56 protein-coding genes and 1 other annotated feature (2 of these 57 running past the window's edge) are annotated in these 57,671 nt (G+C 34.1%); of the genes, 21 read left to right on the top strand and 35 right to left on the bottom strand.

Annotated features, from left to right (window positions below; translation table 11 throughout):
* The 5 genes in view from ATN92_RS16420 to ATN92_RS16400 are tightly spaced (at most 13 nt apart) and all read left to right on the top strand, a layout consistent with a single transcriptional unit that may run on beyond the window.
* Window positions 1–376 carry the 3' portion of an MFS transporter gene (locus ATN92_RS16420; protein ID WP_056950814.1) on the top strand. 815 nt of this gene lie to the left of the window's left edge, so 376 of the gene's 1,191 nt are visible here — the last part of the coding sequence; its start codon lies off the left edge, out of view; its stop codon occupies window positions 374–376.
* Between the two features lie 13 nt (window positions 377–389).
* On the top strand, window positions 390–1,286 hold the full coding sequence (locus ATN92_RS16415; protein WP_056950819.1) for an alpha/beta hydrolase: 897 nt from the start codon (window positions 390–392) through the stop codon (window positions 1,284–1,286).
* 9 nt (window positions 1,287–1,295) lie between these two features.
* Window positions 1,296–1,772 (top strand): hypothetical protein, encoded by a 477-nt coding sequence (locus tag ATN92_RS16410; protein ID WP_056950823.1) that lies wholly within the window; start codon window positions 1,296–1,298, stop codon window positions 1,770–1,772.
* Entirely contained in the window at window positions 1,772–2,614 is an 843-nt protein-coding gene (locus ATN92_RS16405) for a sulfite exporter TauE/SafE family protein (protein ID WP_034544395.1), read from the top strand. The genes ATN92_RS16410 and ATN92_RS16405 overlap by 1 nt, the downstream gene beginning before the upstream one ends.
* Window positions 2,614–2,979 (top strand): DUF1634 domain-containing protein, encoded by a 366-nt coding sequence (locus tag ATN92_RS16400; protein WP_056950825.1) that lies wholly within the window; start codon window positions 2,614–2,616, stop codon window positions 2,977–2,979. The genes ATN92_RS16405 and ATN92_RS16400 overlap by 1 nt, the downstream gene beginning before the upstream one ends.
* Window positions 2,980–3,018: 39 nt before the next feature.
* Here the strand turns inward: ATN92_RS16400 and ATN92_RS16395 are convergent, their stop codons facing one another.
* Window positions 3,019–5,334 (bottom strand): L-type lectin family protein, encoded by a 2,316-nt coding sequence (locus ATN92_RS16395; RefSeq protein WP_056950827.1) that lies wholly within the window; start codon window positions 5,332–5,334, stop codon window positions 3,019–3,021.
* Between the two features lie 153 nt (window positions 5,335–5,487).
* Window positions 5,488–7,767, bottom strand: coding sequence for an L-type lectin family protein (locus tag ATN92_RS16390; RefSeq protein ID WP_056950829.1), 2,280 nt, complete (start codon window positions 7,765–7,767; stop codon window positions 5,488–5,490).
* A gap of 244 nt (window positions 7,768–8,011) precedes the next feature.
* Here ATN92_RS16390 and ATN92_RS16385 point away from each other — a divergent pair, with 244 nt between their 5' ends.
* Entirely contained in the window at window positions 8,012–8,464 is a 453-nt protein-coding gene (locus ATN92_RS16385; RefSeq protein ID WP_056950831.1) for a MarR family winged helix-turn-helix transcriptional regulator, read from the top strand.
* A gap of 39 nt (window positions 8,465–8,503) precedes the next feature.
* Here ATN92_RS16385 and nrdF read toward each other — a convergent pair whose 3' ends face one another.
* The 4 genes from nrdF to nrdH are packed head-to-tail and all read right to left on the bottom strand — an operon-like array spanning window position 8,504 to window position 12,310.
* On the bottom strand, window positions 8,504–9,529 hold the full coding sequence (nrdF, locus tag ATN92_RS16380) for a class 1b ribonucleoside-diphosphate reductase subunit beta (RefSeq protein WP_056950832.1): 1,026 nt from the start codon (window positions 9,527–9,529) through the stop codon (window positions 8,504–8,506).
* Window positions 9,530–9,544: 15 nt separating this feature from the next.
* Complete coding sequence (gene nrdE, locus ATN92_RS16375; protein WP_162255714.1) at window positions 9,545–11,722, bottom strand: class 1b ribonucleoside-diphosphate reductase subunit alpha; 2,178 nt, start codon at window positions 11,720–11,722, stop codon at window positions 9,545–9,547.
* A complete protein-coding gene (gene nrdI, locus ATN92_RS16370; RefSeq protein ID WP_056950835.1) occupies window positions 11,703–12,077 on the bottom strand; it encodes a class Ib ribonucleoside-diphosphate reductase assembly flavoprotein NrdI in 375 nt (124 codons plus the stop codon). Before nrdI ends, nrdE begins: the two co-directional genes overlap by 20 nt.
* Before the next feature lie 2 nt (window positions 12,078–12,079).
* On the bottom strand, window positions 12,080–12,310 hold the full coding sequence (gene nrdH, locus ATN92_RS16365; RefSeq protein WP_025085015.1) for a glutaredoxin-like protein NrdH: 231 nt from the start codon (window positions 12,308–12,310) through the stop codon (window positions 12,080–12,082).
* Between the two features lie 270 nt (window positions 12,311–12,580).
* On the opposite strand from nrdH, the gene ATN92_RS16360 reads away from it, so the two are divergent.
* Entirely contained in the window at window positions 12,581–13,207 is a 627-nt protein-coding gene (locus ATN92_RS16360) for an LVIS_2131 family protein (protein WP_056950836.1), read from the top strand.
* 117 nt (window positions 13,208–13,324) lie between these two features.
* On the opposite strand, the gene ATN92_RS16355 is transcribed toward ATN92_RS16360, so the two are convergent.
* Window positions 13,325–13,534, bottom strand: a complete 210-nt coding sequence (locus tag ATN92_RS16355; protein ID WP_025085017.1) for a hypothetical protein — start codon at window positions 13,532–13,534, stop codon at window positions 13,325–13,327.
* Window positions 13,535–13,618: 84 nt separating this feature from the next.
* Here ATN92_RS16355 and ATN92_RS16350 point away from each other — a divergent pair, with 84 nt between their 5' ends.
* From ATN92_RS16350 to ATN92_RS16330, 5 genes are all read left to right on the top strand, one after another.
* Complete coding sequence (locus ATN92_RS16350) at window positions 13,619–14,176, top strand: guanylate kinase (protein ID WP_056950838.1); 558 nt, start codon at window positions 13,619–13,621, stop codon at window positions 14,174–14,176.
* A 216-nt stretch (window positions 14,177–14,392) separates the two neighbouring features.
* A complete protein-coding gene (locus ATN92_RS16345) occupies window positions 14,393–15,112 on the top strand; it encodes a C40 family peptidase (protein WP_056950840.1) in 720 nt (239 codons plus the stop codon).
* 188 nt (window positions 15,113–15,300) lie between these two features.
* On the top strand, window positions 15,301–16,128 hold the full coding sequence (locus ATN92_RS16340; protein ID WP_056950841.1) for a MurR/RpiR family transcriptional regulator: 828 nt from the start codon (window positions 15,301–15,303) through the stop codon (window positions 16,126–16,128).
* A gap of 98 nt (window positions 16,129–16,226) precedes the next feature.
* Window positions 16,227–16,886 (top strand): ribose-5-phosphate isomerase A, encoded by a 660-nt coding sequence (locus ATN92_RS16335; protein WP_056950843.1) that lies wholly within the window; start codon window positions 16,227–16,229, stop codon window positions 16,884–16,886.
* Between the two features lie 2 nt (window positions 16,887–16,888).
* Window positions 16,889–17,869 (top strand): Gfo/Idh/MocA family protein, encoded by a 981-nt coding sequence (locus tag ATN92_RS16330; RefSeq protein WP_056950845.1) that lies wholly within the window; start codon window positions 16,889–16,891, stop codon window positions 17,867–17,869.
* A 113-nt stretch (window positions 17,870–17,982) separates the two neighbouring features.
* Here ATN92_RS16330 and ATN92_RS16325 read toward each other — a convergent pair whose 3' ends face one another.
* From ATN92_RS16325 to ATN92_RS16305, 5 genes are all read right to left on the bottom strand, one after another.
* Entirely contained in the window at window positions 17,983–18,480 is a 498-nt protein-coding gene (locus ATN92_RS16325) for a hypothetical protein (RefSeq protein WP_056950847.1), read from the bottom strand.
* Between the two features lie 65 nt (window positions 18,481–18,545).
* The gene (locus ATN92_RS16320) at window positions 18,546–19,880 is read right to left on the bottom strand and encodes a replication-associated recombination protein A (protein ID WP_056950850.1); all 1,335 of its coding nucleotides are present in this window, start codon (window positions 19,878–19,880) and stop codon (window positions 18,546–18,548) included.
* A gap of 12 nt (window positions 19,881–19,892) precedes the next feature.
* On the bottom strand, window positions 19,893–21,206 hold the full coding sequence (locus ATN92_RS16315) for an MFS transporter (protein WP_056950852.1): 1,314 nt from the start codon (window positions 21,204–21,206) through the stop codon (window positions 19,893–19,895).
* An 8-nt stretch (window positions 21,207–21,214) separates the two neighbouring features.
* Window positions 21,215–21,727, bottom strand: a complete 513-nt coding sequence (locus ATN92_RS16310) for a YagU family protein (RefSeq protein ID WP_025085025.1) — start codon at window positions 21,725–21,727, stop codon at window positions 21,215–21,217.
* 1,229 nt (window positions 21,728–22,956) lie between these two features.
* Window positions 22,957–23,151 (bottom strand): hypothetical protein, encoded by a 195-nt coding sequence (locus ATN92_RS16305; RefSeq protein ID WP_056951783.1) that lies wholly within the window; start codon window positions 23,149–23,151, stop codon window positions 22,957–22,959.
* Window positions 23,152–23,229: 78 nt separating this feature from the next.
* Here ATN92_RS16305 and coaBC point away from each other — a divergent pair, with 78 nt between their 5' ends.
* Window positions 23,230–24,423 carry a bifunctional phosphopantothenoylcysteine decarboxylase/phosphopantothenate--cysteine ligase CoaBC gene (gene coaBC, locus ATN92_RS16300; protein ID WP_056951782.1) on the top strand — a complete coding sequence of 398 codons (1,194 nt, stop codon included), beginning with the start codon at window positions 23,230–23,232 and terminating at the stop codon, window positions 24,421–24,423.
* A 53-nt stretch (window positions 24,424–24,476) separates the two neighbouring features.
* On the opposite strand, the gene lpdD is transcribed toward coaBC, so the two are convergent.
* The 7 genes from lpdD to ATN92_RS16265 all read right to left on the bottom strand — a co-directional run bounded on the left by lpdD (window position 24,477) and on the right by ATN92_RS16265 (window position 30,931).
* Window positions 24,477–24,884 carry a prenylated flavin chaperone LpdD gene (gene lpdD, locus ATN92_RS16295; protein ID WP_056951780.1) on the bottom strand — a complete coding sequence of 136 codons (408 nt, stop codon included), beginning with the start codon at window positions 24,882–24,884 and terminating at the stop codon, window positions 24,477–24,479.
* The gene (locus tag ATN92_RS16290; protein ID WP_056951778.1) at window positions 24,884–25,456 is read right to left on the bottom strand and encodes a UbiX family flavin prenyltransferase; all 573 of its coding nucleotides are present in this window, start codon (window positions 25,454–25,456) and stop codon (window positions 24,884–24,886) included. The genes lpdD and ATN92_RS16290 overlap by 1 nt, the downstream gene beginning before the upstream one ends.
* Window positions 25,457–25,468: 12 nt before the next feature.
* Window positions 25,469–26,944, bottom strand: coding sequence for a UbiD family decarboxylase (locus ATN92_RS16285; protein WP_056951776.1), 1,476 nt, complete (start codon window positions 26,942–26,944; stop codon window positions 25,469–25,471).
* Window positions 26,945–27,080: 136 nt separating this feature from the next.
* A complete protein-coding gene (locus tag ATN92_RS16280) occupies window positions 27,081–27,833 on the bottom strand; it encodes a nitroreductase family protein (protein WP_056951774.1) in 753 nt (250 codons plus the stop codon).
* On the bottom strand, window positions 27,823–29,046 hold the full coding sequence (locus tag ATN92_RS16275; protein WP_056951773.1) for an MFS transporter: 1,224 nt from the start codon (window positions 29,044–29,046) through the stop codon (window positions 27,823–27,825). The genes ATN92_RS16280 and ATN92_RS16275 overlap by 11 nt, the downstream gene beginning before the upstream one ends.
* 11 nt (window positions 29,047–29,057) lie before the next feature.
* On the bottom strand, window positions 29,058–30,116 hold the full coding sequence (locus ATN92_RS16270) for a YcaO-like family protein (protein WP_056951771.1): 1,059 nt from the start codon (window positions 30,114–30,116) through the stop codon (window positions 29,058–29,060).
* 65 nt (window positions 30,117–30,181) lie between these two features.
* Window positions 30,182–30,931 carry a hypothetical protein gene (locus ATN92_RS16265; protein WP_056951769.1) on the bottom strand — a complete coding sequence of 250 codons (750 nt, stop codon included), beginning with the start codon at window positions 30,929–30,931 and terminating at the stop codon, window positions 30,182–30,184.
* Window positions 30,932–31,213: 282 nt separating this feature from the next.
* Here ATN92_RS16265 and ATN92_RS16260 point away from each other — a divergent pair, with 282 nt between their 5' ends.
* Window positions 31,214–32,728, top strand: coding sequence for an ATP-binding cassette domain-containing protein (locus ATN92_RS16260; RefSeq protein WP_056951766.1), 1,515 nt, complete (start codon window positions 31,214–31,216; stop codon window positions 32,726–32,728).
* 142 nt (window positions 32,729–32,870) lie between these two features.
* Here ATN92_RS16260 and ATN92_RS16255 read toward each other — a convergent pair whose 3' ends face one another.
* Both ATN92_RS16255 and ATN92_RS16250 read right to left on the bottom strand, forming a co-directional pair.
* Window positions 32,871–35,123: a UvrD-helicase domain-containing protein gene (locus ATN92_RS16255; protein ID WP_234032523.1), complete on the bottom strand. Its 2,253-nt coding sequence runs from the start codon at window positions 35,121–35,123 to the stop codon at window positions 32,871–32,873.
* Between the two features lie 74 nt (window positions 35,124–35,197).
* Entirely contained in the window at window positions 35,198–36,091 is an 894-nt protein-coding gene (locus ATN92_RS16250) for a LysR family transcriptional regulator (RefSeq protein WP_056951762.1), read from the bottom strand.
* A gap of 115 nt (window positions 36,092–36,206) precedes the next feature.
* Here ATN92_RS16250 and ATN92_RS16245 point away from each other — a divergent pair, with 115 nt between their 5' ends.
* A complete protein-coding gene (locus ATN92_RS16245; protein WP_056951760.1) occupies window positions 36,207–36,935 on the top strand; it encodes a DUF554 domain-containing protein in 729 nt (242 codons plus the stop codon).
* A 203-nt stretch (window positions 36,936–37,138) separates the two neighbouring features.
* Here the strand turns inward: ATN92_RS16245 and ATN92_RS16240 are convergent, their stop codons facing one another.
* Complete coding sequence (locus ATN92_RS16240; protein ID WP_082604501.1) at window positions 37,139–38,071, bottom strand: agmatine deiminase family protein; 933 nt, start codon at window positions 38,069–38,071, stop codon at window positions 37,139–37,141.
* Window positions 38,072–38,321: 250 nt separating this feature from the next.
* Here ATN92_RS16240 and ATN92_RS16235 point away from each other — a divergent pair, with 250 nt between their 5' ends.
* Both ATN92_RS16235 and ATN92_RS16230 read left to right on the top strand, forming a co-directional pair.
* Window positions 38,322–39,101, top strand: a complete 780-nt coding sequence (locus ATN92_RS16235) for a hypothetical protein (RefSeq protein ID WP_056951759.1) — start codon at window positions 38,322–38,324, stop codon at window positions 39,099–39,101.
* A 477-nt stretch (window positions 39,102–39,578) separates the two neighbouring features.
* A complete protein-coding gene (locus tag ATN92_RS16230) occupies window positions 39,579–40,379 on the top strand; it encodes a Cof-type HAD-IIB family hydrolase (RefSeq protein WP_056951757.1) in 801 nt (266 codons plus the stop codon).
* Window positions 40,380–40,447: 68 nt separating this feature from the next.
* On the opposite strand, the gene ATN92_RS16225 is transcribed toward ATN92_RS16230, so the two are convergent.
* Window positions 40,448–40,834, bottom strand: coding sequence for a winged helix-turn-helix transcriptional regulator (locus ATN92_RS16225; RefSeq protein WP_082604500.1), 387 nt, complete (start codon window positions 40,832–40,834; stop codon window positions 40,448–40,450).
* A 150-nt stretch (window positions 40,835–40,984) separates the two neighbouring features.
* Here ATN92_RS16225 and ATN92_RS16220 point away from each other — a divergent pair, with 150 nt between their 5' ends.
* Window positions 40,985–41,734 (top strand): SDR family oxidoreductase, encoded by a 750-nt coding sequence (locus tag ATN92_RS16220; RefSeq protein ID WP_056951754.1) that lies wholly within the window; start codon window positions 40,985–40,987, stop codon window positions 41,732–41,734.
* Between the two features lie 18 nt (window positions 41,735–41,752).
* Complete coding sequence (rpmA, locus tag ATN92_RS16215; protein WP_056951752.1) at window positions 41,753–42,025, top strand: 50S ribosomal protein L27; 273 nt, start codon at window positions 41,753–41,755, stop codon at window positions 42,023–42,025.
* A 62-nt stretch (window positions 42,026–42,087) separates the two neighbouring features.
* Here the strand turns inward: rpmA and ATN92_RS16210 are convergent, their stop codons facing one another.
* A complete protein-coding gene (locus tag ATN92_RS16210) occupies window positions 42,088–42,282 on the bottom strand; it encodes a PspC domain-containing protein (protein ID WP_056951750.1) in 195 nt (64 codons plus the stop codon).
* A 19-nt stretch (window positions 42,283–42,301) separates the two neighbouring features.
* The gene (locus tag ATN92_RS16205; protein ID WP_056951748.1) at window positions 42,302–42,490 is read right to left on the bottom strand and encodes a PspC domain-containing protein; all 189 of its coding nucleotides are present in this window, start codon (window positions 42,488–42,490) and stop codon (window positions 42,302–42,304) included.
* Window positions 42,491–42,671: 181 nt separating this feature from the next.
* On the opposite strand from ATN92_RS16205, the gene ATN92_RS16200 reads away from it, so the two are divergent.
* Window positions 42,672–43,349 (top strand): L,D-transpeptidase, encoded by a 678-nt coding sequence (locus ATN92_RS16200; protein ID WP_056951746.1) that lies wholly within the window; start codon window positions 42,672–42,674, stop codon window positions 43,347–43,349.
* Between the two features lie 25 nt (window positions 43,350–43,374).
* Here ATN92_RS16200 and ATN92_RS16195 read toward each other — a convergent pair whose 3' ends face one another.
* From ATN92_RS16195 to ATN92_RS16160, 8 genes are all read right to left on the bottom strand, one after another.
* Window positions 43,375–43,779: a hypothetical protein gene (locus ATN92_RS16195; RefSeq protein WP_056951744.1), complete on the bottom strand. Its 405-nt coding sequence runs from the start codon at window positions 43,777–43,779 to the stop codon at window positions 43,375–43,377.
* A 76-nt stretch (window positions 43,780–43,855) separates the two neighbouring features.
* Window positions 43,856–44,674 (bottom strand): helix-turn-helix domain-containing protein, encoded by an 819-nt coding sequence (locus ATN92_RS16190; RefSeq protein ID WP_056951741.1) that lies wholly within the window; start codon window positions 44,672–44,674, stop codon window positions 43,856–43,858.
* 474 nt (window positions 44,675–45,148) lie between these two features.
* A complete protein-coding gene (locus ATN92_RS16185; RefSeq protein WP_411762956.1) occupies window positions 45,149–45,973 on the bottom strand; it encodes a MetQ/NlpA family ABC transporter substrate-binding protein in 825 nt (274 codons plus the stop codon).
* Between the two features lie 86 nt (window positions 45,974–46,059).
* Window positions 46,060–46,291 (bottom strand) — a binding site (T-box leader).
* A complete protein-coding gene (locus tag ATN92_RS16180) occupies window positions 46,291–46,980 on the bottom strand; it encodes a methionine ABC transporter permease (protein ID WP_056951735.1) in 690 nt (229 codons plus the stop codon). (Overlaps the previous feature by 1 nt.)
* Window positions 46,981–46,983: 3 nt before the next feature.
* Entirely contained in the window at window positions 46,984–48,042 is a 1,059-nt protein-coding gene (locus ATN92_RS16175; protein WP_056951733.1) for a methionine ABC transporter ATP-binding protein, read from the bottom strand.
* Between the two features lie 7 nt (window positions 48,043–48,049).
* Window positions 48,050–49,384 (bottom strand): M20/M25/M40 family metallo-hydrolase, encoded by a 1,335-nt coding sequence (locus ATN92_RS16170; RefSeq protein ID WP_056951731.1) that lies wholly within the window; start codon window positions 49,382–49,384, stop codon window positions 48,050–48,052.
* A 30-nt stretch (window positions 49,385–49,414) separates the two neighbouring features.
* A complete protein-coding gene (locus tag ATN92_RS16165; protein WP_054643280.1) occupies window positions 49,415–50,233 on the bottom strand; it encodes a MetQ/NlpA family ABC transporter substrate-binding protein in 819 nt (272 codons plus the stop codon).
* 668 nt (window positions 50,234–50,901) lie between these two features.
* Window positions 50,902–51,651 (bottom strand): LysM peptidoglycan-binding domain-containing protein, encoded by a 750-nt coding sequence (locus tag ATN92_RS16160; RefSeq protein ID WP_056951729.1) that lies wholly within the window; start codon window positions 51,649–51,651, stop codon window positions 50,902–50,904.
* A gap of 216 nt (window positions 51,652–51,867) precedes the next feature.
* On the opposite strand from ATN92_RS16160, the gene ATN92_RS16155 reads away from it, so the two are divergent.
* Complete coding sequence (locus ATN92_RS16155) at window positions 51,868–52,467, top strand: YitT family protein (RefSeq protein WP_082604498.1); 600 nt, start codon at window positions 51,868–51,870, stop codon at window positions 52,465–52,467.
* Between the two features lie 561 nt (window positions 52,468–53,028).
* Here ATN92_RS16155 and ATN92_RS16150 read toward each other — a convergent pair.
* Entirely contained in the window at window positions 53,029–55,155 is a 2,127-nt protein-coding gene (locus tag ATN92_RS16150; RefSeq protein ID WP_056951726.1) for an isopeptide-forming domain-containing fimbrial protein, read from the bottom strand.
* Between the two features lie 424 nt (window positions 55,156–55,579).
* On the bottom strand, window positions 55,580–57,671 hold the 3' portion of the coding sequence (locus ATN92_RS16145; RefSeq protein WP_056951724.1) for a hypothetical protein. 926 nt of this gene lie beyond the right edge of the window; the window shows 2,092 of its 3,018 coding nt (coding positions 927–3,018); its start codon lies beyond the right edge, outside the window — the gene reads right to left on this strand; its stop codon occupies window positions 55,580–55,582.

Raw genomic sequence — 57,671 nt, 5'->3', positions numbered from 1 at the left:
TCGTGTCATTTCAAAAATATTCAAACTTTTGAAGTATCAAATTTTCATTGGAACTGTAATTATGGGTTCATCTTTCTTATTATTGCCAGGAGCTAAGACTTATTTAGCATTCATAACTAGTATGCTAGTTTTGACAGTTGGTGAATCAATGGTCTTTCCAACTATTCCTGCTTTATTGAGTAAGATGTCGACGAATAAGAATCGTGGAACCTTCCAAAGCTTTTATAGTATCTTTGGTTCTTTAGGTCGTGCGGTTGGTCCTTATGCCGGTAGTTTAATCATTACGGCATTATCATTCTCGACATTATTTGTCGGAATTACTATTTCAATGATTATCGTAGCTGTGGCTATGATAGGCGTTAAAGAATTAGCGTAAGTGAGGGAATATCATGATAATTTTTCTTTTGATATTGTTATTACTAGTCGTTCTAATTTTGAACGCCTTTTTTTTATTTATTCAAAAAAGAGGCTCGAAGGCTTTGGGAGCAGAAGCACCAAAAGTTAAAATGGACGAAGGATTAGTTGAACAAACAGAAGTATATTTAAAAAAGCCAAAACAAGAATGGCAAATAAATTCGAAATTTAATCATAGTAAGTTATACGGTTGGTTTACTGATAATCAGAGTTCCACAACCGTTATTTTGGTTCACGGATTCGGAGTCGATCATAAATCGTTAGACGTTCATGCACAGTTATTTGATAAATTAGGTTTTAATACATTACAAATTGATAATCAAGCTGCCGGTAGAAGTGAAGGTAAGTATTTGGGCTTTGGTTATATTGAGAGTTTGGATCTATTAGAATGGATCAAGGAAGTCATCGCTAAATATCCTGAGAATAAAATTATTTTATTTGGTGCCTCTATGGGTGCAGCGACCGTCATGTTGACAACACAGTATCAATTGCCAAAGAATGTTAAACTGGTGATTGAAGATTCTGGATATACGAGTGCTTCGAACATCTTGAGTTATCACTGTCAAAAAAGGTATCATATTAAAGGCAGATATTTGATTAAGGGAATCTCACTAGTCTCAAAAATACGAGCTGGTTTTTCATATGCGCAAGCGGATTGTACAAAGGCATTGTCTAAGAATACTTTACCGATTTTATTTATGCATGGTAAAAATGATTTTACCGTACCGTTTGAAATGCGTGAAAAGTTATTAACATGTGGAAAATTCCCGAGAATGTCTTATGAAAGTCAAGGGGTTCATATACGGAGCTACTATGTGGATTCTAAAAAATATCAAGGTGCTGTGGAAAACTTTTTGAAATTGTACCTCTAGGAGAAAATAATGAAAATTAAAGTTACCGATTTTATTGAAAATATTCAAGACGAAAAATTCAAACAGACTAAGTTAGATATAAGTAAGGATGACTTACTCCAAGAAGATCTTTGGTCATTAAATAAGGCTAAGGAACAATTGGAAAAAGATTTGGCTGATAATGAGCTTTCACAAGTAATTATTCATGTTGCAGATGCTGAATTTCCAATCGATTTTTATTTAGAAAGTGGAATTATCAATCTACCATTCGCAGATGCTAAGAAAGTAACACATTTCTTTGACGATGATGCTGAAGTTGAGACAAAGATTTATCTCTCAACTAGTTGCGATTATTTGAACGCCTCTAAGTTCCATATTGACTTAATTTCTGAAAATAGCTTAAAAAATGATGAAATAAAGCACACAATGGATATAATGAAAGGGAACTATGAAACTTCTCTAGAGAATTTCTCTAAAAAAGATGAAGACGAGAAAGAGGAAAAATAATGAATTCAATGCTACTACTTTTAGTAATGGGAGTAGGAGCTGGAGTTCTTGGTGCAATTTTGGGGATTGGTGGCGGAATGATTATTACGCCAGTTCTAACTATTATGATGGGATTAGATATTAAGTATGCGATTGGTGCTAGTATCATCTCAGTTATTGCAACGAGTTCTGGCTCTACAATTGCGTACTTAAAAGACGACATGTTAAATTTGCGTGTGGCCATGTTCTTGGAAATTGCAACAACTGTGGGTGCCATCATGGGTGCTTTGTTGGTAGGTGTATTTTCAAGTAATTTCTTATATGTCTTATTCGGATTCTTCTTACTTTATTCAACTTACAATATGATTCGTAAGTTAATGGATAAAAAAGGTGAGAGTGTTTATACCGGACATGATCCAATCGTTGATAAATTTAAATTATCGAGTACTTATTATGATAAAGCGGAACAAAAACAGATTGATTATTCAATGAAGAATGTTCCAGGTGGATTCATCATGATGTGGGCTGCTGGATTAGCCAGTGGTTTATTAGGTATTGGTAGTGGTGCTTTCAAGGTTATCGCTATGGATACAATTATGAAGATGCCTTTAAAACCATCAAGTGCTACAAGTAATTTGATGATGGGTGTTACTGCTGCAGCCAGTGCAACGGTATACTTCTTTAATGGTTCAATTCGTCCTGATATTGCTGCTCCATTAGCAATTGGTGTTTTAGTTGGGGCAACAATTGGTGCACGTTTGATGCAAGTCTTGAAGCCAAGAATTATCAGAATGATTTTTATTCCTATTATTCTTTACATGGGAGTACAAATGGCTCTTAAAGGATTTGGGGTGAACATCTAATGAATAATAATACACATGAAGAAACACGACAGGTCGAATTAGTAATTGGTAAAATTTTACGTATCGGTGTTATCACTTCAGCAATCGTTATTTTAATAGGTATGGCCTTATACTTTATGAGTGGTAGCGGCTATGCCTCAGGTGAATTTCCACGCCGATTCATGGCAATCTTTGCTGGAGTAGCGTCTGGAAAATCATATGCTGTTATTATGCTAGGTGTTTTTCTACTTATTTTGACACCGGTATTACGAGTAGTTGTTTCAATTTATGCTTTTTATAAAGAGCATGATAATCTGTATGTAATTATTACTACGATCGTTTTGGTAATCTTAATATTTGCCATGTTTATGGGATATCGTAGTTAAAAAGATAAAAAATAGAGTGTGAGGATTTTTCCTCACACTCTATTTATTTGGAGTGGAATCAATTAGTGACCACGATATCTTACTTGTGTAGATTCCAGCTTTGTTACCTTTTTTCACGGCTAATAGTATTCCACTATTGTCAGTCCACGTATCAGCAATATTTTTGATTTGAGTATCGTCAGTATCTTTTACGTATGTGGCGACGGGAAAATCTTTATCAATATCATAATCTTTCCCATCGGTATCTCTATAAAATAAGTTGCCTAATAATTTATTTTTATCTTCTGAAACTAAATCACTGGCCTTGGCCTGAACAGACCACTGACTTCCTTTTTCACGACTGTCAACGACATTGATTTGCCATTTTCCAAGTCGTGGTAGGATTCCGTCAGTGAAGGAACCATTGATAGGTTTGAATGAGACTATATTTTGTACATAGTCAAATGCTAAATTTCCACCGACTGTGATTTGGCGTGTAATAGTATTACTAGTATTTCCATCTTGATCCTTAACGTAAAAGGAAACAGTATTAATTTTGTCTAATGAATAGCTATATATAGGAAGTTCAAAATTACCATCTGAATCAAAGCTAAGATCTTGTGTTTCAACAGGACCATTATTTAATTTTTGATAAACAGTTAGATTTTGATAGTAAGGATTGTTATTACTACCGGCGTAAGTTACTTGGGCTGGAATAAAAACATCTTCATTTGGCTTTACCTTAATAATATTAGGTGAATCACTATCCAAACTTAGCTTTCTGTATCTGATTTTGAATGGGATAGTATTGGCATCAGTAATAAGATTATCACCTTCAAAAGAGGCATGAGATGAGGGGACCGTTAAACTTTCTGTAGCATTTTTTTCAGTTTTACCATGTAATTCAATAATGGCAGTTCTACTTTTAGGTGTAAGTTTATCTGGTAAGAGAAACTTAAGTTTAGTGGCATTGGAATCGTTAAAAATACTTGGATCTATTTGATGTGGCTTGTTGTCTGCTGAATTTGGATAAGTTATTGTTCCACTAGTGAATTTAACATGGTCAGGTATGTCTACTTTGGTATTAATTTTATCCCAATTTTTAGTCCAACCTTTATAGTTTAATGTGTAAGTATATCTAATATCACTATTGGGGTCGACGGTGTTGTTACTTTCAGTAATTTCAGTTCCACCTTGAGAATCATCATAAATAGCCGGAACGGCTTCAGCGTCGACGAATGAAGGAATGGATTCAAAAACTAATAAGTTATTCTCAGAGTATTTACCAGTAGAACCAGTAAATCCCCAGTAGAGTTTAGTATTATCTCCGGTTAGTCCAAAGTTCTTTGTATCAATATTAAAAGATGTTTGGACTACCTGTTTAGGGTCAGTAATGGGAATTCCTGATTGGGTATCTTTATCATTGTAAGCATAAGTTATAGTTCCTTGTGAATGATCGGTATCACTTTTAGGTGTCCAAGTAATTGTAACGTGGTGCCACTGATCATCTACTAAATGGGGATGAATTTTGTAATTATTTCCGTGATTCATTGTGGTATATCTAGGAAAATTACTTTTATCGTTATCATAAGTACTTGCTAGTGCTGGATAATTACCGGCAATGTGACGATAATTGTTCTCTGCATTACCGATACCCCCAATATTAAAATCAAAAGAAACACCTTCACTAGTACTTGGTTTGTATCGATTAACAAAAGTATCGAATTCCAGGGCCCAACTATTTTGAATAGCAGTCTGGGCAGTTTTTTCAGGAGAACTATTATCCCCATGGTCCCAATCAGCTCCCCAAACACCTAAAGCTTGTCCATTAACAGGAATTCCATCTGCAGAAAGTGCAATTGAATTTTCTGCGTTATTGTCATTTTGGAGAACAAATGCCATGCCGTCACCAACGAATCCTGTGTCGCCAGTTGAGGGTCCGAAGTAGAGCCACATTGATGCTTTTTGGGGATGTCGAATATCAAAATAGTTGTCATTTTTTCTACTGCTCCAAACAGCCCCTGTTTGATATGTACCATTAGTCATCTTTATGACGCTGGTTCCTTTCGTATTGGGATCAGGATTAGTCGATTGGGTTATTTGTGCATTATTGGTCATACTTGAATTGAATATATTATTTGAAGGCACAATAACGGGTCTGCGTAATCGTTTTTCAGCTGCCGCTTGGAAATTAGCAATAACAAAGGCATTATTATCCCAATTTAAACCTTTGGGTGCTGATGCCAAAGCATTTTCATAATCTTTATTGTCATCAGCTCTAACTATTTGAACATGGGTAAATGAATAAATTATGAATAAAAATATTGCTCCAGTAAAGATTAATAATAGTTGTTTCAAACCATTATGTTTAGTCATGAATATCCCTTTCATCTGACAAAATCATTTTACAAGAAAATTTTAACAAATAAATGAATATTTAACGTGATATATATGACTAAAGTTTATTGTATTTTTATATATAAAAAACAAATAAATGATATTTAAGAAATATCATTTATCTTGTAAAAGTCATTTATTGACTAGTGAATCAACTAATGACCAGTTTATTTCTCCGGAATAATTACCAGCTTTGTTTTGAGAATTGGAAATCAAAAGAATTCCATCTTGTGAATTCCAATTTTCAGTTATATCTTTCGATTGAGTTTCATCATTATCCTTGGAGTTTTCAGCGATTGTTAAATTGTTATTCAAGTATGATATCTTGCCAGTATGATCTCTATAAATTAAGGCCCCATCGAAATTTTGATGGGTGATTGGATTGGTTAGTTTGCTAGCGCTGGCCTGAACTGTCCAGGAGCTACCTTTTTCACGGTTATCAATTACTTCGACTTGCCAATTATTCATTCTGGGGATGATTTCATTGGGAGAGGTAAGATTTACAGTTTTAAAACTCAGTTGTGGTGAAACCGTTCCAAATTGGACAGTGCCGCCTACATTGATTTGCTTAGTGATGACATTGGTTTTATTACCTAAATTGTCCATAACGTAAAATTTTACAATATTTATCTTAGAGGGTAATTGATCATTACTTAAGTGGAGTGTAAAACCACTGGCAGGGTTAGCATCACTTAGTCTAAAACTAGGTAAATTCTTATTATTTACTGATGGATAAACGATCATATTGGAATTGACTAAAGGAGTTCCATCGTGATATTCCAATTCGGCAGGGATATCGACATCTTCATGTTGACCAATTTTTTTAATATCCGGGAAATCACTTTTTAAAGTTAATTTACGTGCCTGAATGAAAAAGGGAATTGTATCAGTATCGGTAATTAAATTATCACCTTCAAATGAAGCATGAGCGATAGGAACATTTAATTTTTCAGTGGCAATCGTTTCTGTATGTCCTTTGAGCTCAATTATTGCCGTACGACTATCTTGACTGAGTTGTTCTGGGAGAATGTCTTCAATAGAAGTGGGATCATTAAGAAATTTATCGCTAGGTATTTGATAGGTATTACCGGTTGTAGGATAAGTGACTGTTCCGCTTGTGAAATGAACATTTTTAGGTACGTTCATTTTGGCATGAATATCATTCCAAGTTTTAGTCCACCCCTTATAATCCAGATTGTAGAAGTAACTAATATCATCATTAGGAAAAACTTGGCTATCATTGTTTATGATATCGCGGTTCTGAGTATTATCACGAATTCTAGAGGTTGCTTCTGCATCAACAAAGGAAGGAATAGATTCAAAAATCATTAGATTATTTTCATAATATTTACCAGTGGAACCGGTGAATCCCCAATAAAGTTTACTGTCGGATTGAAGACCAAAGTTAGCAGTATCCAGGTGAAAACTAGTTTCTTTTATATCAGTAGGATTGGGAATACTACCATCGGGATTTTTATCATCGTATTTATAAGTCATTGTTCCGCCACTGGGAAGTAATGTGTTATTTGTAGTGACATCGGGAGACCATTTGATAGTAACGTGATGCCACTTACTATCAACTAAATTTTCTATGCTAATAAAATTATCATGATGCATTGTGTAGTAATAAACGGGAGCGCCATTATAGTATTTAGAATTCTTTATATAAGTTTTTGATAGGGCCGGAAATCCGGTGGCAATATGTTGGGGAAAGCTTCCAGCGTTATTAGCGTCAAAGGAGACACCTTCACCAGAAATCTCATTAGCACCTGTTAATTGATTTTTGTAAGTATCAAATTCCATAGCCCAACTATTTTGAATAGCAGTTTTTGCAACGTTTGCTGGATCTGAATTCGTTTTGTCCCAATCAGCACCCCAGACTCCCAATGATTGTCCGTTAACTGGGATTCCATTTGCGGAAAGAGCGATAGCATTCTCTTTTCTTTTGTCATTCTGTAAAACAAAAGCCATACCGTCACCAGGAGCCTCACCACCGGTATTACCAAAATAGATCCACATTGAGGCTACTTGTTCGTGACTTAAGTCAAAGTAATTATCTTTTTCAAAGTTACTCCAAACAGCACCAACTTGATAGGTACCGTTAGTCAAACTGATAACACTAGTACCTTTAGTTGCTGGATTTGTTGATTGAACGATAGAAGCATTGTTGTCATAGCTATATTTTTTTCCTGTTGGACTGGTGGCGGGAGCATTAGCTGGCTTTGGTGGGAATTTAGCAATTACAAAATTATTATTATCCCAGTTCAATCCCTTTGGCGTGGTAGCAAGGGCGTGATCGTAGTCAGAATCTCCATCTGCGGAGACAGAAATAGAAAAAATATTTAAGGACAAAATTAAAGTACATAAAAAGATACCGAAGATTAAAAGTTTCTTTCGATAAAAATTATTCATATAAATCCCTCTCAATTAAAAAATCCTTATGTCATACAGATTGTACCAAGTCAATATGTACTTATCCAAATAATTTAAGTATTTTTATTGTTATTTGAGTTTAAAATATATAAATATTTGATTATAAAAATTTATGTTATATTTGGGATTTTTAAAATTAGGTTGTGTGAAATAGAATGGTTTACAATTTCTTAGATTAAGAATAAAATGTAGGCATAAAATGAAATAAGGAGGGATGATTTATATGGCAGAAAAGATCGCTATTGATGCTACCAAGCCAATCCCCTTGGACGACCACTTATGTTTCTCTCTCTATGCAACTTCACGTGCGATTCAAAAGTTATATCACGATGGACTTAGCAAAAATAAATTAACGTATCCACAATATTTGGTACTAGTCGCACTCTATGAATATGATCACGTTACGGTTAAAGGACTAGGAGAATTACTCTCACTTGATTCAGGGACTTTAACACCACTGTTAAAGCGTATGGAAAAGGAGGGTTTAGTAACTCGTCAACGTAGCAAAGATGATGAAAGAGTTGTTAATGTAGAATTGACTGACTTAGGAATTTCTAAGCGTAAGGATATCAATGAATTACCAGAGATATTGGTGGCAAAGAGTAATTTTACCGCTGATGAATGGAATACTTTAGAAGATTTATCTAAAAAATTATTTATGAATATAACAAAATAAGGATTCACCAATTAAGGTGAATCCTTATTTTATAGCTCATTACTTTAACTTTTTAACTTTATCGAATAATGAATTTTCATCTGGTGTTTTATTGTCGCCAGTACGTCCGATATCGTAATCGGAATCTTTCATGGCTTCAACTTTACCCATAAGATAACCATTACCAACTTGTGAGAAGAAGTCGTGGTTACTTGTTCCGGTAGAAATACCGTTCATAACGATAGGGTTAACATCTTCAGCATTGCCATCAGGGAATAATGGCTCTTGTCCCAAGTTCATCAAAGCTTTGTTAGCGTTATAACGAAGGAAAACAAGAACTTCATCAACCCAACCAACTTCTTTGTACAATTCCTTAGTATATTTCTCTTCATTATCGTAGAGAGTATAGAGTAGATCATACATCCAATCTTTTAATTCGGATTGTTTGTCTTCACTCAATTCGTTGAAACCTAATTGGAATTTATAACCAATATAAGTTCCGTGAACTGATTCATCACGAATGATCAACTTAATGATTTCAGCGACATTAGCTAGTTTGTTATTACCTAGATAATAAAGTGGTGTGTAGAATCCAGAATAGAAAAGGAAGCTTTCTAGGAAAACACTAGCGACTTTCTTTTGTAGTGGTTCACCGTTTTGATAGATGTCATTAATGAACTTAGCCTTCTTTTGAAGGTATTCATTGTGATCCGTCCAATCAAAAATCTCTTCGATTTCTTCAGCACTATTTAAAGTACTGAAGATAGATGAGTAACTCTTGGCATGAACTGATTCCATGAATTCAATGTTGTTGAAGACGGCCGTTTCAGCTTGAGTACGGGTATCCTTTAGCATTGCTTGGATTCCATCTTGTGATTGAAGAGTATCCAATAGTGTCAGACCACCAAAAACGTGTCCAACAACGGTTTGTTCAGCAGGGCTGAGAGTACGCCAGTCATCTAAATCGTTGGAAAGTGGAATACGTGTATCCAACCAAAATTGTGAAGTTAACTTTTCCCAAGTTTCCTTATCAATTTGGTCTTCTAGTTTATTCCAATTCATTGATTTGTAATATGTATCAACCATTATAAAAATTTCCTCCTAGATAGAGCAGCTTTCGCACTCGTTACTGCCGATTTCATCATTATTTTCGGTAAAAGTTCTGACGTAGTAAAGTGACTTGATACCTTTGTAGTAAGCATAATTACGTAAAATACTTAAATCACGTGTTGTTTGCTTAGTATCGTCTGCGTCTTTCCAATCATAAAGACCAGCAGGAATTTCTGAACGCATGAAGAGTGTCAAACTCATTCCTTGATCAATATGTTCTTGGGCCGAAGCATAAGTATCAATAACTTTACGCATGTCAGTGTCATATGCTGACTTGTAGTATTTGATAGTATCGTTACTCAAAAGTGGTGCTGGGAAGTATAACTTACCGTTTTTCTTCTCTTGTCTTTCTTCAACTAGTCTAGTAATAGGTTGCAAACTAGCACTTGTGTTGTTGATGTAAGAGATAGAACCAGTTGGAGCAACAGCCATACGATAGGCGTTATAAATTCCATCACGCATAACGTTATCTTTTAGTTTTGACCAATCTTCTGGTTGAGGAATGAAGATATCATTGAAAAGCTCTTTGACAGCGTCAAGTTTAGGGGCAAAGCTCTTGTCTAGATACTTGTCGAAATAAGATCCGTCCGCATATTTTGATTTTTCAAAATTAGCAAAGGTTTCATGGCGTTCTTTAGCAATATTGTTACTCTCAACTAATGTCCAGTAATTAATTAGCATGAAATAGACATTGATGAACTCAATTGCTTCAGGAGAGCCATATTCGAGGTGTTGGCTAGCTAGGAAGGTATGAAGTCCCATTGCACCCAAACCGATAGAATGGTTCATCTTGTTACCATTTGCTACTGGTGGCACAGCAGTAATGTTAGAAGCGTCGCTGACAAAAGTTAGGGCTCTGGTCATTGAACGAATTGATTGTCCGAAGTCAGGACTTTGCATCATGTTCAAAATATTAGTAGAACCAAGGTTACAACTAACGTCAGTTCCCAATTTAACGTAATCTTGAGCATCATTTAGTTCAGAAGGTATCTGGACTTGTTGAATTTCAGTACAGAGATTACTCATGATGATCTTACCGTCGATAGGGTTGTCACGGTTAACGGTATCAATATTCAAGACGTAAGGATAACCTGATTCTTGTTGTAGTTTACTGATTTCGTCTTCTAGTTCACGGGCTTCAATCTTATATTTTTTGATACGGTCATCTTTGACCATATTGTCATATTCTTTAGTAATATCAACGTATGAGAAGGGAACGCCGTAAACTTTTTCAACCGAGTAAGGGCTGAAGAGGTACATATCTTCATTATTACGAACTAATTCGTAATACTTATCAGGTACGATGACACCTAGTGAAAGAGTCTTAACACGGACTTTTTCGTCGGCGTTTTCTTTTTTAGCAGATAGGAAGTCAATGATATCAGGATGGAAGACGTTCAAATAAACGGCACCAGCACCTTGTCTTTGACCTAATTGGTTACTGTAACTGAAACTATCTTCCAATAACTTCATAACTGGTAGGACACCAGAAGAAGAGTTATCAACGCCTTTAATTGGTGAACCTGATTCACGTAGATTAGATAACGTTATACCGACACCACCACCGATTCGTGATAGCTGAAGGGCACTGTTGATTGTTCTACCAATGCTATTCATGTCATCAGTTACTTGTAATAAGAAACAAGAAACGTATTCTCCACGGCGCTTACGACCAGCATTTAAGAATGAAGGTGTTGCCGGTTGGTAACGTTGGGCAATCATCTCGGTAGCTAGACTTTTAGCTAGAGTTTGGTCTCCACGGGCATACAAAAGGGCATTGAAAAGAATTCGCATTTCGTAATTTTCAAGATAAAGATCACCATCATTAGTCTTTAAGGCATATTGGTTATAAAACTTATATGCAGCCATAAAAGATTGGAATTGGAAATGTTGATCTAATAAATAATTATAAAGATTGGTCACAAATTCATGTGGGTACTCATCGATAACTTCTTTTTCGATAAAATTATTATCGATTAGGTAGTCAATATGGTCTTTGAAGGAAGCAAACTTCTTAGTATTTGGCTCAACATTTTCAGTAAAGAAAGCTTTAACGGCTTCCTTATCTTTGTTAAGTGGAATCTTATCATCTACGGGGATGTTGATTTCATTATTCAATTTGAAATAATGAAGTTTGGTTGCATCTAGGTTATTTAATCCCAATTTCATTCACTACTTTCTTAAAGTTTTCGACGTCTTTTTGTGTACCATTGAATTCAAATTCAAAGACAACAGGAACGTCTAATCCATGAGCGATGTCTTTTGCGGTGTGATTATATAAAGTATTGAAATTACGATTACCGCCGCCGGCAACACCAATACAGTTTTGAGCATTATCTTTATATTGTAAAAAGTCAATTACAGGATCCATCATGTCGTCATCGTAAGCAGGTACGATAAGAATAAATGGCCGACCCATTTGGTAAAAGGGGTCGGCGTCGGTTATTTCATATCCATCTATTCCTAGTTTATTAACGAACCGTCTAGTCTGTCCGGTGATAGAATAATAAGCTATTTTTTTCATGGTTAACCTACGAGGTCTTTAAGACTGTCTGGGCGGAAACCGACGATAGGATCGCTGACAGAATTCATAACAACAGGAACACTCTTAAAACCTTGTTGTTTTAAAAGATCTAGGTATTCTGGGTCTTGATTGATGTTTCTTTCTTCGAAGGAAACGTTGTGCTCCTTCAAGTATCTCTTAGTCATTTTGCATTGCATACAGTTGTTCTTGCTATATACGATTACGTTATTCATAGTGATTAACTCCTTTCAACTTGCTATTCCCAATTAGTATAATCATTTAAAATCTTAAACACAATATATAGTGTTCGATATAACGGCTAATACACGATATAGCGTGGTTATACTGTCATTATAAAAATTCGACAAACGTATGTGCCCACACAATTTCGACCGTTTTGTATCTCAATTTCAAATATTTTTTCGATTCGTGGTAAAATTAGCGTAATGACTATTATAAAGTTATGGAGTGTTTAAGACAATTAATTTAGTTGGGAGAAAACTATGAGTTCTTGGAATTTTGTGGGAATTATTGCATGGATTATTGTAATTGCACTATTAATCTTTGTTGTATTTAATATTAGAAATCGACATTTAAAAATTCTTGTTCAACAAAAGAAGAAAATTACTGGAGTAACAATTTTAACAGATCTATTGGAAATTGTTGTCGTCATATTAGCTGTTAGTGGGATGTTATACACTAGTTTATTTACCAAGGTTGATTTGAACGATAAGGATAATATTGCGGTTAGTTATAAATATAATCCGATGATCGTCCAAACAACGAACGATGGACAAGGTTATTACGTTAAAATTAATAAGCAGGAATCTAGTTCATCAACGGATGTTTATCAATATTGGTTGAATAACTCTAAATATACGGTCTCAAGTCAAAACGCTACTATTTCGGATGCGACATTACCGTTTACTGTTTCCGGATTACGTTTGAATTGGCCAGTTAAAAAGATTAAGAAATTGGATTCTAAGTATCAGGATGCTTATGTCATAACAATGCAAGCTAAGTACAAGAATAACTTCAGAAATGGATTAGGATTAAAAGCTAACCATTTTGCAATGGAGTATCGTGTCTTGAGAGTACCGGCTAGTTCATTTATTAATGTTGAAAAATAAAGAAAACAGTTTGGAATATAATATGATTTTTTTCGTTTAAAACAAATAGGAGCAGGTAATCAAGTACGATTACCTACTCCTATTTTCCTTAATGCTTGGAAATACATATATTTATAATTACTTAGCTTTTTTGATTTTCTTGATGCTTACAACAATCTTGTTGTTTAGTTCAGTTTTATTAGCATTATCTTTAGGATCATTTTTTACAATTTCCATTAAAGCAGAGTGTTCGTAGATTTTTTCAACTTTGCCTTGGAATGGGTAATCCATATCTTCATCAACGGAGCAGTCGTAAACAGTTCCAACCTTTAAATCTTCTATTTTCATATGTAAAATCTCCTCGGATTAATTACTTAACAGACTAGTATATTAATATAGTAGAAGAAATATTTCAAACATAGGGGTTCTATAATGGATAAAAAAATTATTGTAATTACCGGTGCAAGTGGTACCGGCAAGACTACCATTAGCAAATATTTGAAAAATACTTATCGTATACCAAGTGTCATCACTCACACTACTAGATTACCACGTGATGGTGAAAAAAACGGCATAGATTATTATTTTGAAACAGAAGATTCATTCTTTAAAAATCATTATTTGGAAAAAGTCGAATACAGTGGTCATTGGTATGGATCATCGGAAGAAAGTCTCAATAAAACTTGGAAAAAGTACAATACTGCTAGTATTGTTGTGGATACACAGGGAGCTATTTCTTATAAGGAAAGATATGGTGAGAATGCCATTGTGATATTTTTAGAAGTGGATTATGACACCGTTGCTCAACGGTTAAAACTACGTGGAGATGATCACAAGCGTCTGATTTCACGTATAAATAGTGATGAATTCCTCAGAGATTTAAGAATTCCTAAAGAATTAGAGGGAAAATCCTATAAAATTATTAATAATGACATCGAAATCACTAAAAAAAGGGTCGATCAGATAATAAAAAGTGAAAAAGTAAATTAATTTGTTTTTTCACAATGGGGCAATAAATATTGATATATCAATGTTTATCGCCCTATTTTTATGGAATTTTTCAAAGTGTAACATTCTTATACAATTGTTGTAACAGTTCTGCAATATTCGGAGAGTAATATAGTGGTCGTTGAGTGATAAGAAATTAATAAATAATAAAAATTTAAACAATTAAAAAAATATACCAATTCATGGGGGATTTCAATTTTGAATAATAACGTTAAAAAAAGTCTAATTTCATTTACAGCTGCTGCAGCAATGGCAGTTACAGGTTTAGGTCTATCAAACGCTTCTTCAGCTAAGGCTGCAACAACTGTCCAAAATGCTCCTTCAGTTGTACGTACAAAGAACAATTCAGCACTATTCAGCACACCATCTTCAGATTCAAAGATTTCTAACCGTATTCTTGGATCAAACACAAGCTGGCGTGTAGCTAAGGCTGTTGTAGATGACAATGGTACAACATGGTATCTTGTAGGTAACAACGAATGGTTAAGTGGTGCTGATGTAACAACTGCTAGTCAAGCAACTACAGAAGCTGCTGCAACAACTGCTACTACTACACAAGCAACTGCTGCTAACGTTATTAGTACAGCTAAGAAGTATTTAGGAACACCTTACGTATGGGGTGGTAAGACACCAAGTGGTTTTGACTGCTCAGGTTTCACATCATATGTTTACAACCAAGCAACAGGTAAGAACATTGGTTCATACACAGTAGCTCAAGAAAGTGCCGGTACACAAGAAGCTGTTTCTCAAGCATCAGCCGGAGACCTTCTATTCTGGGGTGGCAAAGGTTCAAGTTATCACGTAGCTATCTACTTAGGTAACAACCAATACATCGCCGCACCTCAACCTGGTGAATCTGTAAAGATCTCATCAATCTCAAGTTACTTCATGCCTTCATTCGCTGTTAAGGTTCTATAATACATAGCATATTCAAGATTAAAATCGTTCATGAGGAAATCATCCGTAGGGATGGTTTTTTTTTATACCATCGTAATTCAAAAAAGATTTCAGGTCCTATAATATTTATAAGCATCATGATGGTCTGTGTATTGACAGAATCTTTTTGTTTTAAATTTGATAAAATACAATTAGAGGTATTAATAATTATGAAGAATATAATTGATGTCATATATAATAAGCTGCCACATATGTCAGTCACAGATAAAAAAATTGCACAAGTTATTTTAAAGAAGCCCCAAGATGTGGTTGACTATACAATTTCTCAGTTAGCTATTGAGGCTGAGGTAAGCGAAGCCTCTGTTTCAAGATTCTGTAAAAACTTAGGTATTGACGGATTTCATCAATTAAAAACTCGTTTGGCCCAGGTTTCTGATGATAGTAACGTATCATTTACTGTTGATGACGATATTCAGGCATCACTTAAAAATATTGCTGAAAAGAAGGATTCGGAAATCAGTAATACTTTGAAGAACTTGTCAACTGATAAAATGGCTGCTGCCTTATCAATAATTAAAAATGCTCGTTTAATTCAGGTAGTAGCCGAAGGAAACACTTATCCAGTAGCGATAGATACAGTTTACAAATTTAATCAAATTGGATTGCTGGCAATGAGTGATGCAGCCTTTGAAACTTCAATTGCGCAAACACTAAATATGTCGCTCGAAGATATTTTGCTGGTTATATCAAATTCAGGTGAATCTAAGTCATTAATAAAGCAGATAGACGTGGCTCAAAAACGGGGTATCAAAGTTCTTGCCATAACTAACCGTTCCGATTCTCCTATTGCCCAAAGAGCAGATTTACATCTAAAAACATATGTACGTGAACAAATATTTCAGTCTGAGTATTATTTCTCAAGAATAGCAGCGTCAACTATGATCGAGGCTATTTTTTTATTATTGATTGGTCAGGATAAGGGAACATTAGATAAAATTGCTCGACATGAGGAATTAATATCAGATCGTAAAATTTAATATCTTGCTTGACAGGGTATTTTTTTTATTTTATTATGAAAATTAATTTCAAGAATACTAACATCATGAAAATATATTTCTGATAAGGAGCCCAAAAAATGGAGAAATTAATTGAAAAGGCGTCAAGAATGATTGAACCAAATATGATCGTCAGTTTTGGTGGGGGTAGAACGGTAAGTCGATTGATAAAATCGATTGATACTTCCAAAATTTCGGTGGCTAGTCCTTCAGAACAGACACGTAATCTTTGTCAGTCTTTAAATATTCCCGTCATTCCATTGGAACAAATTAAACAATTTGATTTAGCATTTGACGGCTGTGATAGTTTGGATAGTCAATTAAATGTTTTAAAAAGTAATGGCGGTATTCATACCTTTGAGCGATTGTATGCCAATCTGGCAAAACGCTATATAATTATGGCTCCACAGGCTCGGTACACAGAGAAATTGAATCCCCAAGTACAATTAACCTTAGAGGTTTTGGATATGGCAATACCACAAGTGCTTGATGAGGTTTCCATACTAGGTGGAAATGCTGAAACTAGGCAATCTCAGGATCTGGCTGGGATGGTTCGAACACCAAATGGTAATGGATTAGTAGATTGTCATTTTGATGACTGGGAAAATATTGACTTAATTAATTCTAAATTGTCGCAAATGACAGGTGTATTGGGAACGTCTTATTTTAAGAATATTGTAACGGATGCACTTTTAGCAACAGATGATGATGTAAAACATATCAAGAAAGAAGATTTATAGCTATGAAAAAATATAATTGGGGAATGATTGGAACTGGTTGGATTGCTCACGAAATGGCAGATGCTTTAAACGCCGTTAATGGAGAAATATACGGGGCCTCTAATATGAACGCCGAAAAAATGGCTAAATTTGCCCAAGAGAAGGGGATTCAACATCAATACAGCAACCCAACGGATATGATTAATGATCCTAATATTGATGTTATTTATATTGCAACACCACACACATTCCATTATCAATATATTAAAGAAGCATTGAATGCAGGGAAACATGTCTTCTGTGAGAAGGCTATTACAGTTAATGCAAATGAATTTGATGAAGTTCAGGCCTTGGCTAAAAAGAAAAATCTTATTTTAATAGAAGGATTTACGTTATTACATATGCCACTTTATCAACAAGTTAAACAATTGATTTCTGATGGTAAAATTGGTCAAGTAAAATTAGTGCAAGTTAATTTTGGTAGTTTGAAAGATTACGATCCTAAAAATCGTTTCTTCAATAAAGAGTTAGCTGGTGGGGCATTACTAGATATAGGTGGATATGCTACGGCATTTGCTAGAAGTTTTTTGAGTAAGCAACCGACAAATATTTTAACTACAGTAAAATATTTTGAAACAGGTGTTGATGAGCAATCAGGAATTATCTTGAAAAATGATGATGAACAGATGGCTGTTATGGCCTTGTCAATGCGTGCTAAACAGCCAAAACGAGGAGTGATCTCTGGAACAAAAGGATATATTGAGATTAGTAATTATCCTCGTGCAACTGAGGCAGACATTACTTATACGGCTGATGCTCATACGCAAACAACTGACAAAATTGTTGTTGGTAACGATGACAAGGCACTTCAATATGAAGTTGCGGATATGCAGAAGTATATTAATAATGGTCACGATGATGGACAATTAGCTTTATCGCATGATGTAGCTCACATCTTAAACGATGTTAGAAATGATTGGGGAATGAAGTATCCCTTTGAATAGGTAAAAAATCAGTTTCATTTAACTTGAAAACCAGTCTTATTGTTTGTTTCAAATAATTCATAAATCTAAAACAGCATCCATTTAGAATTCTAAATGGATGCTGTTTTAGATTTTTAATAGTGTATGTTTTGAATCCACTCATTTGGTCCAACTTTACAATATGAGATTCCACGGGGAAGTTGAATTCTCTCATCACTAGCCCATGTACCGGCTGCTAATCGGTGTCCTGTATAAGTGAATTCATAAGTTTTGCGGTTAAATTTCCAAATATTGTGACCTGTAGAAATTGTAATGGGGCGATTGATATCTTTATTTATTAAAGCGACATCGTCAGTACTGACCCATTCATTAGTTGCGACTCGATAATAGTGATCGTTACCAGAGTCTTTTCCAATTTTATCGGTCAACCAATCTGTTTTAGCTTTAAGCTTAGGTTTCTTTATTCGAGTGAAGTCATAGGTAAAATCATCTTTTTGATCACTTCTGGAAACCATTGTTGTCTTTTTAAACGTATGGACAAAACTAACAGCTTTAACTTCGGTTGTATTTTGAAAAGAAAATATTCCGACTATTGCCAAACATAAAATAAATAATAAATTATGTCGCTTCATTTTATGAAACCCCTCAATCCTAAATTAAGACCCCATTCTATCACTAAATGTAAAAGAAGAACATGTTACTTAGTATCGTGTTCTTGATGCCATTGTTCGATATATTCTAGGCGTTGCTTAAAGAGACGTTCTTTACCTTGTTCAGTTGGTCGGTAGTATGTGCTATTTTCAACTTCTTTGGGAACGGTTTTCATGGTTGTTAACTTGTCAGCATAATCATGAGTTAATTGATAATCCCTTCCATAACCAAGATTCTTCATAAGTTTCGTAGGAGCGTTTCTGACTTGAAGAGGTACAGGAAGATTACCATACTTCTTAACGTCTTTCTGAGCTCTTAATAAAGCTTGATAAGTGGCATTAGACTTAGGAGCGACGGAAAGATAAATTACAGTCTCAACTAAATGAACATTGCATTCAGGCATACCAAGAAATTGGCAAGCTTGGAAGGCATTGATTGCGACATTTAAAGCATTAGTATCGGCTAATCCGATATCTTCACTGGCAAAACGAACTAGTCGTCTGGCTATGTAGAGAGGATCTTCGCCACCTTCAAGCATACGAGTGACCCAATAGATAGCTGAGTCGGTATCACTGTTACGCATTGATTTATGCAGGGCTGAGATGATGTTGTAATGTTCTTCACCATTTTTATCATAGCGTAGAGATTTAGTATTGAGTAATTGACGAATATCTTCCAGGTCTACTTTGGCAATCTTATCATGAACCGTTGAATTGATAACGGCCATTTCTAGGGTATTCAAAGCTACTCGAGCATCACCGTTAGCGTAATTACCAATCAATTCTAAAGTGTCATCGTCAATTTCAACTTTTAATTTTGGAAAAGCTTTAGAATTAGCGAGAGTTTTTTTCAAGAGATCGACTAAATCATCTTTAGTTAAAGACTTTAAGACGAAAACTTTACATCTCGATAGTAACGCAGAGTTGATTTCAAAGGATGGGTTTTCAGTTGTGGCACCAATCAAAGTGATGCTGCCTTTTTCGACGAAAGGTAAGAAAGCATCTTGTTGAGCTTTGTTGAAACGATGAATTTCATCAATAAAAACAATAGTCTTTTGACCCATTTCTCGATTCATTTCAGCTTCCTTCATAACCTTTTTAATGTCATTGATACCACTAGTAACAGCACTAAAAGTAATGAAATTAGCCTTTGTCTTCTTGGCAATAATTTCAGCTAGAGTAGTTTTACCCACCCCAGGAGGTCCCCAGAAAATCAATGAGGGAATCTTATCTTGATCGATGATTTCTTTAAGAATTTTGCCATCACCGATTAAATGTTGTTGACCGACAAAACCCTCTAGTGTTGTTGGGCGAACCCGATTAGCTAGAGGGCTATTGTTGTCATTGCTTTTGTTAGTAGCGAAGAGTGATTCCTGTTGCATTTTTTACCTTCTTTATTTAATAGCTTGCTGAATTTTTTTCTCATTATATCCGAGTAAAATCAGAAACATGATTATGTACAAGCCCAGTGGAATCAAAGCGTAATTCAAATTAATGGCGGAAATGGTACTGGCACTTTGGGTTTTATTGGAAACGTAGCCTGAAATTTGAAGTGATTCGGCAGTAATTAATCCACCAAGTCCTAATCCTAAATTAACACCGAAGTCATCGGTTGAAGCTAATACACCTTCGGCTTGAATTCCCATTGAAGTACCATAACGGATCGTGTCCGCAATCATGATTGAAACTAGACCGATAATGAAACCTCCGCCGATTCCGTTGACGAAGATACCACTGAAGATCAGAGCTAAATTCTTTGAATAAGCACCAAAAGTGATAATTATTTGTCCAATAAAGGCAATGATAATACCTAGTAACATCGTTTTTTTCTTACCTAATTTGACAGAAACAAAATAGATAGCGACGACACCAATCAAAGCCGTCAACGTGAAACTATTGGCAATGGAAACTAAATTTTCATCGTGAAGAACGTATTTGAAATAGTAAATAGTTGTCTGATTCTTAATGGAAGTAGTTAACCAATAAAGAAAAATGACAATTGAGATAACTATCCATGGCCGATTCTGTTTAAGCATTTTCCAAACTTTAGAAACTGGTTGATGATTAATACTGTCATCAGTATAACGCTCACGAACATGGAAGAATGTGTTCAGAATTAAAGCTAAGGAAATAATCCCAAAGAGGATAATTGTTCCCAAAAAGCCTTTTTGTTGGTCACCTTTACCAAAGAAGTTAACTAAAGGAATGGTAAAGACGGCTACGATAATTTGAACGGAACTACCAGAGAATTGTCTGATAACACCTAATAAGGTTGTTTCCTGCTCATTATCAGTCATGGTAGGCAAGATGGAAGTAATTGGTAAATTAACAGCTGTATAAAAGAATCCTAATCCTAAATAGGTTATATAGGCCCAGATTAATTTTCCTGAATGTGGTAGAAAATTAGGTGTGACGAAAGTTAGGATTGCAAAGATGACATAAGGGAAGGAATACCATAGAAAGAAAGGTCGACTCTTACCCCAACGAGAGTGAGTATTGTCGATCATAATTCCGATAATCAGACTTTCAAAGACGTCAGCTGCTCTGGCTACGACGAAAAGAATGGCAACTTCACTAGCTGTCAATCCGAAAACGTCAGTATAAAAGAAGAGTAGATAGGTAGTCATCATTTGAAAAACTAGATTATCAGCGGCATCACTTAGGCCATAACTGATTCTTTCAGTTAATGAGGTGTTCCATTTATTCAAAGGAAACCTTATTTCTGTGCAGTTAAGCGACGGTAGAGTTCACGGCCGACAATATCGTTTGTCCACATCCAAGCAATGTGACCGAGTGCTTCAGAGATATGTTCTTCAGTAGGTTGATCCTTAGGACTTGGAACGGTCTTCATCATAGGCATGATTCCAATATGGAAGGCAACCCAAATGGCTAATCCAAAGATAGCTCCGGAACCTTTTCTGATGAATGGTTTATATTCTGCCAAAACTTCATAAATGATGGCAAATGATGTTGAGAAACCAAAATGCATCATAAAGCTTGCCCAAGGCATTTGATGACCAGAATATGTATAAGTTCCACGAGTGATTTTTTTAGGAATGCCCATTTGTTCCATTAAAGTTTGTGGAGGGTTCACAGCGTCACGTTCAGCTGTACGTGGTGGCAAAACATTCTCCCAACCTAATTTAACAAATCCAGAAACTATTCCAGCGGCTGTTCCGGCAATGACAGCGGCCTTCAAATTAGCTTTTTGTTCTTTATTCAAGTGCATATTTAATACCCCACTTCTATCATTATTTTAATTTTAGTATAAATCAGAGTGGGGACTAATTCAGGTAATTGGTCTTGCTGTAGAGGAAGAAAATTGACAATATGGAGTTTTAGACCCCTTTGGTCATAAATTCTTCACATATTGTTATAAATTAATTCGTAATTTGGAAACCGTATATTCATAAATTCCCGTTATTATTTAAGCATAGTCAAATAACAAAGAGGTGACCGGATGAACAAACAATCCTTTTAGAATTAATCCTTTTTTAAATATACTTATTGAAAACATAAAATGAATAGAAATAAACCCCTTAAAACTTATATACAAAATTAAAACCCTTATAAACTCAAGTAATATATCTTCCCCCCCTAAAAGATATATCTCAAGATAAAAATTTGAAAGAAGTGACCGGATGAAATTGGAAGCTGAGAGCTGTATTAATTAGATGATGAATTTTAGATTACTCACTTAACAAATAGAATAATCCCCTTATATATTAATTAAACCCTATTTTTTTAAAAGTTTAATCCCCTTATAAACACAAATGAAAAACTTTATTTATCTCCCCCCTTAAGATAAAAAGTTGAAAATAAGATATTTATCCTACATATAAATATCGTAAATAAAAAGTCTGCTATATTGGCAGACTTTTTTGATGTTCTTAAAATTTGTTTTTGGAGGTGGGGATGTGCTTAGATTGCCGTCCTCCGCAACAATAAAATTTGGCTGGAACGCCATGGGTCGACTTGAAGCTAATTATTTCACACTTCGTGCAAAATAATGGATCTTCAAGCTCGACCTTTCCCTAAGCAATAAATTGCTAAGGGAATCTCATGGCTGAGCCAATTTTATTGTTGCTCCGGACTAAATCCTACTTTGTTAATTAGTTATTAATTGGATTATGTAGAGTTAGAAAATCTCAAATAGCGTGGTTGATAGTATTTAATTACAGCTAAATTAGATAAGAATTATAAGACAGAACTACTATTTTAAAAATTTAGAAAAAAGGTAACCAATAGATCCGTTTATTAATCTGGAGTAAAAGTTGAAAATGCGGTCAGCTGTGAGATCATTGTTAGCGGCTTTGCCGGTTACAATGAGGCCGGACTTGAAGATCCATTATTTTGCACGGAGTGTGAAATAATTAGCTTCAAGCCGTGCCCACAGCGTTCCACCAGCATTTTCAACTTTTGCGGAAGACGGTAATTTAAACGTATCCCTAATTTATTCTATTTCTTAAAGAAAAATCGTCTCAAAACATATTTATGAATAACAATCATAAGAAAAATGACAACAACACCAATGATTATTTCACTAACTACAAAATTGCTTCCTAATACACTTTGTAAAACCCTAAGTAATGGATCATTCAAACCAACAATCAATAAAATAATAATTATTATATCCAACGTATAAATATTCATGGCAACCCCCTGATAAGAAAATATTATCATACTCATAATCATGTATAATATAGTAAGAAAAAATTTTGAGGTGAAATTATGCTTAAAGATAAACATATTGCAATTTATGTTACAGGTGGTATTGCAGCTTATAAATCATTGAACATTGTCCGTGCATTGATTAAACAAGGTGCTCAGGTTCAAGTTATTATGACTAAATCAGCACAAGAATTTGTTACACCACTAACCTTCGCTACCTTGAGTCAAAGACCTGTTATCACTGATAATTTCAAACCCCAAACCGCTACTGATGACTTTATTCCTCATATTAAATTGGCACTGTGGACCGATTTAGCCGTAGTCGTACCCGCAACTGCCAATATTATTGGAAAAATGGCTAATGGCTTAGCTGACGATATCGTTTCTACCAGTTTGCTGGCAACTAAAGCACCCAAATTGGTTTTCCCAGCCATGAATACCGATATGTATGAAAATCCTGCCGTTGAGCATAATTTACAAACTTTAAAACAAATGGGAATTCAAATAATTGAACCCGAAACAGGCTTTTTGGCCGAAGGAATGACTGGCAAAGGCCGCTTGCCCGAACTTGATGTCATAGTTAAAGCGATTCAAGAACAGTTTGCTGAGAAAAAACTGAAGGGTGTTAAAGTTGTTGTAACTGCTGGCGGAACTAAGGAAGCTATCGATCCAGTCAGATTTATCGGCAATCGTTCGTCCGGTAAAATGGGCTTTGCGATGGCTAAAATTGCCCGTGATCTAGGAGCTGAAGTAACCTTAATTACCACTGTGGCAGCACCATTTGGTGGTATGAATATTATCCAAATACAAACTGCTGACGAAATGATGAAGCAATTAAAAGATGTTTTTCCCACTACTGACGTTTTAATCATGGCTGCCGCTGTTGCCGATTTTAAACCAGTTCATGTAGCTGATCAAAAGATCAAAAAGAATGATGATGAAGATATTTTCACTATCAAATTAACTAAGAATCCCGATATTTTACAAACTATCGCCGCTACTAAATCCAAAGATCAATTTGTTGTTGGCTTTGCTGCTGAAACTCAAAATCTTTTAGAAAATGCTGAAAAGAAGTTAGCTAAGAAGAATGCTGATGTAATCTTAGCTAACAATGTTGCTCAAGTCGACGCCGGTTTTAACGTTGATACCAACAAAATTACCCTTTTACAAAAAGGACATCAGCCTTTAGTTTGGCCATTAATGTCTAAGGAAGATGTAGCCAAAAAATTCTGGAAATTCTATTTAAGTAAGTAAAACAAAAATGCCCTCTAGAACTAGGTAATCACTAGTTTTAGAGGGCATTTATTTCATTGTGGATTCTCCGAATTACTGTAGTAAATAGGTTCTGGCACATCGAAATCGTTTTGTTGTAACCAAGTACTAATTTGATCACCTAAATTCTGTGCCATCTGACTGGAAACCATGATTTGTTTCTTTGAAATATGATTAATGTGGACTCCCGCACTGATAGTGCAACTTCCCGGTAGACAAGGTTGAATAATTTTTCCAACACGAGTGGCTAGAACATCATCCTTATGAAATCTGCCGTCGTGACTAGGATATCGTATCGTCTGCATATCAATATTTTTCGTTAGAGTCGTGATAGTTCCAATATGAGGATTATCTCCACCCGTTATAGCGATAAATAAATCTTTACCAATGATAGTAATATCAGCTGTCATAGTGTAATTTTCTTTGGTAACTGAGAATTTCATTAAATTCCCTCCCAACGTCCGCCAATTGCATTGTCAATTCTTAAAGCATCTAGTTCTTTCATTGTTTGATGATCAACTAAATCTTGAATGGTTTCAGGATGATTATAAAATGCCGGAATTGGTGGAATCATTTGTACACCCATTTTCGATAACTTTGTCATGTTTTCTAAATGTATCGTATTTAAAGGCGTTTCTCTTGGTACCATAATCAACTTACGTTGTTCTTTCAGTGTGACATCAGCTGCTCGTGAAATTAAATTGTCACCGATACCTACTGCAATACTGGCGACTGTCTTCATACTGGCAGGAACGATTACCATCCCATCGGTTAAGAATGAACCACTAGCAATAGTAGCACCCAAATCATTATCACTGTAAAAGTAATCGGCTAATTCCTTAATCTCAGCTAAAGACATTTCTGTTTCTAACTGTAAATTTTTCTTAGCCCAAGCACTGAAAACAACATGTGTTTCAACATTCTCAATTGCCTTCAATTTTTTCATCAAATCAATTGCATAAATTGTGCCTGAAGCACCAGTTACACCAATAACAATTCTTCTTTTACGAGCCATCTTCACACTTCCTTATTTCAAATATTTTTGCCAGTCATCGACTTCCTTAAACTGAGCACGGACAAATTGATCTTTCATATCAAATGGTACAGTACCATCAATAATTGTCTTGGAACTCATACCACGGAAACGAATTGACTTAGGATCATATTGTGGTCTTTCAGATGGATCCAAAGGATGATTTCTCATACCTGGTAAAACCATAATATCCTTGTCGCCTTGGAATCTAGTATTCATTGTCCAAACAACATCGTTCATATCAAAGATGTCGACATCTTCATCAACTAAAAAGACTGTCTTCAATTCCTTAAAGGCTGATAGAGCTAAAATAGCTGCTTGTCTTTGAATACCTTCATCGGCTTCATTATCCTTGTGAATTTGCATAATAGTCATTAACTTACCGCCACCTGCTGGAGGATTATAAACGTTAACAACTTTTCCAGGAATAGCCTTGTCAACAAGTTCAAGAATACTTGCCTCAGTAGGAATTCCAGCCATGGAAACATGTTCTTCACTAGGACCAATTGTTGTCTGCATAATTGGGTTATCTTTACGGTGAGTGATAGCCTTAACTTTTACCACATTAACGGCTGGATTAGCATCACCATTGTAGCCTGGGAATTCAGGCATAGCTTTGCCAGTGTGTGTATTGATATCTTCTTGCATAGTTTGGTTAGGCATAATTTCGGCTTCAACTACGTATTCGGCACGAGCAATCGCCTTTTCATCAATTGTTTTGGCGTTAACGAGTTGAACTGCTTGATTACGCAAAGCACCGGCAATATTCAATTCGTCATAACCAAGTGGAGTTGTAGGTGGCTCAAAAGTTGCCCCAATGGTAATAGCTGGATCCAAACCAATATTAATTGTAATAGGCATAGGTTTATCTAGTTTTTCAAATTGTTTCTGGAAGTGTCCAATGTGACGACCACCAGGCATGATATACATACCAATTGTATCTTTGTCTTCCAAAACCATACGGTGAATCGTAACGTCTGTCATAGTCTTATCGGGATCTGAACCCAAAACTAATCCCATAGTAATATATGGACCAGCATCGTATTCAGTATTAGTTGGAGCTGGCAAAATCTTTCTGATATCGAAATCTTTGTCAGTAGCCTTATGAACAACTTCTTGTACAGGAGCTTTGTCAGAATCCACCATTACTGGAGCAACAGGATGTTCCACTGAATCCTTTAAAAGACGTCCCAAAGTCTTATAGTCATGATGCAAAATCATCCCATCACGCTTACGACTTGCCATCGCACCGATGAATACTCTTGTTCCAGGAAATCCTTTGACATTGTTGAACATCATTGCTGGACCCTCTTGAGTAGGACGTTTAACCGTTCCACCAGCACCGATATAACGGTAAACTCCTGAAAGTTCTGCATCCGGATCAACCTCAACATCAGTTTCATGATATTGACCAGGTTCTTTCTTTAATTCATCAATAACTCTTCTTAAATCATATGGTTGTTCTGACATTTAATTGCCTCCTCTTTGTCTTAACAGTGATTATTATAGGAGGGATATTAAGTGCGAACAATTCATGTTAATTTAAAAAGCATTCCATAATGGAATGCTTTTTTGAGAAATATTATAAAATTGATTAAAAAGCTTTTTAATTGGATCTGTATCCAAAAAACTGAATCATTACCGGAGAAATATTTGAAATTCCTATTGTCTTTTTAACACCTTCATCATCAAATCCCGACCAGCTGATATCGCCAAAATCTGGAATCTCTCTACTCCCAAACAATCTAAAAGCTTCAGCCATTTCACCCGCTTCAAAAAGCATATGTCTAAAACCTCTGAATCCATATTTAATAGTTGTTCTAAACAACGAAAAACAGTAACAAATCATTAAATCAGACGGTAATTTTTTATTTTCGTCATATGGATATATATACTTTGCCATTTTATTTAATTCTTGGCCACAAGAAACATAAATTAAATTTTGGGTATCATCATCTAAAACATATATGCCTCGACTTAATTTTTCAACAATATTATCTTTCGTAACAATAAGTATGGGAAAAATAGGATAAAGGGCTCCAGCGGACCCATAAGATCTATGATTAGATTGATTTCCTTTGCAAAACGAGAGAGAGATTACTTTAAGTAAATCTTCCCTTTTCATGGGAATTCTTTGAAACTCTCTTATACTCTTAATACCATATCCCTTCATTAATTTTATAGGCTTAAGTTGATTATCATGTGTAAAGAACGGAGACGTATTTTGAACTAACTCATATTTAAAATTCTCCTTTTTTTTCTTTCCATGTTCCATGGTATTCCAAACTCTTTTATATTTTAATAAGTCTGACGAACCAATATCATTATTATCAATAATATCTATAATTTTATTTTTCATTTTCTATCAACACTTTCATGTATGGCGGCGTATATATAATTAATGCTGCTAAAAACATTATTAAACCAAGTACAATTATTAGCGGTCTTAGCCCCACTAGTTTTAATAAAAATGGACTTGTTATTCCAGCTATCGGATTGGCGATTGAAAAAATTGTCAATACTGCCCCCACAGTTTTTCCAATATCAGATCTAGAGGCTGACATTTGTACGGCCGAAAAATAAATTATTGCCGATATACTATTAAAAAAGCCGTACAAAATCCATATAATTCCTACTAGAACCACATTAATGATACTTACAAAAGGTACTAATGAAAGCAAACCCAACAAAAATAAAGAGAAAGCTTGTCCAGCAAGATATATTGGATAAAAATGTAATTTACCAATTTTTTTTCCTAATTTTGTCAGAACAACTGTTCCAACAATTCCCCCAATCGTTAAACCCATATCTATAAAGTTGTATGTAAAAGAATACTTACCATATATATCAACACTAAACTTGGGCATCAAAAGCCATATGGTCCAATAGCAAAAATTAGTTACCAAAGCAATTGGTATCATTATGCTTACTAAATGATTTTTATATATAAGGAAAATACCCTCTTTTATTTTTGATTTTAGCCGAAATAATGATATATTATTACTCATTTTAGGTTTATCGTCTGCCTTTATTCTCGAAAGAGAAATAAAAGAAATAATGACAGATATCACAACACAAACCAAAGAATATTCTGGATCTTTCATCATAACCATAATTACTGAAAAACCGGATGATACAATTGATGATACTTGTGATGCTAGAGAAACCCATGAATTTGCAGATACAATATCTTCATCATTTTGTATAAAGGTTGGAGCAATAGACTCAGTCAATGGCATATAGACAATATTTAGACAGGCATTCAATATTACAATAGTTATAACAATATAAACATTACTTCCACCCATCATCAATATAGTTAATGCAATTATTAATGCAATTATTCTTATAAAAGCAATCATTCTTAATAATTTTAATTTACTTGATCGATCAACGATATATCCACCCATCATCGAACCCAGTACAGCAAGCATCGTTATCGTACCAATAGTCGATACAATTGATTGGTCTTTAGTAATTCTATATAAAAACCAATAGGCGTATGTTATAAAAGCGGATATAGAGAAACTACTAATAAAATCACTGAAAACTATTAACTTAATTTTCTTCATATATTATTCACCTACCAAAATGGAACTGTGCCTAATTTAAGAGGTTTGTCCGTTCGTAAAATTAATCTAGATACAAACGGTGTAGTACTTAACAATGTCTCTGGTTGTAATAATGTACTATAGGCTTTTATCGTATATCCATTTTTATTATTAATTGTGGAGAAATATGTTTGAGTTTTTTTCATTAACTTTTCTATGCTATATTTTTGAATATTATTATCTAACCTACTATTTGTCCTAGTTTCTAAAATATGTTTGTAGGTTTCCTCAAACCTCAACATATTTACGTTAATCTCACCATTCAATGCTTCCCACATATGTCCTCTATATGTGCCAACCGCTTCGAGTATTGCATGTTTACACGAGTATTCCAAACTAAATGATGTCCCTAATCCTAGTGAAATGTTAGGATATTCATTTGAATAAATAACACATAATATAGTAATCACTTTCCATTCATTTGGTATTTCAAATAGATCTACCCCCTTTACATTTGGAGAAATTTTGATTTCTTTTATCATTCTTTTAACAAGCTCTAACTGAGTTGTATTAACATCGAATAAACCATTTCCTTTATGCCACCAACTTGCAAAATCATCTCTCTCAATTAATTCCATGATTCCTTTTTCAACTGCAATTTTAAATTTATTATCATGAGCATAGCCACTATAAGTTATCCAACTTAATCCCTTCTTAAGGGGTAAAGAAATTGATATAGCAGCTGGAATTAATACTTTTTTACCATCCCAACGTGTAAAACATACGTATCTAGAATCATCACTACTGTACCAATCCACATCATTTTGGTTTTTACTATTCCACTCAGAAGGAATTAAACTTAATGGAATTATTTTATTTTTTTTTGTATAGGGCTTCATTTCATTAATAATCAAATTTGCAGATTTTTTTATATCATTTTGTTCATAGAATTCTTGCCTGACCTTTTCCGTCAAATGATCCACATCTCCGCCAAAAATTGTAGCTGATGGTCTAAAGCTTTCATCAATTGGCATTCGCATACTTGTAAATTTGGGCATACCCCACTTTTTTAAAATTTGTATTTTTTCCATATTTTTCACCAATAAACAAAAAATGCGGGAATCATAATGATTCCCGCATTTTACGCGTAAATCTTTTATGCGTCTTGTGCTTCTTTTTTTTGTTCATTTTCCAATACCGAATACTCTTCATACGATATTTCTTTTCCAGTTAGACTCGTATGTGTTGAATATTCAATTAAACAGAAACTTGTAATCTCTGTTGATACTTGACTAATTTTAGTAAGAGCTGATGCTGTCAAAGCAGTAATTTTATTATCTGCATCCCTTATTGATAATTGGAGTTTTCCCCTCATAGCATCTTCCTTTACTGATTCTTTGGAATATTCAGTTAACAAATCTTTTAATACATTTCTTAAACTTGAAATTTTAGAATTTAAAATCTTCAAGTATTCCAAATCTCCATCTTTTTGAAGAGCAAGTTTTACTTGATCAAATGATTCCGATTTTCCTGGCATCATTCCCATTTTGTTCCAAAATTCATAAGCTCTATCTTGGTCTTTTTGACTATATGGATCAACAAATTCCTTATGTAATTCATTTTGTCTATATAGCGGCTGTAAAGTTAATTGCATTTTTTGTATTTTTTCTTCTGCAGACTTTGCGGACACAATTGCCCTTTCAAAATGTTCTTGTGATGACTTTAAATCAATAAGTGATTCCCTTGAATCCGTACGCTCATTTAACACTAAACTTTCAACATACGAATTTGCTTTACCAAATTCTGTTTGAATATCAAAAATAGACTTTGTAACTTCTGCGTACTGTCCAGCATACTCTAGATTTTTTTGACCATAATGAGAATAACCGCAATTCATACCACCCATGATAAAATCTCCTTTATCTTTACATTATTTGATGAAATAGAATAAAATTCACTCTCAAAGATTAATTTTAAAGTCGTTATATTAATATAAACCTAATTAAATTAAATTAATTTAGATTTCGCGCGAACGATTTTCATTTGATATTAGAGTGTTTTTAAAATTTATCATCATCAACACCACAAACATATCACCTTACCTTTAATTATTCAATAGTTTTATTATTATTTAATTAATATCATTAAAAGTATTATAATGTAACTAAAATTATTAGAGGAGGATAACATGTTACAAATCTCTAAAGGAATTATTTCAATCAACGATAATATTCTATTTACGTTCCCTAATCTAATAGTTCATTCTGATGAAATTATTGGAATCGTTGGTGATAACGGTGCAGGTAAAACTACATTTTTTAATTATATAATTGAAAATATTCGAAGAAAAAAAATAATTAATTTTAACGGAACTTATTCTTTAGTTAAGCAAATTCAACCCACAGATGATATGAAAAGTGGCGGAGAAAGAACTAAAGCCACAATAATTGAATCCTTAGAAAGCCATCCCGCTCTATTAATGTTGGATGAACCATCTACAAATCTAGATACAACTCAACAAATCTGGTTGAAAGATATAATAAATTCCTTTAATGGGACATTATTATTAATAACTCATGACGAATCTCTTTTAAACTTGGTCAATTCCTTGTGGATAATAAATGATAAAAAACTAACCGTTTATAACGAATCATATAGAGAATTCTTACTAAATAAAGAAAAGAGTTACAAAAAACAGCTAACTTCTTACAAACAACAACAGATTCAAATATCTAAATGGAAGAAACAAATACAAAAGCGTGAACAACGAGCCGAACGACTAAAAAAAGGAAACGGTAGAAAACTATCCTCATCCGATAAAAAGGCCGCCGGAATGACTAGCCACGATGCTATGGAAAAAAAGATGCAGAAAAGTGCAAAAACATTAGAAAACAGAATGAATCGCACTATAAAAGTACAACGTCCTAGAACAGTGAAGCCAATTAAATTCGTAGATCCAAATACTAAACTTCTTGATAACCGGACAGTCTTAAATATTAAAGATACGACAATAAAAATAAATGATCGTATTTTAATCGATGACGTGAATTTAAAACTTAAATATGGAGATCATATCCAAATTACCGGTAAAAATGGCAGCGGAAAAACTACTATGATAAAAATGGTTCTAAGACATAAAGAGAAATTTTTCCTAAATCATATTAGTATTGGTTATTTTGACCAAAACCATACATCCTTAGCAGACAAAGACAAAGTAAATTCATTGATACGAGCATCATCTGATCAGAATTCACAAACAATTTTTGCTACCTTTTCATCACTAGGAATAAAAGAAATTCTGACAAGAAGAGTCTCTGAACTAAGCGGCGGTCAAAGGGTAAAATTACAACTGGCAAAAATATTACTAGGTCCACACCAATTACTGATTTTAGATGAGCCTACAAATTACTTAGACTTACGGGCAAAGAAGGGACTTGAAGATTTCCTTATTAATTATCCAGGAACAATTATTTTAATTAGCCATGACATTGATTTCACAGAAAAATTGAATTTTAAAACTTACAATATAAAAAATAAAAAGCTTCTAAATCCAATTTTGAACAATCATTACTCTAGTTCTGAAGACGATAATCTACTTTTGCTGAAACAACGACTTGGAACATTCATTGCCGACCCCAACATTAGTATGGAGGAAATAAAAGATTTGCAAAATAAAATAAAAAAATTGGAAACTAACAGATAATGAAAAGTGTCTAAAATATAATTAAAGAATGGTATAAAACCACGAAAAAAGGCAAAACAAATAATCCTAGTAATCAAATACAATTACTAGGATTATTGTTTCAATGCTTGAAGATTAAGTATATTTGTCTCACCTCCACAATTTACTTTTTATCTTTTTTCTTAGGTAGTTCCAATTCAAACACCAAAGGATTGGAATCTGGTGCAATTCTTAAATTTAATTCCTTCTGGGCTCTAGTGACACCAACATACAGAAGACGACGTTCTTCTTCAATGAAAGCCGAATAATTCTCAATCTCATTGTACATTGTGTAGAACATTTTGAATTCTTTATTTTTATTCAAAGTCTTATCCAAATTAATTGGGTTGAAAGCATTGTTATTGGTAATATCACGATATTTTTCAACGTGAGCTGTCTTCAAGGCATTCTCCAAATATTTAAAATCGTGATTATAAACTATTTTCCATTTCTGTACAAACTTATCCATTGGCATTTCAGGTGGGAACCAACTATTCAAAATTTTACTGTTACGATCAACTTCTTTATCCGTTAATCCATAGAGATAAACATACTTGAATTCCAATCCCTTTGCCTGATGCAATGACAAAAATTGGATACGATTATCCTGTTTGCCTTGCTCAACTCGACTCGTAAGAATCTCTTTTTTATTTTCCTCTGCACTAAAGAAATCATCAATATTAGGATACTTCTCTAACTCTTCCAACAAATACTTCTTAATATCGTTAACTTCATTTTTCGACATGAAATTCTTTTCTTCCATGTAATCAAAATATCTGTCAGTTAATTTAGTCGTGGCCTTATACAAATCTTTAATCAAACTCTGCGACAATTTTTGCTTCGTAGCTTCATTGTCTGACTGTTCCATCTGTTTTTTAAAACGTTGAACACTATTGAAATAGACTTTAACTCGCTCATCAGTCCGTTTATAAGGTGTGTTAGTCGTCGCATTGTACTTCTCAGCACCCTTAAAATACTGACTCAAAGTTTCAAATTCAGCTTCAGCTTGGGCCTGAACTTTTTCAGTGTGATCTTTATAAGCTCTGAAACCAATACGATTGGCCTGATTGCTGAAGTAGGAAAACTTGTCCTGCCACAAAGATCTCATTAATTCAGTCACAATTCGATAGACAATATTATTCTGTAAGATAGCTCCAATATTATTGATATCCGCATAAATCTTTTGATTAGCCAACCAATCAGCCAGCAACATTCTTGAAGAATTGTAACGAACCAAAATAGCAATATCATCGTTGTTAATTTTAGGATCATTAATTTGTTTGACCAGACGACGTAACATCTTGGAATCACCACTAAAACCTGACTTCTTCGTACTATAAAGAATAAACTTTCCCATATCCTTCTTGCCAGACAATAAATCCTTATCCAAACGAACATGATTCTTTTTAATCAGTGGAATAACTCTTTTCAAAATTTTCTCACCGGTCCGATAATTCGTTGATAAATTTTTCTTTTGAGCCTGTGGTAAAAGTTTCTTATAGTTCAAAATGAATTGTGGATTACTACCTCTGAATGAATAAATACTCTGATCATCATCCCCGATAACAATCAAATGTTGCATCGTTTCTGGACTCAATAATTGTGAAATGATTTTCCACTGTAAGTTGTCAATATCCTGAAACTCATCAATAACCGCAATCTTAAAACGGGCCATAATCTGTTGATAATACTGCAAATATTCTGGCACCTGCATACTCTTTAATAACAAAAGCTTCATATCGTTAAAGTCAATATAGCCATTACTATGCTTTAATTCCTGATATTTTTTAATCACATCAATATAATCTTCAAAAAAAGTTTCGTTGTGATTTTGTCTTGAGTATTGACCCATAACTTTAACCGCTTCACTCAAAGGTTTGCCGACGCACTCATTAGGTAATACACCGTCACTAGTCAAATCTTGATTGATCAAATAATCATTCAAATCGAACATTTCTGACAACATCTCATCTTTGGTAATAATATTACTAGGATGTTTGATCTGATCCGATAAGTCTCGAATAAAGTAGCGATAAGATGTTAAAACCTTTGCACTACGATATTCAGGATTCTGCCGTAATAATTGATAAAACAATGCGTGAAAAGTGGTAAATTTCGGCTTGCCACTGGATAAATTCAGTCCACTACCCTGCAACTGGTCAACAAAATTTTGATAACGTTGGCCCATGTCAATTTTAGATTTGTGTGAAAAAGTAATTCCTAAAATTTCATTGGGTTCCGTCTTACCTTCAGCTATCGCAATCAAAGCCATCAAAATAAAAATAGTCGTCTTACCTGAACCGGCACAAGCGTTGACTAATAGTGGTCTCATAAAATCATTATTCAATATAGCAATCTGTTCATTTGAAAATTTCATTTTCAAATTTGATTCCATCAAATTAATTATTTCAGTTGTTGATAAATCTTGGATATTGTCGTCCCCCAATACTTCTACTTAGCTTGTAAAACTTTTAAATTTGTTTGGATATATTTCCAAAAGAGATTATTAGCACTAGAATGTTCACCCTTAACTCGGATAAAACATAATTCATTAGCAATATTCGTTGTCAATGGAACAATCGAGAACTCTTCACTGTCAAAGTTCTGAGCTGTCTTTTGCATCATAATGGAAATTCCCATATTGTTTTGGACCATCTGCATAATTAAATCGACTCTGGTTCCTTCATACGCAATTCTTGGCGTGAAGTGAGCCTGACGGCAAAGTTTTATAACTGGATCATATAAGTTAGTCGATTTTCCTAAAATCAAAAACGGATCATTCTTCAACTGAGAAATAGTGAGTTTTTCCGATTTTGCCAAAGGATGCTTTTTAGGTAGAACCGCTACAAATTTGTCCTCTTCAGTGATAATTCTTTCTAAATCAGAATCATCAAAATCAAAAGTTCGAGCAAAAATTATTTCACACTTACCTGATTTCAATGAAGTAAATAAATTGTAGCTTTCCTCTTCTCGTAGCTGCATATGCACTTCAGGATGTTTCTGTAAAAATTGTGTTATTAAAGTAAAACTCTGATAACTAGGCATTGTTGGAATGGTGTGCATTTCAATTGTCAAATTTTTAGCTGCCTGAAAGTCGTTTAACTTATTACTTAATTCGTTATAGTCCAATAAAATCTTCTTCGCATAAGGTAAAACAATTTCGCCTTGTTGCGTCATTTCAATTTTGCGATGGGCACGCTTGAACAATGATACACCAAGTTCCTTTTCTAATGCCATGACCTGTTTAGAAATATTGCCTTGAGTGGTAAAAAGATTCTCAGCCGTATCAGTATAATTCAGTGTTTTTGACAAATCGACAAAAATTTTGAGCTTTTGCAAATCCATTCCTCATGCCTCCCATTCCATTTTAGAATACTATATCACAGTTTTTGAATTGTTCATTGCCCTACTAAATCCTAAAGTTGGAAATAGTTAAGTATTTGAAAGGGGTATTACGACTATGCCAACTGGTGTTATTATCAATGCTGCTTCAGTCTTATTGGGTGGCTTACTTGGCGGGTTCTTAGGTGATAAATTTAGTGAACAATTCAAAAATGATATTACCTTGATTTTCGGTGTTTGTTCGATGGGAATGGGTATCTATTCAATCGCACCGATGAAATATATGCCTGCTGTTATCTTTGCTTTAGTAATCGGAACTGGAATAGGTTTGTGGATGCATTTGGGTCAATGGATCAATAAAGGTGCTGTTGAAATGCAGAAGCCTATTTCAAAATTATTCCCTAATTCTAAGACAGAAATGTCCCATGAAGATTTCGTCAATACTTTAGTTACCGTGATTGTACTCTTCTGTGCCAGCGGTACTGGTATTTACGGAAGTTTGGATAATGGGATGACTGGTGACACAACTATTTTGATTTCTAAATCTGTTTTGGACTTCTTTACAGCTGCTATCTTTGCCTGCAACTTAGGTTACGTAGTTTCTATTATTGCTATTCCACAATTTATTCTCTTCTATATTTTATTCTTACTAGCACGTTTCATTTTCCCACTCACAACGCCAAATATGATTCTTGATTTCAAAGCTTGTGGTGGTTTTCTAATGCTGGCAACTGGTTTCAGAATGGTAAAACTCAAGATGTTCCCAATAGCAGATATGATTCCCGCGATGGTTATCATTATGCCTTTGAGTTGGATCTGGGCTAACTGGTTCTTGCCTTTGCTGTAAATTATATTCTTCGTAAGTTTGATTAAAAATAATGGCATCTATTTAGAATAAGCGTATGTTTCTTACGTTTCTAAATGGATGCCGTTTTTATTTTCCGAAATATTTGAAACAAGTATACAAAAAATAAATAGAACTTCTCTACAATTATCTACAAGGAATGAGAGGAGTAAAAGTTTTGAAAAAAGTAGCGATGCTTACGCTAGCTAATTTTTAAATTTATTGGGTACATTCCAAGTTAAACAGTGAAGTGAGCCACCAAGCACCGATATATTTCCTACTTTGACGGGAACTACTGGTTTATTAGTTTGAGCTTGAACCATTTTTAGAACCGAATGATCCCGCTTAAGTCCATACATGGGAAAATAAATTGTGTGATCGGTTTCCAGCATATTAATGTATAACCCCTTGGCCGAAGCTATCTTAGAGTCGTATTGTCCCTTGCTCGTATAGGCCGACGGCAACACGATAAATTTCATTTCAGGAATCTGTTTTTTTATCTGTCGTTCAATTTTTTGTAAGAATCCAGGTTCATAACTGAAATCATTGATGAACATTTTATTCGGACTAATGAATTTTACCATCCCATCGCTATGTCCTAAAACGTCTCCAGGTTCAGTCGAAATGTAGACTACTCGTCTCACCTTTAATTTATCTTTCAATTCTGAAGTTATTTCGGTCTTGGTCCAATCGGGATTATCCTGAAATACTTTTTTGGTCAGTACTACAGTTTGATCGCCATCCCACTGAACATTTCCACCGTCCAAAACTAAGCTGGATTGACTATATTTGTATCTTCCTTTTAAAAATTTTTTAAAGCGATTATTCAAATATCTACTATCACACTTTTTTAAATAACTAGGCGAATATTTAAATTTCACCATCTTTGTCGTAATGACCGGAGCAACATCCCGTAACCAAATATCAGGATAATAGAATTTCAAAACAGAAAAAGAATCACCTTTATTCATTTTTCGTGAAAAATCATAATTAAATTTCTTCAAAGAATCATAGAATGGTTGATAATAATCGTCATTTTGATCTGGCATACTAGTATAAATTGTTTCAGCCGACACCAAATTATTAGTTCCCAAAATTGTTAACAATGCTGTTAAAGTTGCAATAATAATTTTTTTCATGACTCCGACCTCTTTTCACAAAGAGTATAACAGCAGCTTTCTTTATATATTTATATAAAAAATATATAGCCGATCTGGCACCAAAAATTAATGCTTGACAGTACAGACTATATATTTAAATAAATAATATAAATCTAATCAAATTTTCCAACATTGACTTCTGTTGACCTTTTAAATAAGTTAATCTGAAGACGAAATGGATTTCAATATTCCGCGATACATCCAAAAATAAAAACGAGGGGTACTGATTTTGAAGAAAACAGTAACATTAATCGTTGCTATAATAGTTTTATTATTAGGCGGTTTCACTACGTATTACATTAACAACAAGGCCAATAATATTACTCACGAAAAAAAGATTTCTAATGTTAAAGAAAACATTTCTCCCCAAAAAATAAGTAAAACCGAAGCAAAAAAGATCAACGATGCATTCTATAGTCACAAAATTACAAAAGCAGGTGGAGAATCATGTTTTGTTGGTGAATACCCTTCGACTTTTCCAAAATTGATTAACAAATCTGAATTAGTGGTTGTTGGTAAAGTAGTCGGACTCAAAAGTCATGTTTCTGATAACTTCCCTTATACCACTGTGAGCTTGAGAGTCGATAAAGTTTTAAAAGGTGACAGTAAAAAGCTGCATAAAACCATTCCAATAGAAATCATGGGTGGAAATATTACTAGAAAAGAAGATGCAGCCGCCCACAACCTTAAACCCTCTGATGATAAAGATCCTAATGAAATTATCACCTTAGAGTTTACTCGCTTACCTAGAGCTGGCGAAAAAATGGCAGTGGGACTTACCAAAATTCCTAAAGGAGTAAACGGAACTCAGGGAAAATCTTGGAGTGCAACTTATGTTGAAAAGAGTACCTTCTTTCAAGACTCCGATGGCAAATACCGCCGAGAATCTGAGGTACCGCCAACTACCGATAACGGTACTCATGATCTGACTGGACAAAAAGAAGATGAACTAATGAATAATGGAATGAATGATTTAATTAATAAATCTCAAAATAAAAAAACAAATTAAATAATGTATCTATTCACGATAAAAGTATTACTTTATATCCAATTTCTTCTTGTTGTTCCTTTCACTTTGCTAAGTAATCGCTATAAACTTAATGACCTCCATCAAGCGCTCAAGGTATATGAGTTCTTGATGGAGGTCTTTCTTTTGGAACTATGTCTTAATATTAGAATCAAGGAACTAATCGGTAGTAAAAAATCTGTGGGCCCTCAGTGGTGAATTTTACTTAGCTTGCTTAGCAAGGTTAGTAAGAGACCGAACTTCGAGATCCATAATTTCGCACAAAGTGCGGAATTATTAGCTTGAAGTCGCGTCCACCACGTTCCAGCGGCCCACAGATTTTTTACGGACGACGGCATATTTCAGTTACATTAGTCAGTATCTAGTTACAATTAAGTTTGAATAAATAGATGCATTTTTATTTTTATATTCAGTTAGTTTATAATAAATTATAAATAAACTTACTTAGGAGAATTTAATTTGAAGAATATAAAATTAATTGCAACAGATATAGATGGAACACTTTTTGATTCTAATCACGAATACAATATCCAGCGCTTAAATAATTATATTAACCAATTGCATCAACAAAATATTAAATTTTCCGTAGCCAGTGGTAATAGTTATAGTCACCTCGAACAGATTTTCCAACAAACTGAAAATATCGATGCTATCGTGGCTGAAAATGGTGCTCAAATTCTAGTTGACGGTAAAACTATTTACGAAGACACTTTGAACAATGATGAATTATTTGATATTGATAAAGAATTGAATAGTAACTTAAATATTATCAGTCTTTGTTTCTCCGGTGAAAATGGAACTTACGTCAATGCAGATTCCCCACAGACCAATGATTATTACATCAATAACCTTGTCCGACTTGATAATATGAATGACATCGACGATAAAATTTTCAAAATGAATATTCGAATTGACGATGAAGAACTCGACCCCACAGTCAAATATATTAACGATAATTATGGAGACAGTATTCACGCCGCCGTAAGTGGCTTTGGTAGTATTGATATCATCAGTGCTCACATCAACAAAGCCACTGGTATCAAGGAGTTGTGTGATTACTACAATATTTCTACTGAAAATGTCATTTCTTTTGGCGATAACGGTAATGACTTGGAAATGTTACAAGAATCTGGTATCGGTGTTGCCATGAAGAATAGTGGTAAACACATTCAAGCAGAAGCTGACATGATTTCTGTAACCGACAATGATCATGATGGTGTTCTCAACACCATTGCAGACGTACTAAGCCTTGAAAAATAATCAGATTTTATGAACATGAAGACCACTAGTCCTAAAACGGATTAGTGGCCTTTTTTTAATGGAGAAATTTATTTTGAATCTGTCCATTTTTGATGATCTGTATATTCCAATTTAATCTTTTGTCCGTTCTCATTTAAACGTTGGGCCTGTTGTTCTCCCCAATAAGACATTGACCCTAGAACCTTTGCCAAGGAATAACCGTCAGGTGTCAATGAATACTCAACATGTGGAGGTATCTCATTGAATACTTTTCGAGTAATAATTTTATCTGCTTCTAACTGTTTTAATTGTTCAACCATTACCTTCGCAGATATACCTTTTACACGTCGCTGTAATTCCAACGTTCGCAAAGGTCCATCCAGTAAATGACAAATTATTAATGGTTTCCACTTATTTCCCATCACGTTCAGCGCCAATAAAGCACCATTGGTAAATTCATTTTCTTTTTTTACCACAATTTTCCCTCCCTCAACACTTACCTGCAGGTAAATAACCCACTTTAAAGTGCGTTCTAGAATAATTTTGACAATGATTTATGATATTAAATATCGTTACTAACTTAACAGTATATCAATCGAAAGGTTATAGGTCTCAAATAATTAATTATGGAAAATATTCAAGGTAAAACTATTATTATTACTGGTGCTTCAAGTGGTATAGGAAAAGCCACTGCCACTAAATTGGCTGAGAATGGTGCACAACTAGTTCTAGCAGCCAGAAACGAAACGAAACTACAAGAACTTACAAATGAGTTGGCAAAAAAATTCAAAATTAAAGCCATTTATAAAGTTACCGATGTTACTCAAGAATCTGATATTAAAGACTTAGTTAACTTCACCATTACCAATTTTCATAAAATTGATGTTCTATTTAATAATGCCGGATTGATGCCCGTCTCACTACTCCGAGATGGTAAATCAAATGAATGGGAAAGAATGATTGATGTTAATTTAAAAGGTGCCCTATATGGCATTAAATATGTTTTGCCAATCATGGAAAAACAACACAATGGTCACATTATCACAACTGATTCCGTAGCAGGTCATTTCGTAGGAGCCGGTTCTGCTGTCTATTCTGGCACCAAATTTGCTATGCGAACTATCATGGAAGGTCTACGTGTGGAAGAAGTCGGTAATGGTATCAAATCAACTTTGATTTCACCCGGACATTCTCAAACTGGATTGGCTTCTACCATTAGTGATAAAAAGTTAAAAGCCGACGTCTTAAAGAGTGAACAAGAAACTGGTCTAAAAGCTGAGGATGTAGCAAATGCCGTTATTTATGCCATCAATACTCCTGATAACGTTGGCATAAATGAAGTGATTTTGCGTTCTACCAATCAAAGAGATTATTAAAATACGAGGAGAAATATTATGTTAAAAATGAATTTACAATTTTTTGCCCATCATAAAGGTGGAGGTTCTACTACCAACGGCCGTAATTCAGCTGGCCGTAGACTTGGAGCAAAAAGGGCTGATGGTCAAAGAGTAAAGGCTGGATCTATCCTCTACCGTCAACGAGGTACCAAGATTCATCCCGGAACTAACGTTGGCCGCGGCAGTGATGATACACTTTTTGCTTTAAAAGCCGGTGTTGTAAGGTTTGAACGTCTTGGCAGGGATAAAAAGAAAGTTTCCGTTTATTAGTTTTACATAAAAAGGCTCAGTAAAGCGATCATCACAGATGATTACTAAACTGAGCTTTTCTTTTAATTCATATCTGGTTTTTCCATTATCATCCAAAGTATTAAATAAACAATGATTCCTGGGAAACCTGGGGTCAAGGCTAAAATAACATACAACACTCGACCAATTGCTGGATTCCAATCGAAATTCTCACAAAATCCGGCAATGACTCCACCTAATATTTGATTATCTTTAGATCTTTTAACTGGAATATGCACTGTACTCTCCCCCTTTAATTTAATCTTCTGGATTTTCCATTAGTAACCAGAGTACTAAATAACCGATAATTCCTGGTAAAGGTGTCAAAGCTAAAATAACCCATAATACTCTAGCAATGGTTGAATTCCATTGGAAATGCTCAGCTAATCCACCGATTACTCCGGCAAGTACTCTATCATTGTTGGAACGTTTAATTGGAATATGCATAATTGCTTTCCCCCTTTGTTATGTTAAATTCATCTTAATCTATTCTCAAAAATAAGTACATTTAAATTGCTTACATAAAACTTACAATTATGTCACATAAAAGTATTACTTAGTTACAGTGCTTTTTTCTACAAGCCATGTATAATATAAATATAATTATATACGTTTGGGGAAATTTTTAATGAATCGTAGGAAAATTTATACTATTGTTTTATCCGCACTTTCAGTTTTAATATTGGGAATAATTGTTTGGCATGTTTCAGATACTTCAGCTAAAAAAAATCAGGCTGAGGCTCAACAACAAGTCATCAAAAAAAAGCAGGCTAAGAAGAAATTAAAGAAAAAAACTCCTTCGCCATTAAATGTTAAAGATGATAAACATATGGTGAAGTTAGAAAATTTCAAATATAACAGTGCTTCCGAAAAAAAAGAATATCCAGATCTATACAAATATCCTAAAGCCTGGATTGATGTCGATATCACGACTCAACGTGTTTACATTAAAGACGGCAAAACCAATCTATATGAGATGTACTCATCAACCGGTAAGCATGATACGACTCCTAGAGGAACTTACCATATTCAAAACGAGCGTGGTGATTTCTTCTACACAGCACCTTTGAAATTAGGAGCATACTACTACGTTTCCTTTTTGAATCATGGTGAATACCTTTTCCACACAACACCAACCGATGAACAAGGAACTTATGTTAAATCAATCGCCAAGACTTTAGGTAGAGAACCTTCATCTCATGGATGTGTCCACCTATCTGTTCCCGACTGTAAATGGATCTATGAAAATGTTCCTTCAGGGATGAAGGTCGTTATTCACGGAAAATATCAACCACAAAAAGCGTAATCACTCAAAAGTGACCACGCTTTTTTCATACTTCAATCATTTTTTTCAATGCTTTCAAATTCTGGTTAAAGGCTCTTTTAGTAATTGGTAAAATTAAAGTTTCCGGCAAACTAAAGTCATTCAAGATGTAAAAGTTCTCTGTTACTAATACATGATTGTTAGTTTGAAAAGTCTGAAAAGTTAATTGATATTCTAGTTTTCCGCCTTTACTTACATAAGCTACTTCATTATCATTTTGTTCAACAGTCATAATTTCATCTTGATTTATAGCAGGTTCATCTCGATGAATTGCAAATTCGTTAACACTCACTTCAGTAACTTCTGAAATGGCATAATTCCATTTAGCCAAGGTAAAAGCATTCACCAAAATATCCGTCACCGTTTTAAGATTAGAGTTGATTTCAATACTATTAGTAAATAATTTTTTCATAAGAGCATCCCCTATCTAATTTATGGAGTCATCTTACGAAATTTGGTCTCTAATTAAAAATCAGTATTCTGATATTTTAAAATTCTTCAAAAATATTTTCACCGTATAGTTCTGTAAACAAATCCTTACGTCTATTAGCTTCCAGACGTTCATCATCGTTGTGAGCTACCAATGCCAAACGAGCCAACAGAAAATAACAATTAGCCAACATATAGTGAGAATTGTGTTTTGCAATAAAACCAATTCCGTCAGCTATATAGGCAGTCGAATCTTGATAATCATTTAATTTGAAGTAAATCAATGCAGCTAAATAATAAAGAGCATTTTGATTTTCCTCATAAGAAAATTCATCCCAATTTCTAAAGGCTTTATTAATATATTCCTCCGCTAAATCTTTTTGATTTTCCAGACTATGAACATAACCAATAGCCATATAAGCCAGACGTCCTAAAGTATTGGGATGTTTAGGATTGACCTCTGCCAGCGACAAATTCAACGACTGCTTAGCCTCAGAAATAGCATTAGTCTGTATCTGTGCTACCCCTAAATAATAGTAATAAGCTTGCATTTGTAAACTGGTTTTTAAATTATCTAAAACCTTATCCTGCATCAAAAAATCATATAATTCCTGATACTGATGATTATTACAAAGGTCATCCACTTTATCATTAAAATTGTATTTTGAACTGATAGGAAAATTAGTTGCCAAACTAACTTGATCCAAACTTACTTCCAGTTTAGTAGCTAACTTGATCAATAAATTAGCATTAGGAACATAAACGTTATTTTCAATAGCTGACAACATCGATTGAGCACAAATACCCTCTGCTAATTCTTTTTGTGTAAGTTTCTTATCTTTTCGCAGTTCTTTAATAACCGTCCCTAAATCTTTCATATATATCCCTGACTTTGCTTTACTTGTTATCTCCATTTTAAAATAAATTTTGTGAAATGTGTTATCTTTCGTTACAAAAAACGCCTAGAAATTATTCTAGACGTTTTTTGGTGTGGTAGTTGTTCTATTCTTTGGTGGTAGTTTGGAGCCCTCTCTTTTGATACTCGGTAATTTGATAATTTTGGTCTTTGGGGATTGTGGTATTTATTTTTATCCTCAAGTATGCAGCAAACGGGTTCCACAGGCCAGATTCCTGTGCTTTGCCTGACTTCACAAACTGTCTGCCCCGCAGCCAATTCGCAAAGTCCTGCAAATGCTCAGAATCTAAGCAGGCCTGCTCCACCCTCTAATTTAAAACGGGTTCCGAATGACAGATTCCTGTGCTTTGCTACAGAGCTGAAATCATCCGCAGGTACGGCGGATAATTCCAGTTCTTAGGCAAATGCTCAGAATCTAACCGTCATTCTCCACCCTCTAATTCAATACTTTATAATTCCAAGCTGGTTGTTCATATCCGTGGAATTCATTCTTAATAACTTTGGCAATATCTTTTGATTGATATGCTTTAACAATCTTCTTGTATGTAGGATTATCTTTGTCTTTCTTATTAGCTGAAATAACATTTACATATGGTTTTGATTTGGCTGTGATTTTTTCTCTATAAACGGCTGTCTTAGGATCTAGTTTTGAATCGTTAGCAACTCCACTATTAACTACTGATGCTGTAACGTCATCCATTGACTTAGCTGTTTGGGCAGCATCTAATGGTGTGATCTTTAGATTCAATTTATTTTCTGTAATATCTTTTAAACCAGGAACTTTGGCGTTATCCAACTTAATCAAGCCGGCACTTTCTAGTAATGTTAATCCACGGGCTTCATTTGTGGCATCGTTGGCAACGGCAATTTTATCACCATTCTTGATTTGGCTAACTTTCTTGATCTTCTTTGAATATAGAGCCATTGGGGCAATTACGGTTGAACCGATTGAAACGATATGTGTCTTATGTTTCTTGTTCCAGTCATTTTGGAAAATAACTGTTTGGAAGGCATTCAAATCAATTTCCCCTTGATCCAAGGCTGTATTTGGTTGACTGTAATCTGAGAATTCAACAATTTTAATGTTGATACCCTCTTTTTTAACTTTCTTAGCAACAGCTTTTAACACTTCATCATCAGACCCTGTAATACCTATTTTTACAGTCTTTTCTTTAGTTGAACTGGCTGAAGAATTACTTCCACAACCTGCCAACAAAAACAAACTGAATGTGGCAACAACTAACAAAAATATAGCTTTAATTTTATTTTTTTTCATAATGAAACTCCTCCTCATATTTAAATCCCTATATACAAAAAGGCGCTCCTAACTAGACATCATTTGTCTAAGATAGAAGCGCCTTTTGCGCGGTACCATTCTATTTTAAAAGCAAATTCACATCTGCTTTCCTTAATAACATGCATTGCATGCGTGTACGATAATGGGTACCGGCCATCACCCCTTAAAAAATTCAGGGATACCAATCACGGATCATTTTCACTTACTGCTTTGTCCTCATCTCAGCACCTGAGGCTTTCTGTACAAAATTCAATAAGTTACTTTTCCGATCAACTTGTTATCTAATGTTCAAGTTTACGGACGGCAAAATCGCCAAGTCCTTGAATAACAAACACTAAAACTAAGATAAATAACATAGATACAATAGTTACATCATTTTCAAATCTTTGATAACCGACAGAAATGGCCATGTTACCAAGACCACCACCACCAACAGCACCGGCCATGGCAGTTAAACCAATCAAACTGATAATTGTTAGAGTTCCTGAACGGATCAATTCTGGTAGACCTTCGCGCAAGTAAACTCTAAAAATAATTTTAATTGGTGAAAGACCGATTGCTTCAGCAGCTTCAATCACACCGTGATCAACTTCAACTAGAGCTAATTGAACTTGTCTAGCAAAGAATGGTGCTGTTCCGATAACTAACGGTACTAAAGCACCAGTAGGTCCAATTGTTTGACCAACAATCAACTTTGTAAATGGTCCAATAACAGCCAATAGAATAATAAATGGTATTGATCTGAATAGGTTAACCAACTTGTCTAAGCAAGTATAAAAAGTCTTATGTGGAGTAATTCCATCATCAGCTGTTACAACTAGCAGAATTCCTAAGATAATTCCGATAATTCCAGCAAATAATGCACTGACAAATGTCATATAAAGTGTTTGCCAAATGGCTATTACGAAACCATTGTCACCTTCCCAATTAGCTACAACGTTAGGAAGAAATTTATTTACTAAATCTGCCATGAATTATTCGCCCTCTTTCTTTAAAGATATTTCTTTAACATTAACTTTTAAACTATTTAAGTATTGAATAGCTTGTTCAACTTTGTCATCGTCTCCTGTCAAAGCGAATAACATAATTCCAACTGTGGTACTTTGTAATCTTTCAATATTACTGAAAAGAATGTTAGCTTCAACTTGGAAACGTTTATAAAGTTCAACAACAATTGGTTCATTAGTTGAATCACCGATATAATTCAATTCGATCAGACGACCGGAAAGTTTATCAACAATTCCACTATCTCTAATTTCATCAAGAACTGAACCAATATGAGTAGATGTATTAACAAAATCTTTTGTAAGTTGTTGCTTAGGGTTACCGAAGATTGATAGCAAACTGCCTTCTTCAATCAATTCACCATTTTCCATAACTGCAACACGATTACATACTTGTTTGATAGCATCCATTTCATGTGTGATGATAACGATTGTGATACCTAATTCTTCATTCAAACGTCCTAGTAGATTCAAAATTTCAGTGGTAGTTTTTGGATCTAGAGCACTAGTAGCTTCATCTGAAATCAAAATTTCGGGATCATTTGCTAAAGCACGAGCAATCGCAACACGTTGTTTTTGACCACCTGATAGCTGTGATGGATAGTTCTTAGCACGATCAGATAGACCAACAATATCCAATAATTTATCAATTTTTTGTTTACGTTCAGCTTTACTTAGTCCTGAATCACGTAATGGAAAATCAACATTTCCATAAACAGTTAATGAATTCATCAAATTAAAGTGTTGGAAAATCATTCCAATATTACGACGTGCCTTACGTAAATCCTTAGCACTCAATTGTGTTAAGTTTTGGTCATTAACTACAACTGTTCCTGAAGTTGGTTTTTGTAATAAATTAATTACACGAACCAAAGTACTTTTTCCGGCACCAGAGTATCCAATAACACCAAACACATCACCTTTGTTAACGTTAATCGAAACGTCTTTCACAGCTTCAATTGTTTTGCCTTCATTATGAAAAGTAACATCAATATCTTTTAGCTGAATTATCCCATTTTGTTCTGCCATATAATAATTACTCCCTTAATTTACCTAAGAATTGATCAAAGAAATCAATGAAGTCTAGGTAATCTTTAATTCTAATATTTTCGTTAGGGGCATGATTGCCAGCCTTAGAATAACTTACACCAGTTGAAACAATTGAAGCGTGAGTATATTCATTTAATAAGTACATTGGACCAGTACCAGGACTTGATGGTAATGCTTCAACCTTATCAGCCCCTCCAAAGAAGTCTTCAGCAGTTCCAATTAACTTATTAACAATTGGACTGTCTAGATCCCAACGATAGCCTTTTTCACCCAATAGATATTTAACTTTAATATCTTTAAAACCTTGATCATTCAAATATTTAGTTAACTTATCAAAAAGATCATGTGGATCTTGATTAGGTACCAATCTGAATTCCAATTTAGCCTTGGCAGCTTTAGGAGTAACAGTTTTTACTCCTTCGCCTTCCCAGCCACTGCTAATTCCTTCTATATTAATAGTAGGATTAAATGTCAAATTGTAATTAACTGATTTGTTCTTCAATAATGGTACTTGTAAGTCCCACTTAGATTTCAAATCAGGTGTAGTAGCTTTATTAACTAAATCAATTTCTCTTTGAGAAGGTTCAACAACATCATCGTAGAAACCAGGAATCTTAATATCACCTTCTGGAGTTCTCAAAGCATCTAATGCTTGAGCTAATCTCCATGTAGCTGAATCAACTACAGCGGCAAATGATGAATGAAGATCAATATTGGCAGAAGTAGCTTCTAATTCAAAACATAGAACCCCTTTATTACCACCAGTGAAATTAAATTGTTCTTTTTCATTCTTGTATCCTGATTCCCAAATTATCAAATCAGCAGATAGTTTGTCTGAATATTTCTTCAAATAGTCTTCTAAGTGACGACTAGCAACTTCTTCTTGTCCTTCAACTAAGAACTTAATGTTGCAAGGTAAATCACCATGTTCTTGACGATAAATCTTCAAAGCAGTAATTCGACTGATCAAATCAGCTTTACAATCAGAAACTCCACGTCCAATGAACTTGTCATCAGTGATCTTTAATTCAAACGGATCTGAATTCCAAAGTTCTACTGGTTCTTCCGGTTGAACATCGTAATGATTGTAAATAAGAATTGTGGTATCACTTGGCTTCTTAGGTTTAATTTCGGCGAAAACAACTGGATATTCATATTCATCCCAAACTGTTGCATCTGCTCCAAAGTCTTGTAGTAAATTCTTAAGGAATTCGGCTGTCTCAGTAATAGATTGATTCTTTGCTGAAACGGATGGTAGTGCGATATATTGCTTTAAATCTTCAATCGACTTCTGAATTAATGGATCTGATAATTTTGACATATGAAAACCTCCTCAAATTTTTAAAACATTTTACTTATTCCAAGCTGGTACAGCACTTTCGCCGTAAACCTTCTTGATTTCTTTAGCAACTGATTTCGTTTGGAATGCTTTAACGACTTTCTTGTAAGTCTTGTTATCCTTGTTCTTCTTTTGAGTAACAATGATATTGATCCAAGGTTGTGACTTCTTATTAACTTTTTCAGTTACAACAGCCTTTGATGGATCAAGTTTGGCATCACTAGCAACATTACCATTAACGATTGCGGCATCAACATCATCCAATGAACGAGCTGTTTGTGCAGCATCAAGTGTTGTGAACTTCAAATTCAATTTGTTTTCTTTGATGTTCTTTGTTGATGGTAATTTAACACCACTATCAAGTTTCAAAAGTCCATTAGCTTCTAGCAATTGTAATGCACGGGCTTCATTAGAAGCATCGTTAGGAATGGCGATCTTAGCACCGTTCTTCAATTGACTAAGCTTTGTGATCTTGTGTGAATATAGAGACATTGGTTGAATAACTGTTTTACCAATTGATACTAGATCTGAATGATGTGCTTTATTCCATGAATTTAAGAAGAATGTGTGTTGGTAAGCGTTGATATCAACTTCCCCTTGGACCAAAGCCGTGTTAGGTTGATTGTAATCATTAAACTCAACGACCTTTAAGTTGATACCTTCACTCTTTACATTTTTCTTTACCACTTTCCAAATTGCAGCATCTGAAGGATTGATTCCGACTTTAACTGTTTGTTCCTTATTTTGGTTACCACAACCAGCTAATACGAAAATAAATAATGCTGTAAAAGCTAATAGGATTACCTTACCCAAATTCTTAAATTTACTCATTTTTTTCCCACCTTACTTGTTTCTTAACTAACCAAAAATATCTATAAAAACAAAAAAGCCACTTCCAAACATGAACAGACTATGTTCATGTTTAGAAGCGGCTATTGCGCGGTACCATTCTAATTCGGAATAAATTTACACTTATCCCCTTAACAACGTACAAAATTTCTATACGCGTGTACTGTAAAGGGTACCAACCATTGCATCTTTATCCGAAAGGATTCAGCGCACCAATCACGGGTCATTTTCATTCAAGTCGTCGCCCTCATCTCAGCAAATAGAGGTTTTCTGTACTAACGAGGTTGAATTACTTCCCCCGATCACTTTGTTTAATAAATGTCTTTTGTTAATTGATGATTTGATAATACAATCTAATTTTTAAATTGTCAATCAATAAAAATAAGTTTTTTCAGTTAATTTTCTAATTTTATGTTTTCATGCCAAGTGTCATTTATAACATGGCATTTAGTAAAATGCCCGTTTTACAACCTTTGATCAAGTCTACCGTGACAACTTTTATAACGAATAAACTATATTTTTTTAAGAATAAAAAAATTATAAATTTATTTTCTAACACTAAATAATATTAGAAAAATTAAACATTTATTAAAAAAGTCCCTCTAAATTAATAGAGAGACTTCTGCAATTGTCTTTATATTTTTTAGTAATTAAGAAATTACTTCAACTGAAGCTGTAGTTACACCATATGAAGGAATTGATGAACTAGGCATAGCAACATCTAATTGTTGTGAGTTTGAATTAGCGAATGTTCCTGTATCATTTACAGTTCTGTACAATACTGTTCCGTCTGCTAAAGTAATCTTTAATTGTGTACCCTTAGGGAATACTAAAAGATTAGCAGCGACACCACCGTAACCCATATTTGAACCTAAAACAGATGGATCATAGAAACTAATTTTAAATGTACCACTAGCTGTTGATGATGTTGTACTTGTTGTTTGTGTAGAAGCAGCTTGTGTTGTAGCTTGTGAACTATCCGTTGTGTTTTGTGTAGTTGCTTGTTGAGCACTTGTATCTTGTGTTGTTGTAGTATCAGTATTTTGTGTATCATTTGATGCTTGTGTAGTAGTATCTGTTGATGTTTGTGTTGTTGGTAATACATTTTGTGATGCTTGTGTATTTGTATTATCAGTTGTAGTTGTTGCTGTTGAACCAGGTAATGTAATAACATCTCCTGGGAAAATCAAGTCAAATCCGCCAACTTCACGGCCGTTTGCTTGTTCAAGTGCGGAAATACTAATTCCGTTAGCTTCAGCAATGTTCTTATAAGAGTCACCCTTTTCAACTTTAACTTGGTTGTTACCAGTTGAAACTGCGGCTTGAGCAGTATTTGTTGAAGTGAATACTCCTGCTAATACTACTGTACTTAATAAAGCGATAGATAAAACTTTTTTCATGAATTAATTACATCCTTAATTTTTAAATTTGTTTAGCTCTCATTTGCTATGGTGCTATACTAACAGCCCAGTATTACATGACAGCAACCACAAAGTTACAATTTAAGGCCAGAATGTAATTTTAGTAATACTTATGAAATATAATTATTTATTTTATTTTTTAGGTATTGAGTACTTTTATTGCTAATGGCTCTATCTTCATGATATAGTACATATATGAAGAATAAAAAGAGAACGTCCGCAAAACTACTAATAATGTTAGTTGCTTTGGAACTTATCGCATTTAGTCTTAATATGTTCTTCGAACCGCATAGTATAGCGGCTGGCGGTGCTACAGGTATCGCTATTTTGCTACAGGCAGGGTGGAAAATCCCAACATTCATCTCGGTTCTTTTCATAAATATTGTGATGTTAGTACTGGCTTACATACATTTAGATCGACAAACTACCGTTAAATTAGCAATCGGAAGTTTCATGCTTCCCCTCTTGTTATATATCACACCTGTTTACAATTTGATTCCTAATAATCGAGTAATCTCTATTATAGTAGGAAGTATCATTTTTGGAATTGGTTTAGCTATCCTTTATACTCTCAACATGTCTAGTGGTGGGACAACAGTTCCTCCAATGATCATCCACAAGAATTTCGGTGTTGATAAATATATTAGTTTATTCATTATTGATGGATTAGTTTGTTTAGGAAACTTTGCTTTAAACGATTTAATTTCCTTCCTACTAGCTGTCATGTCAGTTGGTATCTCTAGCCTCGCAATTAAAGGTTTCGGTATTTTCCATCAACGACACATTACACAATAAAAGACGCCCATATCAAAGCATTCAGTGTTTTGACATAGGCATCTTTTTTTAATTGAAGATCCCCATGTATATGGGGAACACTAAGAAAAGACTGATATATCAACATTTTAAAATTAGAAAATCACTTATTTTTATTAACTTGAAAAAGTAAGTTCATCAGTTTCTTAAAGAATAACTTTCTCTTCTATTGAAAACAACTCTATTTCTAATTTTCAATAACTAACAAAGACATTTTAAATTCATGTACACAAAAAAGAAGATTCAGAAATCAAATCAATTTCCGAATCTTCTTTTATTTGTAATTTCTTCCAGACTCTCAATACCTGTAACATCCTTATTTTAATTTTACTGTCAAAATAATTCTATTACCTACCTATATGTTTTTATAACATTTTTAAATCTACTTAATTAATTATTGGAAATTCCATCAATAGCGCTCCACGTTATTTTCCAGAATAGACACCTGACTTAAGGCCATAACCATTTGCATTCATCAACCATTTTCCTGGTCCTATAAACTCAATAAGAGCATTGTTTCCTAACTTATTAAATCCTGCACTATCAACTCTCTGAAGGATCGTATGAAACAAATACTTGATAGTATGGATCATTCATATAATTTATGAAATTAAGTTCACTAACTTTTTTTACATTGCCTTTATTCTGAGCAGTTAAGGTGAAATTCAATACATCATTTATTTTATTTTTACTATCACCTCTAGAACTCTCCGTAGTATTTTTAAAATTCTTATCAAAAGATGAACTACTCGGAAAGTTATCCGATTCTACATTAAATGAAGTAGAAGAGATATCAGTTGAAATCGTTGGCTTAGCATCACCAGGTTTAGAAAAAGCATTCATATCTGTACCAGTGACACTTGTATTTGTTTTTGAAACAGTTCTACCTCTGACAGCAATATCAATTGTTGTGTCATAAGTCAACGTTTCTGCTCCTGTACTAATATACAAATTATCGTTTGAGCGAACTGTCAGTAATCTGCTAGAAGTGTCGTAATCATAGTTAGATTTTAGAACCGAATACGCTGCTTTGCTTCCAAACTTAAGCTTCAACGAACTAAGATCAATATTTAGACCTTCAGGAATATTGATCTTAAATACTAAAGCTCCCCATTTAGCATCTGAATTTCCATTTTGTGCTATCCAGGAAAATGAAACCTTATTATCTACATGATATGTTCCTCCAGTCATTGATCCACTAAGTTCTGGTTCGACTTTATAACTATTGATAACCATTTTAGAATTAGCCGATGATGTCGCTGATCCATCATCATTTTTGGTGACATAATTGTTCCCTTTTAAACCATATGTAGAATAGGCCTCACCGTTCATTTTAATGTAGTGAGGATCATTACTACTTGCATCCAAATAGTTATTCAAAAAGTTTTCATTTGCCAACTGATCCTTCGTTATTCTGCCAGTAAATGTAAATGTATATTGTTTATTAACTAAAGCCGATAAGCTTTTTGCAGTAGCGGTATAATTGCCGTTATTGTCCTTTTCTATATTAAAGTCACTAGTAACATCTGTACCAGCTGAATTTTTAATTTTTAAACTAACATCATTAGAATTTAAATCACTTGGTATCTTAAAATGTAAAACATAATTATCTAAATGAGTATCACTTGGTTGTGATGGAAACGCCTGAACAACATTCCAACTAATCTTATTTCCTTTATCAGAATTATCATTAGTGGTTCCAATTACATCAGGTGAAGCAAGTAGTATTGGAGATGCTGATGTTGTTTGAACATTATAAAAAGCAATCCCATCAAACATATAAAAAGTAACATTCATACTACTACTTGAAGATGTATATAGTTCCGAAAAATTATTATATTTATACTCATATCCACCGAGCTCATTAGCCGTAATAAAAAGACTTCCCTTATTATATGAATTTATATTATAGAGATCTGAATAGCCGGTGCCGACTTGACTACCAGATGCCGTTCTCGCAGAATTAGGTACTCTTCTCCCTTGAAAAACATCAGGATCCATATAAACGGCCTTAGGATAAGATAATTTACCATGATTCATAGTTCCGCTAATTTTCTTCATGGAATCCTTTGTATTAGATTTAACATACATAACATTATTATTAATGTAAGAAAGTGCCGATGCATTAATATTCGTGTACATAAATTTAGCATCATCACCAACAGGTGCCAATGTTAGACGTTGAGTCGCATTTGATACATTAACGTTTCCGTTTAACTTCTTATTCTCCGCAAATAAAGTAAGGATATCCACACTCTGTCCTTTATAATACCCGACATTAGATATACGGTATGTCACTGGTCCCCCGGATCCTCTGACGGTAGGGACTCTTGAACCTTTCAATAAGGATTCCTTTCCGTCCGAATTAACAATGTAATATTTTGTATCTGAAGTCAGAATAGGAGCAAAAGCATATTTACTATCGATAGGCTCATTAACAGAATATATATTTAGATTCTTCAATGTAGGAGAATTATTGTTATCTAATCGTTGACCCCAAGAACCGTTACCGTTAGAGCCAGAAGAAACTCTAGGGTTTCTATCAGGTACAACAATCGTATCAGGATTAGGCAACAAAGAGGCTGCCGAAATCTTTTGATAATCTGAAAAAGAAAGAATTAAAAATATAAGAATAATACTCCAAAAAGGAAAAAAACTTGATTTTTTCAAAGAAATATCCCCCTTTTTTCTATATATGAGGTATTATAAAACAGTTATGTGCATATTTCTCACATTTTAAAAATAATGACTGTTATTTGACATATTTTTTTAGTCCAATCATAGAATGATTTTGCTGAAATTTTCCATACTCTAGATATGAAGATGAGTGATATTTTTAAACTTAGTCTTATTGGTAAAAAAGTGGAAGGTAAATCATCTCTCAATTCTCTCAATGGCTCTAACACATCCCACAAGAATAAAGAAGCCCACAAAATGAGTAGCTTTGAGGCACAAGTCTCTATTACATACGATTTACGACCCAAGTCGGTAAGTTTCCCTTGCTTAGACATAATAAATAGGCCCCGATACTCAAAGAATGAGAATATCGGGACCTATTTTTTAAGATATTTTTCAAATTTTAATATTAATTATTCTATAAACTATCCGTAGCTGTCCAAGTGACTGTACTTGTATATTTTCCAGGATAATCAACACCGTTACTTCTTAATTTTATTTTTTGAGGTCCATTTATCAAATCTAAAATCGTCGATCCTCTATAATCATCTGTACTCTGTTGTTCTCTAATTAGTGAATCAGTATTTGTGATATTGATAATGTTATTATTGTCATTTAACTCTAGGCCAAGGTCATCACTACTTATTTCCCTTTGACCTGATTTAAAGTTAGATGCTCTAGCCATCAATTTCCAACCATTAACATGTGATGGATCTCTATCATCATTAACAGTTACATTAAATTTTTTGGATGCCGGTGACTTTATCACCGGAGTATATGCAGGAATAACTCCAAAATCCAAATTCTGAGTAACGTCGAGAGATAAGGTATTAGTTCCACCTACACTTACAACGGTAGCTGGTAAAAATGTAGCATCATGGAAAACTGTTTCCGAAAATGGAGTAGTATTAGCATTTTTATCAGTCAAGTAAATGACAATCTTATCGTCATTTACTATTCCAGAAATATTATTTATTTTCCAGTTCCCATTACTGTCAACTGTCGTGGCATTTGAATAAACCGTATCTGCACTACCATTATGATGGATTATCTTCCAACTTAATGACGTTCCTGGTTCACCTGTACCTTCTAATTCTTTAGACCACTGAGAAATCATTTTTACATTATTTTTTATTACTACTGGATCAGGTGGCGTCTTATCTATGACCGTTTGTTCTTTATATTGATTATATTTCGTATTGCTCATATCAGTCTTTATAGCATTAACAGAATTATAATCCGGATCATTTCTCCACAATTTTAAAATTTTTATCTTGGTACCTGGTTCTAGATATTTTGTACTGGAACCAAAGTTACTAATTGGTATCTTAATAGCACCATCAATCGTTGATGTACTGTATTCATAATATTTTTGGTTCTGAACAGATGTCCCAGTTGCAGTTTTAGTTGTTCCATCTGGATAAGTTAATTGAACCTCAGCATAAACTTCATTGTCATATGAAGGGCGATATGCATTATTCTCAGCGGGCATTAATGTTGGTACCCAAACATATGAATCGGCATTGGTAGGCTGGTCAGGGGCATTTTTTACTTGAGCAGGTGCTGTATTAGCCGTCATCCTTCCCAATTTCGATAAACCTGAATTATTTACTAAGAATTCTTTAAAATCAGCATCAGAAGTAGTAGTAGTAAATTTATTGAAATTAACTCCTGAATAAGTAGCATTAACATATTTCCAGCTCTTAGTAGGAGATTTTTGAACATTTGATGTACTTAACCATACAGATAGTGGAATATTACCATGATTAAATTGGCTAGTATCCGAACAATTGAATAAAGTCCCCCCTATTCCTGTTCCAATGGAAGCAGTATTCATAAAATCAAAATATCTAGGTACCCCCATATTAAAATTTAATATATTTGCAGAATAGAATATTGCGTTGCCAGGATAATACCCTCGTGCTACAAAAGAAGTCCCATCACCGGCTGTCATGTCGATTCTTGATAATGAAGATATAGCTGGTCCATTGTTCGCACTAATGAGAACCTGAGAGTCTGTACCACTTAATTTGAAAGAGTTCGAATTTCCGCCACCAGCATAATATATTCCTTGTCCGTCATTATCTCCAATTCCCGGACCCGAACTAGTTGAATTATTTATACAATCAAATTCAGCACCATTGCTTACCGAAATATTATTACCTCCACCATACATACGGATTCCATATGTATTAACAGTTCCATTTTGATTAATTGAAACTTTAGCATGATTTTTTATATCAAATGTCATTTCTCCCGTCCATGCAAACCTAATAACAGCATTATTATAATCAGCTGTTCCTGAACGAGAAACATTTAATTCAGTACCTTCATCAGAAACATCAAAAATACTTCCTACTCCAGATTCCGTTATGGCAGCTCCATTAGGGTTATTTACTGTAAATTTAGAATTTGTTGATAATATAATCTTGGTATTCGTTCCAAAAAGATAAATGGGAGCATTAAAATCCCCCTGATTTGTTTTATCAACATTTACGTTTGAATTGTTA

This window comes from Companilactobacillus bobalius (assembly GCF_009764355.1).
This window is presented reverse-complemented; position numbering and strand designations above follow the sequence as displayed.

Excerpts from the sequence above, each read along its gene's own strand:
- ATN92_RS16410 (WP_056950823.1), top strand. The coding sequence starts at position 1,296 with ATGAAAATTAAAGTTACCGATTTTATTGAAAATATTCAAGACGAAAAA.
- ATN92_RS16165 (WP_054643280.1), bottom strand. The coding sequence starts at position 50,233 with ATGAGTAAATTTAAGAATTTGGGTAAGGTAATCCTATTAGCTTTTACA.
- ATN92_RS16320 (WP_056950850.1), bottom strand. The coding sequence starts at position 19,880 with ATGCAACAGGAATCACTCTTCGCTACTAACAAAAGCAATGACAACAAT.
- ATN92_RS16175 (WP_056951733.1), bottom strand. The coding sequence starts at position 48,042 with ATGGCAGAACAAAATGGGATAATTCAGCTAAAAGATATTGATGTTACT.
- ATN92_RS16310 (WP_025085025.1), bottom strand. The coding sequence starts at position 21,727 with ATGCACTTGAATAAAGAACAAAAAGCTAATTTGAAGGCCGCTGTCATT.
- ATN92_RS16170 (WP_056951731.1), bottom strand. The coding sequence starts at position 49,384 with ATGTCAAAATTATCAGATCCATTAATTCAGAAGTCGATTGAAGATTTA.
- ATN92_RS16290 (WP_056951778.1), bottom strand. The coding sequence starts at position 25,456 with ATGGCTCGTAAAAGAAGAATTGTTATTGGTGTAACTGGTGCTTCAGGC.
- ATN92_RS16240 (WP_082604501.1), bottom strand. The coding sequence starts at position 38,071 with ATGAAAAAAATTATTATTGCAACTTTAACAGCATTGTTAACAATTTTG.
- ATN92_RS16395 (WP_056950827.1), bottom strand. The coding sequence starts at position 5,334 with ATGACTAAACATAATGGTTTGAAACAACTATTATTAATCTTTACTGGA.
- ATN92_RS16205 (WP_056951748.1), bottom strand. The coding sequence starts at position 42,490 with ATGCATATTCCAATTAAACGTTCCAACAATGATAGAGTACTTGCCGGA.
- ATN92_RS16250 (WP_056951762.1), bottom strand. The coding sequence starts at position 36,091 with ATGGATTTGCAAAAGCTCAAAATTTTTGTCGATTTGTCAAAAACACTG.
- ATN92_RS16285 (WP_056951776.1), bottom strand. The coding sequence starts at position 26,944 with ATGTCAGAACAACCATATGATTTAAGAAGAGTTATTGATGAATTAAAG.
- nrdH (WP_025085015.1), bottom strand. The coding sequence starts at position 12,310 with ATGAATAACGTAATCGTATATAGCAAGAACAACTGTATGCAATGCAAA.
- ATN92_RS16325 (WP_056950847.1), bottom strand. The coding sequence starts at position 18,480 with ATGAAGCGACATAATTTATTATTTATTTTATGTTTGGCAATAGTCGGA.
- ATN92_RS16355 (WP_025085017.1), bottom strand. The coding sequence starts at position 13,534 with ATGAAAATAGAAGATTTAAAGGTTGGAACTGTTTACGACTGCTCCGTT.
- ATN92_RS16390 (WP_056950829.1), bottom strand. The coding sequence starts at position 7,767 with ATGAATAATTTTTATCGAAAGAAACTTTTAATCTTCGGTATCTTTTTA.
- nrdE (WP_162255714.1), bottom strand. The coding sequence starts at position 11,722 with ATGAAATTGGGATTAAATAACCTAGATGCAACCAAACTTCATTATTTC.
- ATN92_RS16280 (WP_056951774.1), bottom strand. The coding sequence starts at position 27,833 with ATGAAAAATAAAATTATAGATATTATTGATAATAATGATATTGGTTCG.
- ATN92_RS16270 (WP_056951771.1), bottom strand. The coding sequence starts at position 30,116 with ATGGAAAAAATACAAATTTTAAAAAAGTGGGGTATGCCCAAATTTACA.
- ATN92_RS16335 (WP_056950843.1), top strand. The coding sequence starts at position 16,227 with ATGGAGAAATTAATTGAAAAGGCGTCAAGAATGATTGAACCAAATATG.
- ATN92_RS16385 (WP_056950831.1), top strand. The coding sequence starts at position 8,012 with ATGGCAGAAAAGATCGCTATTGATGCTACCAAGCCAATCCCCTTGGAC.
- ATN92_RS16400 (WP_056950825.1), top strand. The coding sequence starts at position 2,614 with ATGAATAATAATACACATGAAGAAACACGACAGGTCGAATTAGTAATT.
- ATN92_RS16360 (WP_056950836.1), top strand. The coding sequence starts at position 12,581 with ATGAGTTCTTGGAATTTTGTGGGAATTATTGCATGGATTATTGTAATT.
- ATN92_RS16245 (WP_056951760.1), top strand. The coding sequence starts at position 36,207 with ATGCCAACTGGTGTTATTATCAATGCTGCTTCAGTCTTATTGGGTGGC.
- ATN92_RS16350 (WP_056950838.1), top strand. The coding sequence starts at position 13,619 with ATGGATAAAAAAATTATTGTAATTACCGGTGCAAGTGGTACCGGCAAG.
- ATN92_RS16330 (WP_056950845.1), top strand. The coding sequence starts at position 16,889 with ATGAAAAAATATAATTGGGGAATGATTGGAACTGGTTGGATTGCTCAC.
- lpdD (WP_056951780.1), bottom strand. The coding sequence starts at position 24,884 with ATGAAATTCTCAGTTACCAAAGAAAATTACACTATGACAGCTGATATT.
- coaBC (WP_056951782.1), top strand. The coding sequence starts at position 23,230 with ATGCTTAAAGATAAACATATTGCAATTTATGTTACAGGTGGTATTGCA.
- ATN92_RS16220 (WP_056951754.1), top strand. The coding sequence starts at position 40,985 with ATGGAAAATATTCAAGGTAAAACTATTATTATTACTGGTGCTTCAAGT.
- rpmA (WP_056951752.1), top strand. The coding sequence starts at position 41,753 with ATGTTAAAAATGAATTTACAATTTTTTGCCCATCATAAAGGTGGAGGT.
- ATN92_RS16255 (WP_234032523.1), bottom strand. The coding sequence starts at position 35,123 with ATGAAATTTTCAAATGAACAGATTGCTATATTGAATAATGATTTTATG.
- ATN92_RS16155 (WP_082604498.1), top strand. The coding sequence starts at position 51,868 with ATGAAGAATAAAAAGAGAACGTCCGCAAAACTACTAATAATGTTAGTT.
- ATN92_RS16275 (WP_056951773.1), bottom strand. The coding sequence starts at position 29,046 with ATGAAGAAAATTAAGTTAATAGTTTTCAGTGATTTTATTAGTAGTTTC.
- ATN92_RS16415 (WP_056950819.1), top strand. The coding sequence starts at position 390 with ATGATAATTTTTCTTTTGATATTGTTATTACTAGTCGTTCTAATTTTG.
- ATN92_RS16195 (WP_056951744.1), bottom strand. The coding sequence starts at position 43,779 with ATGAAAAAATTATTTACTAATAGTATTGAAATCAACTCTAATCTTAAA.
- nrdI (WP_056950835.1), bottom strand. The coding sequence starts at position 12,077 with ATGAAAAAAATAGCTTATTATTCTATCACCGGACAGACTAGACGGTTC.
- ATN92_RS16265 (WP_056951769.1), bottom strand. The coding sequence starts at position 30,931 with ATGGGTGGTATGAATTGCGGTTATTCTCATTATGGTCAAAAAAATCTA.
- ATN92_RS16190 (WP_056951741.1), bottom strand. The coding sequence starts at position 44,674 with ATGAAAGATTTAGGGACGGTTATTAAAGAACTGCGAAAAGATAAGAAA.
- ATN92_RS16340 (WP_056950841.1), top strand. The coding sequence starts at position 15,301 with ATGAAGAATATAATTGATGTCATATATAATAAGCTGCCACATATGTCA.
- ATN92_RS16160 (WP_056951729.1), bottom strand. The coding sequence starts at position 51,651 with ATGAAAAAAGTTTTATCTATCGCTTTATTAAGTACAGTAGTATTAGCA.
- ATN92_RS16305 (WP_056951783.1), bottom strand. The coding sequence starts at position 23,151 with ATGAATATTTATACGTTGGATATAATAATTATTATTTTATTGATTGTT.
- ATN92_RS16260 (WP_056951766.1), top strand. The coding sequence starts at position 31,214 with ATGTTACAAATCTCTAAAGGAATTATTTCAATCAACGATAATATTCTA.
- ATN92_RS16200 (WP_056951746.1), top strand. The coding sequence starts at position 42,672 with ATGAATCGTAGGAAAATTTATACTATTGTTTTATCCGCACTTTCAGTT.
- ATN92_RS16180 (WP_056951735.1), bottom strand. The coding sequence starts at position 46,980 with ATGGCAGATTTAGTAAATAAATTTCTTCCTAACGTTGTAGCTAATTGG.
- ATN92_RS16405 (WP_034544395.1), top strand. The coding sequence starts at position 1,772 with ATGAATTCAATGCTACTACTTTTAGTAATGGGAGTAGGAGCTGGAGTT.
- nrdF (WP_056950832.1), bottom strand. The coding sequence starts at position 9,529 with ATGGTTGATACATATTACAAATCAATGAATTGGAATAAACTAGAAGAC.